This is a genomic window from Shewanella phaeophyticola, assembly GCF_025398315.1.
Lineage (GTDB): Bacteria > Pseudomonadota > Gammaproteobacteria > Enterobacterales > Shewanellaceae > Shewanella > Shewanella phaeophyticola.
On record NZ_JAODOQ010000001.1, the window covers coordinates 1 to 57,671 of the forward strand.

General features: G+C 42.8%; 45 protein-coding genes and 12 pseudogenes (1 of these 57 running past the window's edge). 21 read left to right on the forward strand and 36 right to left on the reverse strand.

Translation table 11 applies throughout. The features are described 5' to 3' along the window. The 5 genes from N4T56_RS00005 to hemC form a co-directional block, all read right to left on the reverse strand. The coding region (locus tag N4T56_RS00005; protein WP_261731785.1) for a beta strand repeat-containing protein at window positions 1-4,149 on the reverse strand (4,149 nt) is incomplete at its 3' end. A 347-nt stretch (window positions 4,150-4,496) separates the two neighbouring features. Further along, entirely contained in the window at window positions 4,497-5,666 is a 1,170-nt protein-coding gene (locus N4T56_RS00010; RefSeq protein WP_261731786.1) for a heme biosynthesis HemY N-terminal domain-containing protein, read from the reverse strand. Further along, window positions 5,663-6,904, reverse strand: a complete 1,242-nt coding sequence (locus N4T56_RS00015) for a uroporphyrinogen-III C-methyltransferase (RefSeq protein ID WP_261731787.1) — start codon at window positions 6,902-6,904, stop codon at window positions 5,663-5,665. Before N4T56_RS00015 ends, N4T56_RS00010 begins: the two co-directional genes overlap by 4 nt. A gap of 75 nt (window positions 6,905-6,979) precedes the next feature. Continuing rightward, the gene (locus N4T56_RS00020; RefSeq protein ID WP_261731788.1) at window positions 6,980-7,708 is read right to left on the reverse strand and encodes a uroporphyrinogen-III synthase; all 729 of its coding nucleotides are present in this window, start codon (window positions 7,706-7,708) and stop codon (window positions 6,980-6,982) included. A gap of 25 nt (window positions 7,709-7,733) precedes the next feature. Next, entirely contained in the window at window positions 7,734-8,663 is a 930-nt protein-coding gene (hemC, locus tag N4T56_RS00025) for a hydroxymethylbilane synthase (protein ID WP_261731789.1), read from the reverse strand. Between the two features lie 280 nt (window positions 8,664-8,943). Between hemC and N4T56_RS00030 the strand changes: the two genes are divergently transcribed. Next, window positions 8,944-11,427 (forward strand): class I adenylate cyclase, encoded by a 2,484-nt coding sequence (locus N4T56_RS00030; RefSeq protein WP_261731790.1) that lies wholly within the window; start codon window positions 8,944-8,946, stop codon window positions 11,425-11,427. A gap of 28 nt (window positions 11,428-11,455) precedes the next feature. Here N4T56_RS00030 and cyaY read toward each other — a convergent pair whose 3' ends face one another. Continuing rightward, window positions 11,456-11,791, reverse strand: a complete 336-nt coding sequence (gene cyaY, locus N4T56_RS00035) for an iron donor protein CyaY (protein ID WP_261731791.1) — start codon at window positions 11,789-11,791, stop codon at window positions 11,456-11,458. 79 nt (window positions 11,792-11,870) lie between these two features. On the opposite strand from cyaY, the gene lptM reads away from it, so the two are divergent. The 6 genes and pseudogenes from lptM (at window position 11,871) to N4T56_RS00065 (ending at window position 16,590) form a co-directional block, all read left to right on the forward strand. Then, window positions 11,871-12,053 carry an LPS translocon maturation chaperone LptM gene (gene lptM / locus N4T56_RS00040; RefSeq protein ID WP_390903983.1) on the forward strand — a complete coding sequence of 61 codons (183 nt, stop codon included), beginning with the start codon at window positions 11,871-11,873 and terminating at the stop codon, window positions 12,051-12,053. 20 nt (window positions 12,054-12,073) lie between these two features. Continuing rightward, window positions 12,074-13,318, forward strand: a pseudogene (lysA, locus tag N4T56_RS00045) (diaminopimelate decarboxylase). A gap of 41 nt (window positions 13,319-13,359) precedes the next feature. Next, window positions 13,360-14,188: pseudogene (gene dapF, locus N4T56_RS00050) on the forward strand (diaminopimelate epimerase). Between the two features lie 119 nt (window positions 14,189-14,307). Continuing rightward, a complete protein-coding gene (locus N4T56_RS00055; protein WP_261734720.1) occupies window positions 14,308-14,937 on the forward strand; it encodes a DUF484 family protein in 630 nt (209 codons plus the stop codon). Between the two features lie 14 nt (window positions 14,938-14,951). Continuing rightward, a pseudogene (gene xerC / locus N4T56_RS00060) lies at window positions 14,952-15,850 on the forward strand (tyrosine recombinase XerC). Then, window positions 15,850-16,590: an HAD-IA family hydrolase gene (locus N4T56_RS00065; protein ID WP_261731793.1), complete on the forward strand. Its 741-nt coding sequence runs from the start codon at window positions 15,850-15,852 to the stop codon at window positions 16,588-16,590. Before xerC ends, N4T56_RS00065 begins: the two are co-directional and overlap by 1 nt. Window positions 16,591-16,651: 61 nt before the next feature. Here N4T56_RS00065 and N4T56_RS00070 read toward each other — a convergent pair whose 3' ends face one another. The 8 genes and pseudogenes from N4T56_RS00070 to prmA form a co-directional block, all read right to left on the reverse strand. Then, window positions 16,652-17,176 carry an AlbA family DNA-binding domain-containing protein gene (locus N4T56_RS00070; protein WP_261731794.1) on the reverse strand — a complete coding sequence of 175 codons (525 nt, stop codon included), beginning with the start codon at window positions 17,174-17,176 and terminating at the stop codon, window positions 16,652-16,654. 425 nt (window positions 17,177-17,601) lie between these two features. Next, entirely contained in the window at window positions 17,602-18,123 is a 522-nt protein-coding gene (locus tag N4T56_RS00075) for a hemerythrin domain-containing protein (RefSeq protein WP_261731795.1), read from the reverse strand. A 116-nt stretch (window positions 18,124-18,239) separates the two neighbouring features. After that, window positions 18,240-19,415, reverse strand: coding sequence for a Kelch repeat-containing protein (locus N4T56_RS00080; RefSeq protein WP_315902991.1), 1,176 nt, complete (start codon window positions 19,413-19,415; stop codon window positions 18,240-18,242). A 339-nt stretch (window positions 19,416-19,754) separates the two neighbouring features. After that, window positions 19,755-20,351 carry a hypothetical protein gene (locus N4T56_RS00085; protein WP_261731796.1) on the reverse strand — a complete coding sequence of 199 codons (597 nt, stop codon included), beginning with the start codon at window positions 20,349-20,351 and terminating at the stop codon, window positions 19,755-19,757. A 137-nt stretch (window positions 20,352-20,488) separates the two neighbouring features. Then, on the reverse strand, window positions 20,489-21,157 hold the full coding sequence (locus tag N4T56_RS00090) for a hypothetical protein (protein ID WP_261731797.1): 669 nt from the start codon (window positions 21,155-21,157) through the stop codon (window positions 20,489-20,491). Between the two features lie 223 nt (window positions 21,158-21,380). Beyond that, on the reverse strand, window positions 21,381-21,686 hold the full coding sequence (gene fis, locus N4T56_RS00095) for a DNA-binding transcriptional regulator Fis (RefSeq protein ID WP_011635942.1): 306 nt from the start codon (window positions 21,684-21,686) through the stop codon (window positions 21,381-21,383). Between the two features lie 23 nt (window positions 21,687-21,709). After that, window positions 21,710-22,671: pseudogene (gene dusB, locus N4T56_RS00100) on the reverse strand (tRNA dihydrouridine synthase DusB). A gap of 360 nt (window positions 22,672-23,031) precedes the next feature. After that, window positions 23,032-23,912: pseudogene (prmA, locus tag N4T56_RS00105) on the reverse strand (50S ribosomal protein L11 methyltransferase). A gap of 262 nt (window positions 23,913-24,174) precedes the next feature. Between prmA and N4T56_RS00110 the strand changes: the two are divergent. Genes N4T56_RS00110 through N4T56_RS00120 form a run of 3 tightly spaced genes read left to right on the forward strand, consistent with a single transcriptional unit; the run spans window position 24,175 to window position 27,647 of the window. Continuing rightward, window positions 24,175-24,918: a fumarate reductase cytochrome b subunit gene (locus N4T56_RS00110; RefSeq protein ID WP_261731798.1), complete on the forward strand. Its 744-nt coding sequence runs from the start codon at window positions 24,175-24,177 to the stop codon at window positions 24,916-24,918. Window positions 24,919-24,930: 12 nt separating this feature from the next. Further along, window positions 24,931-26,925, forward strand: a complete 1,995-nt coding sequence (locus N4T56_RS00115) for a fumarate reductase flavoprotein subunit (RefSeq protein WP_261731799.1) — start codon at window positions 24,931-24,933, stop codon at window positions 26,923-26,925. After that, window positions 26,922-27,647, forward strand: a complete 726-nt coding sequence (locus tag N4T56_RS00120; protein ID WP_261731800.1) for a fumarate reductase iron-sulfur subunit — start codon at window positions 26,922-26,924, stop codon at window positions 27,645-27,647. The genes N4T56_RS00115 and N4T56_RS00120 overlap by 4 nt, the downstream gene beginning before the upstream one ends. Window positions 27,648-27,894: 247 nt before the next feature. Here the strand turns inward: N4T56_RS00120 and rho are convergent, their stop codons facing one another. Together rho and trxA are read right to left on the reverse strand one after the other, a co-directional pair. Beyond that, window positions 27,895-29,160 carry a transcription termination factor Rho gene (gene rho / locus N4T56_RS00125; RefSeq protein WP_261731801.1) on the reverse strand — a complete coding sequence of 422 codons (1,266 nt, stop codon included), beginning with the start codon at window positions 29,158-29,160 and terminating at the stop codon, window positions 27,895-27,897. Between the two features lie 221 nt (window positions 29,161-29,381). Next, window positions 29,382-29,708, reverse strand: a complete 327-nt coding sequence (trxA, locus tag N4T56_RS00130; protein WP_188918930.1) for a thioredoxin TrxA — start codon at window positions 29,706-29,708, stop codon at window positions 29,382-29,384. A 153-nt stretch (window positions 29,709-29,861) separates the two neighbouring features. On the opposite strand from trxA, the pseudogene rhlB reads away from it, so the two are divergent. Continuing rightward, window positions 29,862-31,168: pseudogene (rhlB, locus tag N4T56_RS00135) on the forward strand (ATP-dependent RNA helicase RhlB). Next, window positions 31,169-32,101 carry a Ppx/GppA phosphatase family protein gene (locus tag N4T56_RS00140; RefSeq protein ID WP_261731802.1) on the forward strand — a complete coding sequence of 311 codons (933 nt, stop codon included), beginning with the start codon at window positions 31,169-31,171 and terminating at the stop codon, window positions 32,099-32,101. 86 nt (window positions 32,102-32,187) lie between these two features. Here N4T56_RS00140 and N4T56_RS00145 read toward each other — a convergent pair whose 3' ends face one another. The 13 genes and pseudogenes from N4T56_RS00145 to rraA all read right to left on the reverse strand — a co-directional run bounded on the left by N4T56_RS00145 (window position 32,188) and on the right by rraA (window position 43,818). Beyond that, entirely contained in the window at window positions 32,188-32,739 is a 552-nt protein-coding gene (locus N4T56_RS00145; RefSeq protein WP_261731803.1) for a thioredoxin family protein, read from the reverse strand. Window positions 32,740-32,922: 183 nt separating this feature from the next. Next, window positions 32,923-33,934, reverse strand: a pseudogene (gene hemB, locus N4T56_RS00150) (porphobilinogen synthase). 14 nt (window positions 33,935-33,948) lie between these two features. After that, window positions 33,949-35,867, reverse strand: a pseudogene (locus tag N4T56_RS22620) (sensor domain-containing diguanylate cyclase). Beyond that, a complete protein-coding gene (locus N4T56_RS00165) occupies window positions 35,867-36,682 on the reverse strand; it encodes a TatD family hydrolase (protein WP_261731806.1) in 816 nt (271 codons plus the stop codon). Before N4T56_RS00165 ends, N4T56_RS22620 begins: the two are co-directional and overlap by 1 nt. A gap of 19 nt (window positions 36,683-36,701) precedes the next feature. After that, window positions 36,702-37,274, reverse strand: a complete 573-nt coding sequence (locus N4T56_RS00170) for a hypothetical protein (protein WP_261731807.1) — start codon at window positions 37,272-37,274, stop codon at window positions 36,702-36,704. A 104-nt stretch (window positions 37,275-37,378) separates the two neighbouring features. Then, window positions 37,379-38,137: a twin-arginine translocase subunit TatC gene (gene tatC / locus N4T56_RS00175; RefSeq protein WP_261731808.1), complete on the reverse strand. Its 759-nt coding sequence runs from the start codon at window positions 38,135-38,137 to the stop codon at window positions 37,379-37,381. Between the two features lie 3 nt (window positions 38,138-38,140). Then, a pseudogene (gene tatB / locus N4T56_RS00180) lies at window positions 38,141-38,553 on the reverse strand (Sec-independent protein translocase protein TatB). Between the two features lie 6 nt (window positions 38,554-38,559). Further along, window positions 38,560-38,805, reverse strand: coding sequence for a Sec-independent protein translocase subunit TatA (tatA, locus tag N4T56_RS00185; protein ID WP_188918910.1), 246 nt, complete (start codon window positions 38,803-38,805; stop codon window positions 38,560-38,562). Window positions 38,806-38,915: 110 nt separating this feature from the next. Beyond that, a pseudogene (ubiB, locus tag N4T56_RS00190) lies at window positions 38,916-40,564 on the reverse strand (ubiquinone biosynthesis regulatory protein kinase UbiB). Further along, window positions 40,561-41,181: pseudogene (locus N4T56_RS00195) on the reverse strand (ubiquinone biosynthesis accessory factor UbiJ). The pseudogenes ubiB and N4T56_RS00195 overlap by 4 nt, the downstream one beginning before the upstream one ends. Then, window positions 41,181-41,936 (reverse strand): bifunctional demethylmenaquinone methyltransferase/2-methoxy-6-polyprenyl-1,4-benzoquinol methylase UbiE, encoded by a 756-nt coding sequence (gene ubiE, locus N4T56_RS00200; protein WP_261731809.1) that lies wholly within the window; start codon window positions 41,934-41,936, stop codon window positions 41,181-41,183. The pseudogene N4T56_RS00195 and the gene ubiE overlap by 1 nt, the downstream one beginning before the upstream one ends. A gap of 254 nt (window positions 41,937-42,190) precedes the next feature. Continuing rightward, a pseudogene (locus N4T56_RS00205) lies at window positions 42,191-43,220 on the reverse strand (formimidoylglutamase). 112 nt (window positions 43,221-43,332) lie between these two features. Further along, window positions 43,333-43,818, reverse strand: coding sequence for a ribonuclease E activity regulator RraA (rraA, locus tag N4T56_RS00210; protein WP_188918900.1), 486 nt, complete (start codon window positions 43,816-43,818; stop codon window positions 43,333-43,335). 383 nt (window positions 43,819-44,201) lie between these two features. Here rraA and N4T56_RS00215 point away from each other — a divergent pair, with 383 nt between their 5' ends. The 3 genes from N4T56_RS00215 to N4T56_RS00225 all read left to right on the forward strand — a co-directional run bounded on the left by N4T56_RS00215 (window position 44,202) and on the right by N4T56_RS00225 (window position 46,321). Beyond that, window positions 44,202-44,450, forward strand: a complete 249-nt coding sequence (locus tag N4T56_RS00215; protein ID WP_188918898.1) for a YgjV family protein — start codon at window positions 44,202-44,204, stop codon at window positions 44,448-44,450. Between the two features lie 249 nt (window positions 44,451-44,699). Further along, window positions 44,700-45,215, forward strand: a complete 516-nt coding sequence (locus N4T56_RS00220; RefSeq protein WP_261731810.1) for a phosphatase PAP2 family protein — start codon at window positions 44,700-44,702, stop codon at window positions 45,213-45,215. A gap of 56 nt (window positions 45,216-45,271) precedes the next feature. Then, window positions 45,272-46,321 carry an MJ1255/VC2487 family glycosyltransferase gene (locus tag N4T56_RS00225; protein WP_261731811.1) on the forward strand — a complete coding sequence of 350 codons (1,050 nt, stop codon included), beginning with the start codon at window positions 45,272-45,274 and terminating at the stop codon, window positions 46,319-46,321. Window positions 46,322-46,409: 88 nt separating this feature from the next. On the opposite strand, the gene rsd is transcribed toward N4T56_RS00225, so the two are convergent. After that, window positions 46,410-46,877 (reverse strand): sigma D regulator, encoded by a 468-nt coding sequence (rsd, locus tag N4T56_RS00230; RefSeq protein ID WP_261731812.1) that lies wholly within the window; start codon window positions 46,875-46,877, stop codon window positions 46,410-46,412. 452 nt (window positions 46,878-47,329) lie between these two features. Between rsd and hemE the strand changes: the two genes are divergently transcribed. The 4 genes from hemE (at window position 47,330) to N4T56_RS00250 (ending at window position 50,655) form a co-directional block, all read left to right on the forward strand. Next, window positions 47,330-48,394, forward strand: coding sequence for a uroporphyrinogen decarboxylase (gene hemE, locus N4T56_RS00235; protein ID WP_261731813.1), 1,065 nt, complete (start codon window positions 47,330-47,332; stop codon window positions 48,392-48,394). Between the two features lie 678 nt (window positions 48,395-49,072). Continuing rightward, window positions 49,073-49,261, forward strand: coding sequence for a YgaP family membrane protein (locus N4T56_RS00240; RefSeq protein WP_188926101.1), 189 nt, complete (start codon window positions 49,073-49,075; stop codon window positions 49,259-49,261). A gap of 161 nt (window positions 49,262-49,422) precedes the next feature. Next, the gene (locus tag N4T56_RS00245; protein WP_261731814.1) at window positions 49,423-50,025 is read left to right on the forward strand and encodes a class I SAM-dependent methyltransferase; all 603 of its coding nucleotides are present in this window, start codon (window positions 49,423-49,425) and stop codon (window positions 50,023-50,025) included. A 192-nt stretch (window positions 50,026-50,217) separates the two neighbouring features. Further along, window positions 50,218-50,655: an energy transducer TonB gene (locus N4T56_RS00250; protein ID WP_261731815.1), complete on the forward strand. Its 438-nt coding sequence runs from the start codon at window positions 50,218-50,220 to the stop codon at window positions 50,653-50,655. Between the two features lie 66 nt (window positions 50,656-50,721). On the opposite strand, the gene N4T56_RS00255 is transcribed toward N4T56_RS00250, so the two are convergent. From N4T56_RS00255 to N4T56_RS00275, 5 genes are all read right to left on the reverse strand, one after another. Further along, window positions 50,722-51,906: a sensor histidine kinase gene (locus N4T56_RS00255; RefSeq protein WP_261731816.1), complete on the reverse strand. Its 1,185-nt coding sequence runs from the start codon at window positions 51,904-51,906 to the stop codon at window positions 50,722-50,724. A gap of 28 nt (window positions 51,907-51,934) precedes the next feature. Continuing rightward, a complete protein-coding gene (locus N4T56_RS00260) occupies window positions 51,935-52,180 on the reverse strand; it encodes a hypothetical protein (protein ID WP_261731817.1) in 246 nt (81 codons plus the stop codon). Continuing rightward, entirely contained in the window at window positions 52,180-52,914 is a 735-nt protein-coding gene (locus tag N4T56_RS00265; protein ID WP_261731818.1) for a response regulator transcription factor, read from the reverse strand. Before N4T56_RS00265 ends, N4T56_RS00260 begins: the two co-directional genes overlap by 1 nt. A gap of 83 nt (window positions 52,915-52,997) precedes the next feature. Continuing rightward, on the reverse strand, window positions 52,998-53,717 hold the full coding sequence (locus N4T56_RS00270; RefSeq protein WP_261731819.1) for a spondin domain-containing protein: 720 nt from the start codon (window positions 53,715-53,717) through the stop codon (window positions 52,998-53,000). A gap of 11 nt (window positions 53,718-53,728) precedes the next feature. Then, window positions 53,729-54,430, reverse strand: coding sequence for a spondin domain-containing protein (locus N4T56_RS00275; RefSeq protein ID WP_261731820.1), 702 nt, complete (start codon window positions 54,428-54,430; stop codon window positions 53,729-53,731). 147 nt (window positions 54,431-54,577) lie between these two features. Between N4T56_RS00275 and N4T56_RS00280 the strand changes: the two genes are divergently transcribed. Together N4T56_RS00280 and N4T56_RS00285 are read left to right on the forward strand one after the other, a co-directional pair. Further along, window positions 54,578-55,129: a GNAT family N-acetyltransferase gene (locus N4T56_RS00280; protein ID WP_261734722.1), complete on the forward strand. Its 552-nt coding sequence runs from the start codon at window positions 54,578-54,580 to the stop codon at window positions 55,127-55,129. A 35-nt stretch (window positions 55,130-55,164) separates the two neighbouring features. Next, entirely contained in the window at window positions 55,165-56,505 is a 1,341-nt protein-coding gene (locus N4T56_RS00285; RefSeq protein WP_261731821.1) for an NAD(P)/FAD-dependent oxidoreductase, read from the forward strand. Window positions 56,506-56,538: 33 nt separating this feature from the next. On the opposite strand, the gene nhaC is transcribed toward N4T56_RS00285, so the two are convergent. Further along, window positions 56,539-57,671 carry the 3' portion of a Na+/H+ antiporter NhaC gene (nhaC, locus tag N4T56_RS00290; protein ID WP_261731822.1) on the reverse strand. It continues 367 nt past the right edge of the window, so only the last 1,133 of its 1,500 coding nucleotides appear in the window; its start codon lies off the right edge, out of view; the stop codon is at window positions 56,539-56,541.

The window sequence follows — 57,671 nt, forward strand, 5'->3', positions numbered from 1 at the left end:
AAGGGTTAAGTCAACGGTGATACTCCCCACGATAGCATCAACGATTCCATCATCATTATCAGTGGCAGAATTACCTGCAGGATCTGTTACTTCAGCAACGACTGTATAGCCGCCTTCAGCTAGCGGATCACTTACGTCAACCTCGTAGGTTCCATCTGGCTGAACCGTTGTTGTTATTGTTTGTTCGTTACCTTCACTATCTGTAATAATTAATGTAACAGTACTGCCAACAGGTGCGTCAGTCGTACCAGTAATCGTTGGTGTTGAGTCATTTGTTAGGGCTGGTGCATCAACGGTAATAACTGGTGGCGTGGTATCTAAAATTGCAGAGTCACTTCCTTCAGGTGATGTATTACCAGCAGAATCAACAATTACAGCAACAACTTCAATTTCTTCGCCTTCATCAGGTGCAGGTAAATCGAGATTAACATTACCATTATCGATATCATCTTGTGTTAGTACAACTTCAACTCCATTCACTACAAGGGTGTCACCAGCTTGCGCGCCGGTATCATCTAGACCAATAGTGACATTGACTTCAGTAGCTCCACCTAACTCTTCATTACTCATAAAGCCGTCATCATTAAGATCGGTATTTATGATGACTGTCGGGGCACCATCAGGTACAGGCGTTACTTCAATAGTCAGAGTCGCTGTTTCACCGGTGTTGGTGGTGTAAGTGATAACAGGTACTGTACCGTTCCAGTTGTCATTTGGCGTGAAGATGTAAGATCCATCGTCATTGATGATTAATATGCCGCCTTCAAGAGTGACTTCTGTACCCGGTTGGTAGGTTTCGCCTTCAACTTCGAAGCTGACGACACTTAAATCAGAATCTGGATCGCTGTCGTTATCTAATACATTGCCTGTTGCAGGGGTATCTTCAGATACGGTAACAACGTCATCAACAGTGACCGTTGGATCGTCAACAGGGCTGACTTCAATGGTTAATGTCGCCGTTTCACCAGTGTTGGTGGTGTAGGTGATGACAGGTACTGTACCGTTCCAGTTGTCATTTGGCGTGAAGATGTAAGATCCATCGTCATTGATGATTAATATGCCGCTTTCAAGAGTGACTTCTGTACCCGGTTGGTACGTTTCGCCTTCAACTTCAAAGCTGACGACACTTAAATCAGAATCTGGATCGCTGTCGTTATCTAATACATTGCCTGTTGCAGGGGTATCTTCAGATACGGTAACAACGTCATCAACAGTGACCGTTGGATCGTCAACAGGGCTGACTTCAATGGTTAATGTCGCCGTTTCACCAGTGTTGGTGGTGTAGGTGATGACAGGAACTGTGCCGTTCCAATTATCATTAGGCGTGAAGGTATAAGAACCATCGTCGTTGATGATCAATACGCTGCCGTCGAGGATAACTTCAGTACCCGGTTGGTACGTTTGGCCTTCAACTTCGAAGCTAACGACACTTAAATCAGAATCTGGATCGCTGTCGTTATCTAATACATTGCCTGTTGCAGGGGTATCTTCAGATACGGTAACAACGTCATCAACAGTGACCGTTGGATCGTCAACAGGGCTGACTTCAATGGTTAATGTCGCCGTAATACCTGTGTTGGTGGTGTAGGTGATGACAGGAACTGTGCCGTTCCAATTATCATTAGGCGTGAAGGTATAAGAACCATCGTCGTTGATGATCAATACGCCGCCGTCGAGGATAACTTCAGTACCCGGTTGGTACGTTTGGCCTTCAACTTCGAAGCTAACGACACTTAAATCAGAATCTGGATCGCTGTCGTTATCTAATACATTGCCTGTTGCAGGGGTATCTTCAGATACGGTAACAACGTCATCAACAGTGACCGTTGGATCGTCAACAGGGCTAACTTCAATGGTTAATGTCGCCGTAATACCTGTGTTGGTGGTGTAGGTGATGACAGGAACTGTGCCGTTCCAATTATCATTAGGCGTGAAGGTATAAGAACCATCGTCGTTGATGATCAATACGCCGCCGTCGAGGATAACTTCAGTACCCGGTTGGTACGTTTGGCCTTCAACTTCGAAGCTAACGACACTTAAATCAGAATCTGGATCGCTGTCGTTATCTAATACATTGCCAGTAGCCACGGTGTCTTCAACAATGATAATGCTGTCATTAACCAATACCGAGACGTCATCAAGTGGTGTGACTTCAATGGTTAAGGTCGCCGTAATACCTGTGTTGGTGGTGTAGGTGATGACCGGAACGCTACCGTTCCAGTTTTCATTTGGCGTGAAGGTGTAAGAACCGTCGGCATTAAGTACGAGCACGCCATCTTCTAAAGTGACTTCAGTGCCAGCAGCGTAGGTTTCGCCTTCAACTTCATAGCTGACCACGCTGAGATCTGAGTCCACATCGCTGTCGTTATCTAATACGTTGCCTGTAGCTACCGTATCTTCAACAATGACATTGCTGTCATTAACCAATACCGACACGTCATCAAGTGGCGTGACTTCAATGGTTAAGGTCGCCGTAATACCTGTGTTGGTGGTGTAGGTGATGACAGGAACGCTGCCGTTCCAGTTTTCATTTGGCGTGAAGGTGTAAGAACCGTCGGCATTAAGCACGAGCACGCCATTTTCTAAAGTGACCTCAGTGCCCGCAGCGTAAGTTTCGCCTTCAACTTCAAAGCTGACCACGCTGAGATCTGAGTCCACATCGCTGTCGTTATCTAATACGTTGCCTGTAGCTACCGTATCTTCAACAATGATATTGCTGTCATTAACTAATACTGAGGCGTCATCAAGCGGCGTGACTTCAATGGTTAAGGTCGCCGTAATACCTGTGTTGGTGGTGTAGGTGATGACAGGAACGCTGCCGTTCCAGTTTTCATTTGGCGTGAAGGTGTAAGAACCGTCGGCATTAAGCACGAGCACGCCATTTTCTAAAGTGACCTCAGTGCCCGCAGCGTAAGTTTCGCCTTCAACTTCAAAGCTGACCACGCTGAGATCTGAGTCCACATCGCTGTCGTTATCTAATACGTTGCCTGTAGCTACCGTATCTTCAACAATGATATTGCTGTCATTAACTAATACTGAGGCGTCATCAAGCGGCGTGACTTCAATGGTTAAGGTCGCCGTAATACCTGTGTTGGTGGTGTAGGTGATGACAGGAACGCTGCCGTTCCAGTTTTCATTTGGCGTGAAGGTGTAAGAACCGTCGGCATTAAGCACGAGCACGCCATTTTCTAAAGTGACCTCAGTGCCCGCAGCGTAAGTTTCGCCTTCAACTTCAAAGCTGACCACGCTGAGATCTGAGTCCACATCGCTGTCGTTATCTAATACGTTGCCTGTAGCTACCGTGTCTTCAACAATGACATTGCTGTCATTAACCAACACAGAGGCGTCATCAAGTGGCGTGACTTCGATGGTTAAGGTCGCCGTAATACCGGTGTTGGTGGTGTAGGTGATGACAGGAACGCTGCCGTTCCAGTTTTCATTTGGTGTGAAGGTGTAAGAACCGTCAGCATTAAGCACGAGCACTCCGTCTTCTAAAGTGACTTCAGTGCCCGCAGCGTAAGTTGCGCCTTCGACTTCAAAGCTGACCACGCTTAATGCGGTGTCGGCATCGGTGTCATTACTGAGTACATTACCTGAAGCAACTTGGTCTTCTGCAATCGTAATTGCATCGTTAACTAAAACTGATGGGGAATCATTTTCACCTAGACCTTCTTCCTGGATTTCAGCTGTTGGGGTAACTAAAGCTCCAGTCGTGTCATAGCCATTAGAGGCTAATGTTTCGTTAGCATCTCTTGATACTGCAATATATCCAAATTCACCCTGGTTGGCAGTTGGGGTGCCAGCAGCGGTTTCAGGTAACTCTTCCGTAGGATCTTCACCTGCTGCGATTAGATCTTGCAGGGCTTCAATTTCGTCTAAGGTTGCCTGGTCTACAGCTTGCTCTGGGGTGACCTCTGCATCATTGATGGTATTGGCAATCGATTCATCTAAAGGCGTTTCTGCGCTGTTAAAAATGGTGCCATCATCAAAAGTAATCACGAAGTTGATATCGTCACTACTCGCCACAATCGCTCCAGCTGGCACCATTTGTCCCAATTGAAGCTCTGTCGTGTCATTATTGATGGTCATGGTTACTTTGCCTTCTGAGGCAGAAAGTATCCCATTTTGTGATGTTTTAATCGATTCCATGGAATCTCCCAACAGCTTTGATATATCAAGTAATTAATACGTATACGTACGTAAGTATGTGTGATCTAGGTCAAAATTAATAAATTAAAAATAATTTAACTACAATCTAACAATTTTATCATTTACCTGCTAGGTAGTCAATTTTTTGACGTGACAGTTTTATTAAATTAAGTGATTGAAAAATTGATACTTTACATTTATGGATTACACAAAAAATGTAGACTTTATAAGGAATGTAAGAGGTGTAGTCAGTAAATTTGTATCGGCATAGATGAAAGTTAGTTGAATAAAAAACCCGCAAAAAAGCGGGTTGTTTAATTAAGTGAATAGAAATTAATACTAAAGTCTTACACTGTGTTGGCCGCTTTGCGATAGTTTTGGGCTGCAGCGGTATTTTCCCCTAATTGTTCTTGAATTTGGGCAAGTGATAACCACGATTGACGTGATGGAGCTATTCGACAGACATTTTGCCAATGAACTTTAGCTTGTTTAGCATCACGCTGTTGCATTGCAAGTTTTGCTAAACACATTTGATAATCGGCGTCATTTTCATGAGTTGATTCTAAGCGAGCTAATACATTACGAATATCGGTGTCATCGGCACCCACCAAATCAGGTAAGGCCTCAAATAGGATAGCAGATGGTGCGGTTTTTAATTGTTTACCCAATAACTTTAATGCTTGAGTTTGGCGATTAAAGCCTTTTAAACCATGGGCATAAGCCACAAGTAATGGATCTTGTTTACGATCGTTTTTACTTAGCCATTGCCAGCATTTTTCTAATTCTGCTTCAGATATTTTCGCTGCATCAGCGAGTAAAATGGTATTCGTTTTGATGCTGAGAGTTTGTAATTCTTCATCACTTAGTAACTTGCGTTTAACTATGATGGGTAATAATAGTTTTAGAGCCTGCCAGTCTTGTTGTTGTTGATACAAATCGATTGCCAGTTTGAGTACAGGTTCACTGCTTTTACTTGTTGGTTCAAGCTTGTCTACAATCGCTCTTGCTTGGGCTAACTCACCTTGCTTAATGAAATAACGTGCTCGAGAGGTGTTCACCGCGGTTTTAGCGACGGGATTTTTTTCAGCTTGGGTTAAGTAATGATCGCGGGCTGTTGTTTTACCTTGGTGGTGTGCGGCACGGGCTGCCGCAAATAGATTCAACAAAGGTATTTCACCCTGTTGTGCGCCTTTTGCCATCGCTGTTTCTGCAGCTGGCCAATTTTCTTCAGCAATAGCTAAGGCACCGGCTAAGGTATGTTTTTTAGCCGCTTTTTGACGCCATTTAGTGGGTAAGTAGCGGCTATTAAGTACTAGGTTGAGCAACAACATGATTGCCCATTCAAGTAGTTGTAGCGCAAAGTAAAATACAATTAACCCTACAACGGCAGCAACCAGGCTTGTTTCTATTTGATACTCACCGATAGCAATATAAACATAACCACTTTGGCCAATAATCAATGGGCTAAGACACAAACCCACTAATATGATCAATACAAACACTAAGACTCTGATCATTGTGACAGTTCCTCCACTGGCATAATTTCACCGTAGGTGACCAATTGCTGTAGCAAAGGAGTGGCTTGGAATTTATTCAAGGTTACTTTTTCAATTTTGACCCGGGATAATTTATCTAGCGCTTCGATAGTGTCCTTTGTTTTTGCATCTGACACATCAAAATATTGTTGCAGCCATTTATCGGCTAACGCAATAGACTGTTTGTAGCTTACTTGATCAAATCGATACAAGGCCAATTGTGCCTGAAGTAATTTATTACGAATATTTTCAACTAAATACCATTGTTGTTCAGGTGATAATAGCGGTTCTAAATCTGTTGTGCGCTTGCGGATAGTTACGAAACCATCAGTCAAATCATGCCAAGTACGAGCTAGATTTTGTTGCCAATCGTCAACCGAATCACTAATTGGCTGATTATCTGTTTTGTCGGCAAAGTCTTCATTCACACGATTAAGCGGTAAGGCGGTTAACTGGCTAATCACAGTATCTAATTCAAAAATAGTATTGGTGATGTCAGTGGTTTTTAATGCTTTCACGCTGGTGATATCGTTAGCTAGTGCTTTACGTAAATGAGTTAAAGCAGGGTCTTTCATGGCACTGATCCGCTCATCAGCTGATTTTAATAAACCCATTGCCGTTTGTGGATCATTCTCTAACCATAGCTTTCTGCCTGCCATGCGGACTAAGTATTCAGCTTCAGATGCCATCCAATGATTAGGACTACGCTGAGCAATTACAGCAACTCTCTCTTGTAGTAGCTTACTTGATTGTTGCAGTTCAGCTAATTTTGAATAAGCTTTGGTGTCGTTTAATTGTTGCTTTTCTAGGGCAGTAATACGTTTGTTACTGTCCATCGAAATTTGTTGTAATTCGTATTTTAAAGACTGGTTTTGTTTGGCTTGTTCAGCGATGCTTTTATCGAATTGAATCTGGTTGCCATCTTGTTTGTCCAATTGCAAATAAAGCCAATAGCATGCAGCAATGGCAATGATTGCAATAATTAAGCTAAATAGCACCCCAAGGCGGATCCACCAAGAACTTTTCTTCGCCTGGCGATGGCTGTTATTAACCGGAGTGCTTTTGGTTTGTGTGTTTTTAGGCGGAGTGTCATTGGTTGATTTGTTGACCGTGCTGTCTTCTTGGGTGTCAGCTGGTTTTCCTGTTGGCGCTGTTGTTGGAGAAATGACTTTCTCATCCTTGCCTGCTGGCGAGTTTGGATCTTTTTTATTGTTTTCCATGAACAGTCCTTGAAAGCAAAAATACAACCAATAAAAGCTATGTTATTTAATGCGCGTCAACGCTAATTAACAACATTATAACAAATTAATGCCCAGACTTGTTAATGTTGCTTGAGTATTTGCTCCATTTGCATTGGTAATATGGTTCAAACCCAAAGCGTTAGCTTGTATTTCGACGCGGCTACTTGGGACTATGATATGACATGAACGTAGCCATGCAAATAATTCTTTTGGCACAAGGGCAACTAAATTGGATAATATTTCGCCGCTAGTGACCACAATAGTGTCAATTCCGAAAGATTGCCATTGGCGACAAATGTCGTATCCGTCAAGTTTAGGGAGTGTGCGTTGATATACTTGCCAGTAGCTTACTTTGGCGCCACGCTCCGTTAATTGTTCTGCTAAGGTTTCACGACCGCCTACACCACGTACAATAATAAAGCTTTGAGTTTTCACGTGTTGTAATTCGGCTAAAGATAGCAGACCTTCACTGTCTTGACTGTTGTCTGGTGCTGTTAGTGCATTAATATTGTGTAGCGCTAAACTGTCGGCTGTCGCTTGTCCTACAGCAAAGTAACGGCAATGGGGCGGGAACGAGTTCGCTAATTTTTTAGCAGCAAAATCAACTGCATTGGTACTGATAAATAATAAATTGTCAGTACAACTGAGGCGAGACTCGGAGAGTTGTTCAGTGGTTTCTACAACAGCTAGAAGAGGGGTAACAAAATAAGCAACGCCACATTGTGACAGTTGCTCTTCCATTGCTTGATTGCGCCCTTGAGGGCGCGTTAACAAGACTTTCATAGTTTATTATCTTGATAATAAACGATTAACTAGCATATACGGCATCTAAAATCGTTTTGGCGCCGCGACTTAATAAGTCATCTGCCAATGCTTGTCCTAGGCTTACCGCATCAGTTTTTGGATCTGATACCGTGCCATTAATGACTTCGCTGCCGTCAGGGTTACCCACTAAACCACGCAGCGTTAATTCGTCGCCGGTAATTTCTGCAAAAGCACCAATAGGTACCTGACAACCGCCTTCTAGGCGAGTGTTCATTGCACGCTCAGCTAACACTCTGTAACGTGTTTCTATGTGCTCTAGTGGTGCAAGTAATGCTTTTACTCGTTCATCATCTGTACGGCACTCAATACCAACAGCACCTTGACCATTAGCGGGTAAAGATTCTTCAGCAGAAATAAAGCTGGCAATACGGTCATTAAGTTTTAAACGAATAAGACCTGCAGCAGCAAGAATAATGGCATCATAGTCACCGCTGTCTAGCTTGGCTAAGCGCGTACCCACATTGCCACGTAAGTCTTTAATGACTAAATCAGGGCGTGCAGCACGAATTTGGCATTGACGACGTAAGCTTGAAGTACCAACTACAGCACCTTGTGGAAGCTCGCTAATCGTTTTGTAGGTATTAGAGACAAATGCATCACGAGGGTCTTCGCGCTCACAAATCACTTCTAAGCCTAAACCTTCAGGAAAATCTACCGGCACATCTTTCATAGAGTGCACAGCAATATCTGCACGGTTTTCAAGCATTGCGACTTCAAGCTCTTTAACAAATAAGCCTTTACCGCCCACTTTTGCTAAAGGCGTATCTAAAATGACATCGCCTTTAGTGCTCATCGGCAAAAGCTCGACGCGTAAACCAGGATGAATACGTTCAAGTTCTGCTTGAACAAATTCTGCTTGCCACATAGCCAGTGGACTTTTGCGTGTTGCAATACGAATTACATTTTCAGACATGTTAATAGATCCAATCAGATAGCCTTATTTAGCTAATGCTATCATTGCAAAAGCCTCGATGTAATATATGGATGCTAATTGTTTGAAGTCTGTAGCGGTTATTTACCTAAAAGCTTTAATTTAAAGTACTAGCGAAATGAGTAATTAATGCTACGATGATCACATAATTGGTAAGTTTGTGATATTCAATTAACTTCTGATAGTGATAAATTCAAATTCTAAAAATAAAACGTGTATCTAGCTTTTGTATATATCGCATGAAGAAATAAGGAAATAGGCTTTGGCGACCCTCTCTACAGGTTATCAACAAGGATTAGCACAACAGCTCAATAGTATTCGTTTGTCTCGAGTATTGAGTGTGTTATCCCGCACTCAGCAACACTTGTTCAACATTATTCCTTTATTACTCAGTTGCCATCATCAAGATTTACCCGGCGTAATCAACTCAAAAACACCTTGCGGTATTGAAGGGTTTTCAACCTCAGATAAAATCACAAAAGCGTGTGCAGAATTATCACTCACCTTACCTCAAGACGATGATCTTCAATATATAGATACAGATATTGCCTTTGAAGGTGTATATGCCATGGGCAGCACAGCCAGTTTTGGCCAACATTTCAAAAGCGATGTTGATGTATGGGTAGTGTATAAACCTCACTTAACTCAAAGCGAACTCAATTTAATTAGTCACAAAAATGCATTGTTAACCCAATGGTTTGCAGGGTTTGATTTTGAAGTTAATTTTTATCTTGTTCACCCGCAACAATTTATACAATCCAACGTGTTTGATAGTCATCAATCTCTCGGGCTAGAGCACAGCGGAACCAGCCAACATTGGTTATTGCTTGAAGAATTTTATCGTTCACATATTTGTTTAGCAGGAAAAACTGTTGCATGGTGGCCAAATGCCCATTGTGATGGCTACGCGCGTGATCCACAGTTACTGTATTTAGGTGATATTGAGTCACTACCCGCGGCAGAATATTTTGGTGCATCATTATGGCAACTCTATAAAGGATTAAATAAGCCCCATAAAGCATTGTTAAAAGTATTGCTACTTGAGACTTATGCATCTGAATATCCTCAGACAACATTGATTACCCAACAAATTTGGCAACTATGTGAACAAAACAATTTTAGCAGCGATAACGATGCCTATTTATTGCTATACCAGAGGATTGAGGCTTACTTACTGGCGCAGGGTGATACAAGCCGTTTAGAAATTGTTAGACGTTGCTTTTATTTGAAATCTGGCGTGATACTGTCGCAAAAGTCTGATAAAAATGGCTCTGAAAGTGGCTCTGATTGGCGCTTAGCCAAAATCTCTCATCTCGTGCAAGAGTGGGGTTGGAGTCCTGATTTAATCTCGACATTAGATAATAGTCCACACTGGCATGCCGGCCAATTAAAATGGTTCAACCAACAATTGAGTGAATTATTACTCGTCAGTTATAAAAATTTACTTCAATTTGCTTCAAAACAAGCATTAAGTGACCGAATGCGAGTTGAAGAGCTTGGTTTGTTAGCAAGAAAGTTACACGGTTATTTTAGCGATGATGACCATATACTGCAGCCTCTTAATCGGTTGTGGAGTATCACGACTACCGAGAATGAACTCACAGTGCGTTATTGTGAGTCGACGGCTCGATTTTACCTTTATCGTCAGCCCCAATCTGAAATTGCAGCCTCTGTAACCCCAAGCGATCTATTAAAAGAAGTTAATGATGGACACGTTATTCACCAAGCAGACAATGTTTGCAGTTTAGTTGCCTGGTCGGTAATGAATGGGCTTGCTACCGCTGATACTACCTGGTCACAAATTGGTCGAGGTCATCGCCGAGCAAGTAAGCTGGCTTATTTAACGCGTAAATTAATCCCGGTTTTACATAACGTACCGATGGTATCTAAACGGCATTTGTGTGAACCCTGGTATTACCAAAAAGTCGTATTAGTGGTAAATGTTGATCATGATCCAACGGGGCAATGGCAAGGTCAGGAGTTGATGTTTGATTATCTTGACCTAAATATTTTGTCGTTTGGCCGCGATAAAACCAATATGTTGTCGTCAGTCGCGGTAGTGTGTTTAAACAGTTGGGGTGAGTGGCAAAGCCACCGTTTTGATGGGGATACGGCATTATTAGAAGCCATTTCGTTTGTTATTTTAGGCCTTAAGCGCTCAGATGATAAAGTCGATTTATCAATTATTAGTTGTTCAGTAAAATTAAAGCAGCCGATATTCAACCAGCTTAAATCATTATTGTTACGTTGTTATGGACTAATGAAAAAGGTAAGCCAAACCAATACATTAATGCATCAAGTTACCATTGGTGAGCATCGGTATGGTATGTATTTTAACTCCCTAGGGATGATGTATCGTAAAATTGATGCCGCGGTGAAAAGAGATTTAGTAGAAAACCTAGTGTTAGCCAGACCTGAACTGGTAGATGATCCTTACGCGAGTGTACCATCGATTATTCAGCAGTTTGTCGCGTTGTGTGCCAAGCAATATTTTCTGCGTGAGCGCGCTAATACGTTAGATGTGTTTATCGTTGATGAACATAACCGCTTAACTCAATTAGAGTATCAAAATACCAGTATGAAAAGTTTTGTTGAAAAAGAAAGTCACTCATACGTATTTGATGGCCAAAAACAGCGTTTGTCGGTGTTTAATATGCCGCAGTTTTTCTTGCTGTCACGTATTGAGGGCGAGTTAACCGTGATCCCGTTTGGGTTGTCTAATGACGAAATGGGGTCGGCTTTCTAACCGTCCCCATTTAGGTAAGATGCGTGCGTTAAGACTTAATGTCTAACACTATACCGCTTTGCTTTTTGATTGAATCAATTACAAAAGGCATAAATTCAAGGCTGTTACGTGTATCAAGCCATTTACCATCACTATAATTAAAATGAAAACCACCAAACTTGGTCGCGATCCAAATTTCATGAAGCGGTTCTTGTTTGTTAATTACAATTTGCGAGCCATCTTCAAATGACAATTGCAGCACGTTACCGCTTGCATCAATATCAACATCAGCGTCTTGGTCGTCAATTGCTCGTTCAACCGCGTTGTCAATCTCGCTAAACATTTCATCCGCTAACCGGTGAAACTCAGTATCTGTCATAGCCATGCATTTCTATCCTTTGCTTTCTGCGTTATGAATGCGATTATAAGACCATTATTCATGAGATGCACAGATGTTGAGAAAAATGAGACTGCTTTTATTTATTATGCTTGCTAGCCTATTCGTAACCGCATGTGGTCAAAAAGGGGATTTATACAAATCTCCCGAGCCAGTGGACAATAAAGTTGCCCCGCAATCTGTCAGTACCAATGTGGCTGATAAAACGCTAGCAACCGACGAACAAACCTCAATTTCACAACAAGAATAGCTTTTTTAAGGAACCGCATTTTGGATTACTTTTCTTATCAAAACGATGCTTTGTTCGCAGAAGACTGCGATGTAGCACAGCTGGCAAAAGCGCATGGCACGCCTCTTTATATTTATTCGCGTGCGACTTTAGAGCGCCATTGGCATGCATTTAATAATGCAGTGGCTAATCATCCACATCTTATTTGCTATGCAGTAAAGGCTAATTCAAATTTAGCGGTGCTCAATGTACTTGCGCGTTTAGGCAGTGGCTTTGATATTGTCTCTGGTGGTGAGTTGTCTCGCGTGCTTAAAGCGGGTGGCGACCCTAAAAAAGTGGTGTTTTCTGGTGTAGGGAAAACTGTCGATGAAATGGAGCAAGCGCTGCACGTAGGTATTTATTGCTTTAACGTTGAATCCAGTGCCGAACTTGAACAGCTTAATGACGTCGCAGGTCGTTTAGGTAAAGTGGCTCCTGTGTCACTGCGAATAAACCCGGATGTTGATGCGGGCACCCATCCTTATATATCTACTGGTCTGAAAGAAAATAAATTTGGCATCGCGATGGATGAAGCCGATACAGTTTTTGCTCGCGCAGCAGCACTACCGTATTTACATGTTAAAGGGGTAGATTGTCATATTGGCTCGCAGTTAACAGAGCTTAAGCCATTTTTAGATGCTATGGACCGCATGTTAGCGTTAATTGACCGCTTAGCGAGCCAAGGTATTGTGATTGAACACTTTGACGTAGGCGGTGGCTTAGGGGTGACTTATAATGGTGAAACTCCACCACACCCTGACGCTTATGCAGCCGCACTACTCGAACGTTTAGGGGGCGTCCACTTAAATTAATTTTTGAGCCAGGACGCGCTATTGCTGCTAATGCTGGTATTTTTGTTACTCAAGTACTGTCTTTAAAAGAAAACAGCGACAAACGTTTTGCAATTGTAGATGGCGCAATGAACGATCTGATCCGTCCATCGCTATACAGTGCTTGGCAAAATATTATTCCCGTTCAACAAACTGATGCCACTACGTTTGCTTATGATATTGTAGGTACCAGTATGTGAAACGGGAGATTTTTTAGGTAAAGATAGACAGTTAGCGATAAAAGCTGGCGATTTGTTAGCCGTACGTTCGAGTGGAGCTTATGGCTTTGTGATGTCATCAAACTATAATTCACGTCCGCGAGTGGCTGAAGTGATGGTTGATGGCGATAAAGATATCGTGGTGCGTCAACGCGAAACCCTAGAACAGCTTTGGCAGGGCGAACACCTGCTACCGTAAGTCAAATAATCGTCGGTATAACGTTTTATAAGGAAACTTTAGTGATCCATTTCACCAAGATGCATGGGCTAGGTAATGATTTTATGGTTGTCGATGGCGTAACACAAAATGTGTTTTTTTCGCCTGAGCAAATTCGACGCCTTGCCAATCGAAATTTTGGAATTGGGTTTGATCAGTTATTGTTGGTTGAGCCGCCTTATGATCCAGATTTAGATTTTCATTATCGTATCTTTAATGCCGACGGTAGCGAAGTTGAACAGTGTGGCAATGGTGCACGCTGTTTTGCGCGTTTTGTTAGAAACAAAGGCCTGACACAAAAAAATAAAATTAATGTGAGCACCAGCTCAGGCAAAATTACCTTGCGTATTGAGCGTGATGGCAATGTGACCGTTAACATGGGTGTGCCAGTTATCGAACCTAGCCAAATTCCGTTTAAAGCCAAAAAAAGCGAAAAAACCTATTTATTACAAACGCCAATGCAAACCTATTTGTGTGGGGCTATTTCAATGGGTAATCCACATTGTGTGCTTCAAGTTGATGACGTACAAGAGGTCAATGTAGATGAAATTGGCAGCAAATTAACCCGCCATGAACGCTTTCCAAAAGGTGTGAATGTTGGCTTTATGCAGATTGTGACGCCAGGCCACATTAAACTGCGGGTATACGAGCGTGGAGCAGCCGAAACCTTAGCCTGTGGCACAGGAGCATGTGCCGCTGCTGCCGTAGGGCAATTACAAGACAAATTAGCAAAGCAGGTCAGAGTCGACTTACCTGGTGGCAGTTTAGTGATTAATTGGGAAGGCGAGGGCAAGCCACTGTGGATGACTGTACTCTGCTGAACACGTATACGATGGACAAATTCAACTATGAGTGACATGACTTCTGATATTGCCTCTGATATTACCGACATGACGGATGATAACCAACATACGGTAAGTAGTTCCAAGGCAAAAGATATTAATGGCATAGGCCATGACTTAGGGGCTGAAATGCTCACAAATATGCAGCAACTTCCTTTTGATGAAATGTTGATTCGTGAGTATTTATTAGATAACCCTGATTTTTTTAATCGTTATCCTGAGCTGTTAGTGGCTATGCGTATACCGCATGCGGAGCGTGGTGCAGTGTCGTTAGTTGATCGCCGGCAAGAATTGCTACGCCAACGGGTCAGTGAGTTAGAAGAAGAAATTACTTCGCTGATGAAGATTGCCACGCATAACGAAAGAATATTCAATTTTAATAATGAGTTATCTTTCAAGTTACTTGCTAGCAACGATTTAGGCGAACTGCGGCAAGCCTTGTCAGAAGGCTTAAAAGGTGAGTTCGGTTTTAGCCATGTTAGGTTAATAACCGTGCATGACATTGACAGCGAATTAGCCAATATTTGGCGACATCGTTTGCAAGGTGGCTATTATTTTGGCCGATTAACTCAATCAGAGTCTTCACGGTTATTTGGTTGTGAAGTGGGTTCTGTGGCATTAACTAAATTGTCAGACGAAAATGGCCAAGTTATTTTTGCTATTGCCAGCAAAGATCCCGCTCACTTTCACCCCGATATGGACTCATTGTTGTTTAGTCAATTACGTGATTTATTAGACCATATACTGCCGCAATTATAATTGAGGCCTGCCCAATGAAGCAAATAGACTGGCTAGAGACCTATCGCCAATATCTGACTTCAGAACGGCAGTTATCGACCTATACTGTGCGTAATTATTTGTTCGAATTACGCAGATTCGATAGCCAATTAGGTGACAACGTAGCTCTTGTCGCTGTGACTCGCGAGCAACTGCAGTCAGTCATCGCTGGGCTGCACCGCAAAGGGTTAAGCCCGCGTTCTTTGTCTTTATGTTTGTCATCGATTAAGCAATTTTTTGATTTTTTACTGCGCGAAGGTGTAGTGAAAGTGAACCCCGCTCAAACCCTAAGCGCTCCGAAACAAAACAAACCTTTACCCAAAAATATGGATGTTGATTCCGTCAGCCATTTATTGTCTATTGAGGGCGACGATCCTCTTTGTCTGCGTGATAAAGCCATGATGGAATTGTTTTATTCCAGTGGTTTACGCTTGGCTGAATTAGCGAACTTAGATTGTACAGACATTCAGTTTGATCAAGCTGAAGTGAAAGTGATGGGAAAAGGCAGTAAACAACGCATTGTGCCGATTGGTAAAATGGCGCTAGCGGCAATTCAACATTGGCTCAGATATCGTGAGCAATTGCCACATGCTGAGGCGGGAGACGCTCTGTTTATTAGCACTCAAGGTAAACGTTTGTCACATCGGAGCATTCAGGCGCGGATGAGCAAATGGGCCAAGAGCAGGCCATGTCAGTAAAAGTTCATCCGCATAAGTTGCGCCATTCGTTTGCAACCCATATGCTTGAATCAAGTCAAGATTTACGTGCAGTGCAAGAATTACTCGGACACGCTAATTTATCGACGACACAAATTTATACTAGTTTAGACTTTCAGCACCTTGCAAAAGTGTACGATGGCGCGCATCCAAGAGCGAAAAAAGATAGGGGAAAATAATGACATATCAGCAACCAGCCGCTTCAATTACCCAGTATCAACGCCTGCAACCTTTTAAAGCCATTAGTTTCGATTTAGATGACACTCTCTACAATAACTTGCCATATGTTAGCCACGCGAGTGAGCAGTTATTTGCGTTAATGAACACTCACTTCCCAGCCACTTCATCGTGGGATTCTGCCCAGTGGCAACAGCTGAAACACCGTTTATTTACTCTGCGTCCTGAGTTGGCGCACGACACTACAGCTGCGCGATATGCCATGTTGCATCAAGGCTTATTGCAGTTTGGCTATTCAGAAATACAAGCCAGCCAGGGTGCGCAAATGGGCATGGACTGCTTTCATCACCATCGCAGTGATTTTACCGTCGCGTCAGAGGTGTTAGCGGTATTGCACAAGCTTGGTCAACGCTATCCTCTCGTGGGGATTACCAATGGTAATGTTGATGCCAAGCGCATTGGCTTAAGTGATCTGATGCAATTTATATTACACCCAGGGCATGGCGTAAAAATGAAACCGCATAGTGATATGTTTACCTTGGCATGTCGGCAACTTGCCATTGAACCATCACAATTGCTGCATATTGGCGATAATCCTTCGTCGGATATTGCTGGAGCTAAAATGGCAGGGTGTCAGAGTCTGTGGTTAAATCCATGCATGCAACAGCGCCATAAAAAAGCCCAAACTGTATTACCACATGTTGAAATAAACCAATTAGATTTGCTGCTTGAGTTTTTATAACGATTGCTGAATAACGACGGCATAAGAGTAATGGCGGGTGCTCATTGACCTCATGATGTGGTTAGCGCTTTAGGCCTTTTGCTGTACTACGGTTTAGCTCAATGCCAGCCTTTAGGCTCATTTGTTCCACTTGCTCGCGACTGGCGTGCATATCCGCATCACCTACCCGAAAATATGTCCCGCTGTATGGATCTGTGCCGACATAGATAGGCCTGAGTTTTATGTCAACACTGGGTACATGAATACGGATAAGTTTTTTTGCCATGATTTCAATAGTTTGTACATCTGTTGGCGCTAAAATATTGTGACTGATTTTTTTAGGATCATTTAAAATAGTCCAAATTTCACTGAGCATTGGCATCGGGTTAACAATCCCCTCGATAGTAAATTCCCCCTGATGTTCTTTCACTCCCAAAATAATTTCGCCGCCTAACGTATTGGCAAACGCGCTGTAGCTTTCCCACATACCTTCAGGCAGTTTGCCGTTACCATCACGGCCGCCGGCTAACTTAAATTCTACTTGAGCAGATTCTTGTAAGTTGGCAATGTCATCTAACGCAAATGTAGGGTAATGATGTGGCGACATAGTGACTCCGTGTAATTTGCAAACAGATAATGTCACTTTAAGAACTATCGCTAAAAAAAGGAAGAGATTCCTGGCTGGTGAGGGCTAGGGTCTGTTGATCTTTCAAGGTTGTTTTTGCAGCGAATTGTTGGTCTTTACTCACATATATAACTGCGCGGCAGAGACTTTGAGGTGTAGTTATTCTACATAAAAAGTCGATAACGCAGTAAAAATGGCCAACAAACGCTGCCTGAAAGGTTCGGCTAAAAACGTTTTACTCTTTGTTGAATGACTCTTTGCGAATAAAGAGTTGCTTAGATGACTAGGCATCAATCAATTCGCCTCGATTAAAACGTTTTTAACTCGAACAAAATTTAACCAGCAAAGATCAACAGACCCTAGCAATAAACCGTTAGGCAGCGATAAAAAATTACCGCGCTAATTGATTACATTGATTGTAAGTCTAACGTTTTTGAAAACAATAGTGTGTCTTCAACATTGATATGTGCTTGTAAATCGGTGTCAAATTCTGCCAAGGTGCGGTAGCACGTTTTCCAGGTGCTGCAAGCGCCTTCTGGAGGTGTGTAATTATTGGTTATTTGCCTAATGGTTTGCAGAATATGTTCAGCATTATCATGCTCATGCTGCATCATTTTTATTGGGTTCCCAACATGACCAAAACAACATGTTGAAGGTTGGCCTAAACTTAATGATCTAATTGCAGGAAATAATATCCGCTCTTCTTTCATTAAGTGTGGCATCAGTTCGGCAATTAATTGGTTTACGGCGTGTGCAAGGGGTTTGATTTCACTGTGGTCATCACTATGAGCATGAACCATTTTTTCGGTGTATTCGACGAGTAATGGAGCGGTATCACGAATGTATTGATGGTGAGTGGCTTCAATGTGGTCAATTAAATCGATTAAAGACAACTGTTGCAATGCGGGTAACGCGTATTCAACTAACATGGCTTTTCCGAAGATACACTAAGTGACATGCATTTTATTCGCACCTTAAATTTGACTCAAATGATTACCCTAAAGTTGCTAGCAAACTCACATTATCATACCTAAATGATACTTTATCATCTGCAGTTTTCATCGTTGTTGAGCGGTATACTTAATATCTCATCGCTCACTTGTTGCTGCGACAACATGCCGCCAACCCGCAGTAAAGTATTTTTCCAGCACAGCAAGCCTCGATGATCCATACTCGGTTGCGATAAAGCCTGTGGCGTTAGCCATTGCTTACTCGCTAAGTCGAAGCGGTATTGATAGTTACCGGGCTCACTTGGTTGACCGTTATAGCCGATGCCTGAATAGTTATATGGATTATCACTGCCACCTAAAAAAACGATTTGGCCGCCTTTTGGCGTCATAATACCTGTAGCAGCCATACGATAATGCGCGCTTGGCGTATTTGCCTGACTTGCAGATTGCTCCTCGGGTAGATTTGCAATTGAATAATGCGGCAACAATTGCCAATCAATACGCAAGTGATTGCTAGAGTTAATCTCTCCTAATAAACACACGGGTGAAGCTTTATAGCTTCTGCGTGCATTAATGTTTGGCTGCACTTTGACCCCATCACACAACACTAACCGATTACCGACTATGCCAACAGCCTGGCCAAAGACTGCTGGTGCAGGGATAGGGCTGGCTTGCGCCCAAGTGTCAGTTTGGGTGTCATACACTTGGACTAAATTAACATTGCCGTCATTGTGCCAACCGCCAAACAGATAAATATAACGTTGTTGATATGTGGCTGCTGTGGTGTCATCAACCGCAACAGGCATGTCGGCAATTCGCTGATATTGGTCAGTATTAATAGAGTATTGGTAATTGTCTATCGTACTTATTTCATCATGATTTTCGGCCACGGTATAACCACCAAATACATATGCATGCTCTTTTATGCCCACCGCAATAGCCGCCAAGCGACCAGAAAGCGGCGCGACATGCGGTACTGCTTTAATCGATTGCCATTGAGCAGCATATCCATTGATGGATAATGCCCACGCCAAGTTATGCACATCTTGATAACCTTTGCCTTTACCAAACGCCATAAAGCTCAATAAATACGTTTGCTCGTTGCTGCGAACCATTGCGACCGCGTTATTGCTCACGGCTTGAGGTAAAGGTGGTATTTGAGCCGCGTATAGCGGTGCAGATACCATTACGGCTGAGCATAGGAATGCCAAATACAAACGCTTAATAGCTGCTTTTGCAGGCATATAATGAGATAAAAATAAGCGTGGCATAGTGTCTGTCCTATGTTGATATGAGCAAACGCATTAGGCAATTAAAGGCGACTTTAAGGCCGAATACCTTTGCCCATGCGTATTTCAATTGTTTACAGGTATGGCGGTGTTGTGTCATCGGGACCATTTTGTTCGACAATAATATACTAGTTAAAACCCAATTGCTCGGTGAGTATGGACGCTTGAGTTTGTGCATTAATCAGTAAATCAGCCTTGTGTTTGCTGGTAATGCTAAGCAAATAATAATTATCGGTAAGCTTGTGCTCAAGGTAACGATATCCTTCTGCTTGCTTATATTGCGGCGCAGCGGTTGTGCTGCCACAACCACTGAGCGCATTTTTACTTCCCTCTGGTTAATTGGGCAGATGTATCAGCTGAGGTGATAACAGCAGTGGACGCTGATGTTAACGTTTGTGACGCTGCCAATCCTGCCGTAGAAGCAGTTTGACCGCTAAGTTCAGTTGCCAATGTCAGCGAACCATTAGTTAAGTCGTTAAGTTGAGAGCTTGCCATTTGAGACACAGAACCGACATTAGCGATTGTTGTGTCAACTGATGAGTTGACCGCCGTTAGCGTTTCTGTCGGCATTGATAGTGTTAATTCGCCGTTAGCTGATGTGGATGATTCAGCCGTCATTGATGCTGAGTCATTTGTTTCGCTCGATTCAGCGCTGTCAGTGTCATTAGCCGCAGTTTGCTCTGCGCTCATATCAGTGCTGCTTTCAGTGACGGTATCAGACGTTGCGGTATCATTAAATGCTTCAGTTTTGTGACTATTTTGAAGATTAACACTGGCACTCATTTGTGTTGATTGGCCTTGGTTAAATTGTACATCAGCTTGTGCAGATGTTGAGGTTGAAACTGACATTTCAGCACTCATGGCCACCGTTGAAAAACAGGCCAATGCGATTAAAGTTTGTTTGAATAATGTGTTCATTGTAGTTCCCTCGTTGTTGTCGTGATTGGCACAGTGATAACGAGACAACGACAGATTCTATTCCGATTATTTTTTAAAAAAGTGGAAATAAATTAATTTAACAAAGCTGATTTTTATTAAGTCATTGTAAATAAAAATTATTGTATTTTTGCTAGTTTTTTATTTAATCTAACTAAGCGTTTATCATAATCATCTGTCCAACCTTGTTTTAATGCCTTTTCTGAAAGTTTAATAGCACTTTTTATATCTCCTTCTTTTTCAAGAATAATTGCTAGCTGTTTATAGCCTGTATGTGAAGGTAGCATTTGTGGTTCATCGTAATAAGGATGTCTAATCCCAGTTATTTTATGCAATCGTTTTAGCTCTGTAGGTTTTTCAGGGTGACGAAATTTTTTGGCAACTTTGTTAGCAAAAGAAATTTGCATTAGGCAAAGCTCTTTCGCTTTTTCATAATGTTTGTTATCAGCCCTTAATGAATAATGATGTTGGATAAGTGATGCAAGAGCTAGATGAGTGTCGATAAGATTTATATTTGCTGACGTATTACTTTTAGTAAGCTCGCTTTCTGCTTTGGCCTTGAGTATTTCTTTTGCTGGGGACTCTGCGACGTGTGACAATGTGAGTAACAGACTTAATTTACCAAAGCCATCATTAAAATATGTCTTATCTACATTTTGGTATAGACAAGGGGTATCACTAACAGGTAATCCCATCGGACGGTAGTTATTAGAAACTTGGTTCCTTTGGCTTACTGTTAATGATTCAACCCACCATTCCTTGAGTTGATACTTATCTAATATGTCCATTTGTCCATTTCCTTCTAGACGTTAATATCCATCTCAATTTTATTAGTACCTAACTAACGAGTATAAAAAATATACTCTATAAAGTTAGTGGAATATAAGCAAGCAAGATAAAAACTAATGCGTGTAAAGCACTAACAGTGGGTTCATTCGTGGGTTCAAGAAACAAAACGGGCTTCTCATTGCTGAGAAACCCGTTTTAATACAACAAATTAAGAATTACTTCTTAGTTCATGCCGTATTTCTTTAATTTCTTACGTAAAGTACCACGGTTGATACCTAACATATTAGCAGCGCGCGTTTGGTTGCCACGAGTGTGTTGCATAATGATGTCTAGTAAAGGCGCTTCTACTTCGCACAATACCATTTCATATACTTCAGAAGCTTCCTGACCGTCTAACTGAGAGAAGAAGTTAGTTACGGCACGTTTAACTGCGTCACGTAATAACTGCGGCTTGATAGTGCCGTTTGCTGTTTCAATTTTGCCTACGGTAAGCTGGTGAACTTCTGTGTTAGTTGTCTGATCAAACATTCTATTCTGCTCTTTATTAAATTCTAAACTAATTCATCAAAATAACATTCTACGAGGGAATGTTGCTGGGCAGCGGTTTCAAGCCGATTGAAGTCAGCACGAAATTGGCGCTGTTCCTCAAGGTTTAGGTACCACCCGACATGCTTTCTAGCAAATCGGACACCTTTGTACTCGCCATATAAGTTGTAAAGTTTGTTAAGGTGTTCAAGCATCACAGTGCGTTGCTCGTCTTCCTTAATTGGCGCTAACTTTTCACCTGTTTCCAAGTAATGTAGGATTTCTTTAAAAATCCAGGCCTTCCTTGTGCACCTCTTCCTATCATCAGGGCATCGGCACCGGTGTAGTCAAGCACAAACTTGGCCTTTTCCGGACTGTCGATATCCCCGTTGGCGACAACAGGAATTGAGACATTTTGCTTGATGGCTTTGATGGTGTCGTACTCGGCAAAACCTTTGTACATGCATTGTCTCGTTCGGCCGTGTACGGCTAACGAGACGATGCCACAATCTTCAGCTATCTTAGCTATTTCAACACCATTACGATGTTCAGGTTCCCAACCTGTGCGAATCTTTAACGTTACAGGCACATCGACGGCACTCACCACGGCTTGCAAAATATCTTTGACTAAGTCGGGGCTTTGCATCAGCGCTGAGCCAGCAAACTTTTTATTCACTTTCTTTGCGGGGCAGCCCATATTGATATCAATGATGTGCGCGCCTTGTTCAACGTTGAACTTTGCGGCATTGGCCATTAATTCAGGATCTGCACCTGCAATTTGTACGGAGCGTACACCTTCTTCACCAGAATGCGTCATGCGCTGGCGGCTTTTATCGCTGTCCCAAACTTCAGGATTTGATGAAAGCATTTCTGATACTGCTAAGGCAGCGCCATAACGTAAACAGAGATTTCGAAAGGCTTGATCGGTGACACCTGCCATTGGTGCCACAATCAGCTGATTCGACAGTTGATACGAGCCAATTTGCATTGCGAACTTCACCTTGCTCTTCAAAGGGGCGCTATAGTAGCCCTTTTTGACGGCCATGAAAAGGTCAATAAATGACCTAAATGCAACTTTTTTGCTTGACTTTTATTGGCTGTCACAACTTTGACTAATAATTAGCATTTTTTTGTGATGTATGAGTGCTGGTGCGAGCTGTAGCTCACCTTTTTTATTGACGCATGTTTTTTTTAGGTTAATTCGGCTGTAAAAAACATCAAATAGACTGTAAAAAAGCAGAAATGATTTTGTTAAAAAATAAAGCTCATAATGTAAAAAAATGTAGTCGGTTGTTTTGTATATAAAACAACCGACTTATATTGCAATCGTCAACAGCGTGTAACGAATTTATTTGCGGATCCCGCTTAGACGACTCCAGTCTTCTTTATGACAAACTGGGTCCATATCAAACCATTGGCTGTAAAAGTCAGACACTTCTTGTGCTTGTTCCTGAAGTAAACCTGATAATGCTAGCTTGCCGCCTGTTTTGACTTTTTCTGCAATCAATGGCGCTAACTCTTTGAGTGGCCCAGCCAGAATGTTGGCAACCAATACATCTGCTTGTAGATTTTCTGGTTGGTTCTCTGGTAAATATAAGGCTAATTTGTCGGCGACATCGTTGCGCTCGGCATTGGCCGTTGAGGCATCAATCGCCTGGTAATCAATATCAACGCCCGTGACCTTTTTGGCCCGAGCTTAATGGCTGCAATGGCCAAAATACCTGAACCACAACCAAAGTCGATCACTTCTTGATCGGCTAAATCTAGGCTGTCTAGCCATTCTAAACATAAGGCTGTAGTCGGGTGAGTACCGGTACCAAAAGCGAGGCCGGGATCTAAGATAACGTTAACCGCTGCTGGGTCAGGGATTTCACGCCAGCTTGGGCAAATCCATAGGCGTTGACCAAATTGAATTGGGTGGAAACTGTCCATCCACTCGCGTACCCAGTCTTTGTCTTCAACTTGTTCTATTTTATGGGTAAAACCTTTGCCTAAAAATGGCATGTTTTCTAAAAACTCGATAGTCGGTGCTAAGTCAGTTTCGGCATCAAATAAGGCGATTAAGATGGTGTCTTGCCACAGTGGGGTTTCGCCTAATTTAGGCTCAAAAATCGGCTCGTCTTGCCCATCTTCATAAGTGATGGAAACGGAACCTTGATCCATTAATAAGTCACCAAGCATATCTGCATGGTCGCGATGGGTGTGAATGCGCAATTGGATCCAAGCCATGGAATATTCCTAATCGATAATAAAACAATGTAATTGGCGACTATTATACCCAAACCACCTGCCTTTGTGCGTTTTCGTCGACAGTTTATCTACCTTATTTGTAAAACCCTGTAGGCGAATTGCGCTGTATTTGTGACCAGTGTCTAACTAACTGTAAATAATAGTGAGCGTTGTCACGTATTTTTTTGCGAACAGTGCTGTAGCGTTGAAAGACTTGCTATGTTCATGATCTCTTATTGTGTCAGCACAGGATGTAATGTTTATGGCCGTAAACCCTCTACCTGCAAAAAATATTTTGAGTCGTTATACCGCCAAAGGATTTTCTCATCCTATTTGGGCGGCTCGAGCAGATAGATTGCAAAGTGCCTCGGGTGTGTTACTCGGTTTGTTCCTTATTATGCATTTGCATTTTGAGTCGAGTATTTTACTGGGTAAAGAGGCTTTTTATCAGGTAGCGCAATTTCTCGAAGGCGGTATTTTTAGTGAAACCGGGCATGGTTTTCCTATTCTTACGCAGATTTTTTCTGTCGTAATGTTATTGGTTGTGCTTATTCATGCCGTGTTTGCATTAAGGCGTTTTCCTACCCAAATTGGCCAGTGGCGTGCCCTGCGTCAACAGATGAAATTTTTACCCCATGAAGATACCAAAATCTGGTTCTGGCAAATGGTCAGTGGATTTTTACTGTTTTTCTTAGTGCCTGTGCACCTGTTTACCATGATCACTAACCCTGAAATTGGTCCACATTTATCAGCTGAGCGAGTGGTGTATCAAAATGCTTGGGTGTTGTATGTGTTGCTATTACCGGCGGTCACAATACACGCCATATTTGGTTTGTATCGGGTTTCGGTTAAATGGGGTCTGATCACTCAACGCTTTGCATTATTAAAGTTAGCTAAAGTTATGCTGGCTTATTTAATGGTGTTGGGTGTTGCGAGTCTAGTGGCTTATATCATTATTGGTCGTTCATTGAGTTTGCCTGTGGTGCCTTTTGTGCCTGGTTTGTAATAAGGATATGTTGTGAAAATTATTTATACCGATTCCTTAGTCGTCGGGGCTGGTTTGGCTGGCCTTAGGGTCGCGATCGCGTCTAAAGAACGTGGGCTTGATACCATAGTACTGTCACTTATTCCGGCTAAACGCTCTCATTCTGTTGCCGCGCAAGGCGGTATGCAGGCCAGTTTAGCTAATACTGTAAAAGGAATGGGCGACAATGAGGATGTGCATTTTCAAGATACAGTTAAAGGGTCTGATTGGGGCTGCGATCAGCAAGTTGCCCGAATGTTTACCCATTGTGCGCCTAAAGCCGTACGCGAATTAGCCCATTGGGGCGTGCCGTGGAGCCGAGTGAGCCAAGGTGACCGTGAGGTTATCGTTAATGCGCAAAAAGTGACCTTAACCGAGGCAAAAGAAGCCCATGGCTTAATTAACGCTCGTGATTTTGGTGGTACTCAAAAGTGGCGTACTTGTTATACCGCCGATGGAACTGGGCATTCATTATTATACGCTGTCGATAACCGTGCGATCTCAATGGGCATTCCAGTTCATGAGCGCATGGAGGCGCTGAAAATTATCCATGATGGCAAACGGTGTCATGGCGTGATTGCTCGCTGTTTAATTACCGGCGAAATAAGGGCTTATGTTGCTAAGTCGACAACGATTGCGACCGGTGGTTATGGCCGTATTTATGAAGTGTCGACCAATGCGATTATTTGCGAAGGCATTGGTCAGGCGTTAGCGCTAGAAACCGGTGTCGCGACATTAGGTAATATGGAAGCGGTCCAGTTTCACCCGACAGCCATTGTGCCGGTGGGGATTTTAACCACAGAAGGATGTCGTGGTGACGGTGGTGTATTACGTGACAAAGATGGCCACCGCTTTATGCCTGATTACGAGCCCGATAAAAAAGAGCTCGCCTCGCGCGATGTTGTATCACGACGAATGACCGAACATATCCGCAAAGGCAAGGGCGTTGATAGCCCTTATGAATCTCATTTATGGTTAGACATCACTTTGTTGGGCAAGAAACACATCGATACCAATTTGCGTGAGGTCAAAGAGATCTGTCAGCACTTCTTAGGCATTGACCCTGTGACAGAATGGATCCCTGTGAGGCCAACACAGCATTATTCAATGGGCGGAATTCGCACTAAAGCTAATGGTGAAAGCCCGCAGTTATCAGGACTCTTTAGCGTCGGTGAAGCTGCGTGTTGGGATATGCATGGTTTTAATCGTTTAGGCGGTAACTCGTTAGCTGAAGCTGTAGTGGGCGGAATGATCATTGGTCAATATGTGGCAGATTTTTGCCAACAAGCAACCTTAACCATTGATACCAAATTAATTGAGGAGTTTGGTCAGCAAATAGACAGTGAAATTACTGAATTGATTGACGGTGGTGGCACTGAAAAAGCAATGACAATCAAGCAAGAAATGCTGCGAATTATGATGGATTACGTAGGTATTTTCCGTAATGGCACTCAGCTTGAGCAAGCTGTTAATGAGCTAAGTGAACTACTTAAGCGCTCACGTAATATCGGCTTAACGTGTAAAAAGCGTCACGCTAACCCTGAGTTAGTCGACGCGTTAAGAGTGAAACGCATGTTGAAGGTTGCGTTAACTGTGGCTAGCGGTGCTCATGCTCGTACAGAAAGCCGTGGAGCGCATTCGCGTGAAGATTATCCTGAGCGAAATGACCGTGATTGGCTTAATCGTACGCTCAGCTCATGGCCAGATGAAAACGCATTAGTGCCAACGTTAAGCTATGAACCCATCGATGTGCTGTCTATGGAGTTACCTCCAGGATATCGAGGTTATGGTACTAACAATGCCATTGTTCATCCTGATACCGTGATACGCCAACAGCAAATTGAGCAAATATTGGCGGATTTAGATAACCCAAGTGATCGCGTGGCAAGACAAGCGGCCATTATGCCTTATGCGTTACCCGATGATTTTATGCCAGCCAACCAAAGATTGTTTGATAACGTCGATGTTAAAGGAGATCCTGCCAAATGAGCCAAGCCCGTCAATTGACGTTTTCAATATTTCGATATGATCCACAAGATCCTAACGATAAGCCGAAAATGGTGAATTATTATATTACCGAAACCCCAGGTATGACGGTATTTATAGCATTAAATAAAATACGCGAGACGCAGGACCCATCGCTGCAATTTGACTTTGTTTGTCGTGCGGGTATTTGTGGCAGTTGCGCCATGGTGATTAATGGTAAGCCGACACTGGCTTGCCGTACCCTAACGGCGAATTTCCCAAGCGCTGAAATAAGTTTAATGCCTTTACCAGGGTTTGAGTTGATTGGTGATTTATCTGTCAACACCGGTAAATTTATGCGTGAATTAGCTGAACGTTTGCAGTTGTGGTTACAGCCTAATGACACCGACATGGACATTCATCGCATTGAAGCGCCTATGGCGCCAGAAGAAGCCGCCAAACTATATGAACTTGAGCGTTGCGTAGAATGTGGCGTGTGTGTATCGGCGTGTGCAACTAAGCAAATGCGTGACACCTTTGTGGGTGCGGTAGGGTTAATGAAAATTGCCCGCTTTGAACTCGACAGTCGTGACAGTCGCACCAGTGATGATTTTTATCATGTTATCGGTAATCAAGATGGGGTATTTGGTTGTATGACCTTGTTGGGCTGCCAGGATACATGCCCTAAAGATTTACCTCATATGCAACAAATTGCTTATCTTCGTCGAAAAATGGCAGCAGTATAGCGGGGGAGCACAAAGGCTCGCAGCGAGATGCTAAAGTGCTTCGCTGCTAGATACTATACAAGCTAAAGCTTTAAAAGCAGGAAGATGTCCGACTTGAGACGATACAAGCTAGCTTTTATAGCAACGAAGCGTACTATCAGGACGAAGTCCGCTCTAGGCATGGTTTTAGTTAGTCACCATGATTTAAACATAAAAAAATGCCGCTAATTGTCATTGGCGGCATTTTTATCTGTAATATCTAATCTTATTAAGACTTAGCGCGTTTCATCGCAGTAAAGAACTCTTCATTGGTTTTGGTCATCGCCAATTTATCAATTAAGAACTCCATTGCTGCAACTTCATCCATTGGATGTAGAATTTTACGTAAAATCCACATTTTCTGAAGCTCATCTGGCGTCGTGAGTTTTTCTTCACGACGTGTACCAGAGCGGTTGAAGTCAATCGCTGGGAAAACACGTTTTTCAGCTGCTTTACGAGAAAGGTGTAACTCTTGGTTACCTGTACCTTTAAATTCTTCGTAAATTACTTCGTCCATTTTCGAGCCGGTATCAACCAATGCAGTTGCAATAATGGTTAAGCTGCCACCGTGTTCAATGTTACGCGCAGCACCAAAGAAACGCTTAGGGCGGTGCAGGGCGTTAGCGTCAACACCACCGGTTAATACTTTACCCGACGATGGGATAACGGTGTTGTAAGCACGAGCTAAACGAGTGATAGAGTCTAACAAAATCACCACGTCCTTTTTGTGCTCAACTAAACGCTTGGCTTTCTCGATAACCATTTCAGCAACTTGTACATGACGGCTTGCAGGCTCATCAAAGGTAGAGGCTATGACCTCTCCTTTAACCATGCGTTGCATTTCGGTTACTTCTTCAGGACGTTCATCGATAAGCAATACCATCAACACTACATCTGGGTTGTTGTAAGTAATACTTTGGGCAATGTTTTGCAGTAATAAGGTTTTACCCGCTTTAGGCGGCGCTACAATCAAACCACGTTGACCTTTACCGATAGGCGAACAAAGATCAAGAATTCGAGAGGTAATATCTTCAGTTGAACCATTACCACGCTCCATGCGAAGACGTTCTTCTGCATGCAGTGGGGTTAAGTTTTCAAACAGGATTTTATTACGAGAGCTTTCTGGCTTATCAAAGTTAACTTCGTTGACTTTTAACAGTGCGAAATATCTTTCGCCTTCTTTGGGCGGGCGTATTTTACCAAAAATGGTGTCACCGGTGCGCATGTTAAAGCGGCGAATTTGGCTTGGCGATACGTAGATATCATCAGGATCCGCAAGGTATGAGCCGTCTGAACTTCTTAAAAACCCGAATCCGTCTTGGAGGATTTCTAATACACCGCCACCGAAGATGTCTTCTCCGCTTTTAGCGTGAGCTTTTAAAATAGAGAAGATAATATCTTGCTTACGAGTACGAGCCATATTGTCTAATTTCATGCTTTCAGCAAGAGAAACTAGATCCGAAATGGGCGTGTCTTTTAATTCTGTTAAATTCATGTATGGGAGTCTTGTATTACGCGACGAAGCTTACCGTAATCAATCAGTAAGGTTGAAAAGAAATATATGATTGATAAACGAGAAAGGTTATTTGAAAAAATCTGATGAATAAATTAGCACTATATGACTTGTCCGTCCAGAAATTTAGACTAATTTTGATCTAAAAACGGCACAAATTGTATAAAACTTGTGCCGTTTAACACTTTTAAGACAATTAATGCTTAGATTTTAGCGTCAATGAACTCTTTTAATTGTGTTTTAGAGAGTGCGCCAACCTTAGTTGCCACTAGCTCGCCACCTTTAAACATAAGCAATGTAGGAATACCGCGCACGCCATACTTAGCTGGTGACACATTGTTTTGGTCAACATTTAATTTAGCCACTGTCAACTTGCCTGCATACTCATCAGCAACGTCATTTAAGATTGGGGCAATCATTTTACAAGGACCACACCATTCAGCCCAGAAGTCTACTAAAATCGGTAAATCAGACTTTAATACGTCGTTTTCGAAGCTGTCATCGCTAAGGTATACAATTTTATCGCTCATGTTGTTCTCCAGATTTGGTTCCATTGCTAGTTTATTAATGGCTTACCATGTATATTGGGTCAGTTAAATAGCTTTTCAAGAGACCGTTTTAATAATGTAGCTATTTCAAACGATCGAATCTTTTTTTGCAACCCCTACAGGTATGCTTGTGCTATGAGTCAAACACATTTATCGACCCAAAAATTCGCCGACTTCCCTTTAAAGCCTGAAGTACTTGCGGCATTAAATGAAAACGGGTTTGAGTTTTGCACGCCAATTCAGGCGTTATCTTTACCTATTTTACTAAAAGCAAAAGACATTGCCGGACAAGCCCAAACCGGTACAGGTAAAACCATGGCTTTTTTAGTGGCCACGTTTAACCACTTGTTAACTGTTGCAGCGCCAGAGGCCGCAAAGCAACTGAACCACGCGCTATAATCATGGCGCCCACCCGCGAGTTAGCGATACAAATTGCCAAAGATGCCAACTTGTTAACTAAACATACTGGCCTAAAAGTGGGTATTGTTTATGGTGGCGAAAGTTATGAAACTCAGCGTGAGGTGTTAGACAAAGGCGTTGATATTTTAATTGGTACTACCGGACGGATCATTGATTACGTTCGCCAGGGAGTGATTAGTTTAAATCACATTCAAGCAGTAGTACTTGATGAAGCTGACCGTATGTTTGACCTGGGTTTTATTAAAGACATTCGCTTTTTATTCCGCAGAATGCCTGATGCTCAGTCACGATTAAACATGCTTTTTTCTGCCACGCTTTCAATGAAAGTGCAGGAATTAGCCTACGATCACATGAATGACCCTGAAAAAGTTGAAATCGCGCCGTTAGAAAAAACCTCTAAAAACATTAAAGAGGAAATTTTCTACCCATCGATGGAAGACAAGATGCGTTTATTGCTCACGCTAATCGAAGAAGATTGGCCAGACAAAGCCATTGTGTTTTCTAACACCAAACATAGCTGTGAAAAGTTATGGTCTTATTTAGAAGGTGATGGTCATCGTGTTGGTTTGTTAACTGGCGATGTGCCGCAAAAGAAACGTATCCGTATTCTAGAACAGTTTACGACAGGTGATTTAGATATTTTAGTGGCGACTGATGTTGCTGCACGTGGGTTACATATCTCTGATGTGTCGCACGTATATAACTACGATTTACCTGATGATTGTGAAGATTACGTGCATCGTATTGGCCGTACAGGTCGTGCGGGTAAAACGGGGGTATCGGTAAGTTTTGCATGTGAAGAATACGCACTTAACTTACCCGCAATTGAAACCTATATTGCCCATTCGATTCCTGTGTCTAATTATGACCAAGCCGCTTTGTTAGATGATATTCCACCACCAGTGCGTATTCATCGTAAGCACCCAACATCACGTAGCCGTGATGGCGGCGCAAATAAAGGTGCACATCGTAGTGGTGGCAATAGCCGTCCACCACGCCACAGGACTCGTAGACCACAATAAATGCCAGTGTCGAACGTATCTCAACCTTATGCGGCGATAACGTTAGGATCTAACAGTTTTAATATGTTAGTTGCTCAAACCGTAGGTCATAAACCTACGGTTATCGCCAAATATAAACGTAAAGTGCGCCTTGCTGAAGGTATCGGTGATGATGGTAATTTGTCTGAAGACGTTATGCTTCGTGGTTTAGATTGTTTAGCCATGTTTGCATCAATGCTTGAGCAGCACCATGTCCCTATTGATAACGTCGCCGTATTTGCGACGGCGACATTACGCGTTATCAATAATGCCGATGAGTTTCATCGTCGCGCATTGCCCATCTTGCAACACCCTATCGAAGTGATTTCTGGTCTGCGTGAAGCAGAGTTAATTTATCAAGGTATGGTGGCAACAACACAAGGTGATGGTCGCCGTTTAGTGATTGATATTGGTGGTGCCAGTACCGAGTTTATTATTGGTGATGGCAGCAAAGTGTTGTTTAAAACCAGTGTGCCTATGGGCTGCGTGTTATTTAACCAACGTTTTTTTAATCAGTATCCCTTACAAAATATTGATTTTGAGCAAGCCATTGATTACGTCAATGTCATGCTAGGTGAACATCGCGAGCAATTGCTGTTGTTGGGTTGGCAGGCTGTGCTTGGTGCTTCTGGTGCCGTGCAATCAGTAGTGTCAGTGCTACAACACAGACAATGCTCAGCGATTATCACCCAACAGACCTTATTGGCTTTTAGGGCAGAGATTCTGGCGCAAAGTGATGCGAGTTTGGCTGGCATTAGCGGCCTTGATGCTGAGCAAGTTCCGACATTTGCTGCCGGTGTTGCGATACTGGCGGCGTTGTTTGAAAGCTTGTCTATCAACAGTTTGCATCTTGCTGGTGGGGCATTGCGCGAAGGCGTATTGCAATTATTGGCCGATCGTATAGCAGCTAAATAATTTGATAAATAGTGAGTGGGCATTTACAGTATAAAAATAGGTCGCCATGGCGACCTATTTTTTTTGAGTATTCTTAATGAATAGAATTATTTTAAGATTTCAACTAGGTCAGCTTCTAAAGTGACTTTTGGGCGCTCAACAATACGGCCTAATTCATTACCTTGCTGCTTAACAATAAAGGTTGGAATACGACTGAATGCATACTTAGCGGCTAATCCTTCAGAGTCTTGTTTGTTACGATCAACACCAATGTATTCAACTTGAATATTAGGGTTGGCAGCAGCTTCAAGTACGCGCATAAAGTGTGGTGTTTCACGGTGGCAATCTGGGCACCAGGTTCCAATAATAACGGTGATTTGCGTTGGTTCATCAATGGCTTTAAGTATTGCTACTGCTTGCGCATCAACTTGATAACTAGCAAAACCATCGGCGTAGCCGGGTAATGTGGTCGTTAGGGTTTGTGGTTCAATGATGCCAGTTAAAATCACTTCTTGTTTCTCCTCGCTGCATGTCGCAATAAAGCCTTGGTTTTCTTCTTCAAACGCACAACCAGAATTTGCAGATGCGGTCATTGGTAATAATTGTGTGCTAAAAAAGAGTACGGTTGTGGCTAAAAATGTTTTAACGTTATTGTGCATGATAATGCCTCGCTTAAGAAGAAAAATACTTGGAGATAATGCCTGCGTGTATTCAAGCATGCTAATAATGATCTGTTAAGGCTTAGATGGTGTTGATGCTAGCTAGATCACTAAAAAATAAAGCCAATCATTGAGATGATTGGCTTTATTTTTAAACATTGAAACTAAATTGAACAATTGATACTAATCTTGCTCTTTTAGCCATTGCGCAGCACGTTTGGCAAAGTAAGTTAAGATGCCGTCTGCTCCAGCACGTTTAAAGCACAGTAATGACTCCATCACAATGGCTTTTTCAGCTAGCCAGCCATTTTGAATCGCGGCCATGTGCATGGCGTATTCACCGCTGACTTGATAAGCAAACGTTGGCACGGCAAGTTCAGTTTTCACCCGGCGGACGATATCTAAATAAGGCATACCCGGTTTGACCATCACCATGTCTGCCCCTTCTTGAATATCCAGTGCGACTTCGTGTAATGCTTCATCGCTATTGGCTGGATCCATTTGATAGCTATGTTTGTTGCCACCTTTTAAGTTGCCTGCAGAGCCAACAGCATCACGGAAAGGCTCCATAATAGCTTGAAGAGTATTTAGCTGAGTACGCCATGATTTGGGTGTTCACAAATCCATTTTCTTCTAATGCTTGGCGAATCGCGCCAATACGGCCGTCCATCATATCTGAAGGTGCAACAATATCTGCACCAGCTTCTGCGTGAGATAAGGCTTGTTTAACTAAAATTTCGGTGGTGATGTCATTAAGGATATACCCCGTGTCATCAATAATGCCGTCTTGACCGTGTGTGGTAAACGGGTCTAGCGCTACGTCTGTCATCACACCTAATTGCGGAAAGGCTTGTTTTAGTTCACGTACTGCACGTTGTACTAGGCCATCTGGGTTGTATGACTCTTCAGCCATTAAGCTTTTCTTATCAACGGGTGTCACTGGGAATAGAGCAATCAGTGGGATCCCTAGCTCAACTAATTCTGCGGCTTCTTTTAATAATAAGTCGATAGAGTAGCGTTCAACACCTGGCATTGAGGCGACTTTTTCAGTGCGCTGAAAGCCTTCTAGCACAAACATAGGGTAAATAAGATCGTTCGCCGTTAGCGTGTTCTCAGACATTAAGCGACGGCTAAAATCATGTTTACGCATGCGGCGCATTCTGCGCTGAGGAAAGGCACTAGTAATAATATTCAATTTCGACTCCTGGATTAAATCTGGTCTGCTTCTTGGGTGTAATAACACACTTTGTTTCGGCCACTGCGTTTTGCTTGATACAGGGCTTTATCTGCTTGCTCGAGTAATAACATAGGGTGCTCATCGCTGTCGATAATATCTGCACTCACACCAATACTTATTGTTAACGGTATATGATTATCGTTATGTACTATTTTTGATTCGCTAATTGCTTGGCGGATCTGTTCGGCAACTTGTAGGGCACCTTCAGCTTCGGTACTTGGCAGGATGATAGCAAACTCTTCACCACCAAAACGTGATACGAGATCGGTTGGGCGCTTTAAATATTCATTGAGCATTTGGGCAATTATTTTAATGGTGTAGTCACCCGTTAGATGGCCAAACTTGTCATTAATATCTTTAAATTTGTCGATATCTACCATTAAAAGTGCCATTGGTGTTTGCTGACGGCGGCTAATTCTGCCCTCTGCAACGAGGCGACGGTCAAAGGCACTGCGATTTTTAACACCAGTAAGGCTATCAATGGTATTTTGTTCAGTCAGCTTTTGATTTGCTTCATTAAGTTCTCTTAGGGTGATCTCTAACTCTAGCGTGCGTTCTTGAATCATTTGCTCGAGCTTTTCACTGTTTTCAGACTCAGCAATTAATGCTTCTTCGCGAGCTTCTTTAATTCGTCGTGCTTGTTCCAGTGCTTGTTGCTGAATTTTAAACTTGGCTTTACGCTCGTCGTTGTAACGTAATGCGAGCACGCCCGCCATAATGATCACCTCACAAGTTAGCCCTATCATGGTGGGGACGTGAGGTGCGATATTAAGCTTTAACAGGCCAAGATACAGTAAGCCAGTCATGATGCAACCCACCAATAAGGCAATTCTGCCTATGGCGTATAAAGTGGCATTGCGTTGACCGACAAATGCCTGGATCAGTGAAAACGTCACTAAAATGGTACTCACGGTTAATACGACAAAGACTAAGATATAAATCGCTGAGCTATATGGCATAAATGGCATTACAGCGGCAAGCGAAAATGCCATGAAAGCCATTACTCGGCAAATACGCAGCATTTTGAGATTATGGTATTTAAGCTGTAATACTTTTTCGGTAAACATTAAGGAAAACCCCAATGTTAATGGAATGACAAAGGTAAAGATGTATTGCTGCATTATGGCCAATTAGGCCATAAATATCGGAATGAAACACCATGTATGCTGGCTGTAAGTAAGGTTAACCCTAGTACATAGCCGCTATAATAACTGTAGCTGAACGATAATGAAGCAAAGGCGATAAATAAACTGAATAGGCTAATCGCAATTAATAATCCAATTTGCAAACCAATATATAAGTTTTTGGTTTCAGTTATTTGAGTTAAATCATTTGGTGACCATAACACCATCGGTGTATTAACACTGCCTAGGCTGTCTATTTTGATATAAAACCTGTGAGTATCGCCGGGTTGTAAATCAATAGGGTATAAAAAAATATTACTTTGCAGCGGGCGATGAGTGAAGGGAAGTGAGTCCCCCATTTTTTGCGCGTCAACTAACTCACCATTAATCAAGTGATAAATCACAATACTGTCGAGTAGTGGATTATCTAAAGCGATAATCCGTGTGAGGTAATCGTCTGGGTTATAAATACTGAATGTCAGCCAATAATTACTGAGTCCCATTTTATGAGGCTGATTAGCCGGGAGCTTTTTCCAGGTGTGTTCGGGTTGTTCTAATAATTTGCTGAATAGGCTTATGTCGTTAGTTTTATTTATATAAACCCAGTCTATTAAGTCAATTTTAGTAATCGAATCTGAGGTCAGTCTTAACGGTACTGTTTGTAATGAGTCAGCCCAACTGAGTTGACTTAACACTAACAAACATAAGCCCAATATAAGACTTAAGCTGCTTTTTAATGATAAACCTGCACCGTTAAGCCTGTACATTAATCGTCAACCATCAATGGTGGGACGTTCAAACTAAAAAACTCACTGCTATTGCGGTAGCAATGTTGCGCCAGTTCATCGGGTGTTTGCTGGCGTAAGGCTGCAATGCACTCAACAATATAAGGTAAATATTGCGGTAGGTTTTTACTCGACTTAGGTTTAGGGCGCATGCTGCGAGGCAATAAGTATGGACTGTCAGTTTCAGCCATTATGCGGTTATTAGGGATTAAGGGCACTAGCTGTGCAAGTTCTTGTCCGCGGCGTTCATCGCAAATCCAGCCTGTTATACCAATATATAAATCGGCATTTAAACAATCTTCAAGTTCATCTCTATTGCCGGTAAAGCAATGTAGTAAGCCTTTAGGTAATGCGCTGCGATATTCATTTACAATGGCAATAAAGTCTTGATGGGCATCGCGGCAATGCATTAACACCGGCATATTAAGCTCACAAGCTAGCGCTAATTGTTCGGCAAACGCTTGTCGTTGAGCAGGCCTAGGTGAAAAGTCACGGTTATAGTCAAGGCCGCACTCACCAATGGCAACTACACTGGGTTGTGCAGCAAGCTGTTTAAGTGTTTGACGGCTTTGAGGGTGCCAAGTTGATGCTTGATGAGGGTGAACACCAGCAGTGCTGAACAACTGCTGGGGATATTGTTGGCAAACAGCGTTGGCTTCAGCGCTTTCATCTAAATCGCTACCAATAACAATCAGCGGCGAAACATGCTGTTTTGCCGCATCATCAATGATCGTATCTATGTCGTGCTTTAACCTTTCGCTGAGTAGGTTAACCGCGATATCGATGTGTTGAGTCATAAGAATAAAATGGCTTAGGCTACTTTAAACGTTTCACTCGGGTGGTGGCATTACGCTCATCACTGCCCATTAAAAATGAATTAAGCGCACCAGTTTCAATATAAATATCATGGCCTTTTTTCACTTTGTAACGTTCAGCGTTAGTTTGTTTCCACACTTGACCGTTATCTAAGGTCACTATGAGGGCACCACCAGGGGCTTTTGATACATCGGCAACGGTAAAGTACAGACGACCGACTTCATCTTCAATGACTCTTTTCTGTAATCCAAAATCATTGACGCTTAGTTCGGGTGATGAGGCAGCAGTAGGCACTTCAATTGCGGCAGGTTTGACTGGTTGAGGTGGAACACTGGCGATAACGGGTGCAGCAGGTTTATTTGCGGCAACTGCATCGGCTGGTGCTTTGGCTACGGCAGGAAGGCTTATATTCGCGCTTGGATTAGCGTTAGCGGCTAATTCGTCATAACAGATTAAACGTTCAAGGCTGTCTGTTTTTTGAGCGCAAAAAGACAGTTGTTCGCCAAGTTGAGTGTTGGCCTGTGCATTAACTGATACCAATAAGATACCAGTCGCAATTAAACATAAGCGCATTGTTATTCCTTATTATTATTTAGGGCAGTGGAACGTTTCAGTTTACTGTTTGTTGCAACGTTCAAAAGGCCAAGCAAAAAAATGGCCAATTAAGGCCATTTTTATTAGCTATCAGCGTGCTCATTCTCTGGCACGTCATCTTCTTCATCTTCTTTTTTACTGTAAAAACGCGCAGCTATCAAGCCACCTTCAAACAATAACAGCATTGGTACTGCTAGCATAGTCTGAGAAATAATATCGGGAGGTGTTAACATCATGCCAATCACAAAGGCACCCACCACGATGTAAGGGCGTTTTGCCCTCAATTCATCAGGTGTTGTTGCGCCAGCCCAGCATAATAGAACAACGGCTACCGGTATTTCAAAAGCCAAACCAAAAGCAAAAAAGAGCTTTAAAATAAAGCTTAAGTAACTACTGATGTCTGTTGCAACTTGTACACCCTCGGGGGCGACACTGGTAAAAAAACCAAATACAACAGGAAATACAATGTAGTAGGCAAACGCGATACCTAAATAAAACAACAATGTGCTACTGGTTAATAATGGCACGACCAAGCGTTTTTCATGCTTGTATAACCCTGGAGCTACAAATGACCATATTTGATACAGTACATAAGGGATAGCAATAAAAAATGCTAACACTAGTGTCAGTTTAAAAGGGGCAAAAAACGGCGCGGCTACATCGGTTGCAATCATGCTGCCAGTTTCAGGTAGCGATCGCATCAAAGGCAGTGCTATGTAGTGATAGATATCGTTTGCCCAATACACAATAGCAATGAATACAAGTAATACACTGCCAATAGCTTTAAGCAGTTTATTGCGTAATTCAAGTAAATGGCTGATAAGCGGTTGCTGTTGCGACATGAATTATCCGTTAGATTTAGGAGGTGAACTGTTCTCAGTCGTTTTTTCGGCTGGTTGCTCCACTGTCGTGCTCGATGTCGATGCTGTCTCGGTGGTTGGCGTTTTAGGAGAATCGTCTTCAACTTTATAAGGTCGATTAACTGATTCAGCTGCTTGCTTTAACTGATCAATCGACTCTTTTAACTCAGGCGATAAATTAGCTAAACCTTTGCTTTCCGCTTTTTTTAAGTCAGCATGTAACTGCTCGATTTTAAGTTCTTGCTCGAGTTCATCTTTGACAGAGTTAGCCATGCGCTTGAGGGCGCGTATCCAACCTGTTACCGAACGTACCGCCACTGGTAATCTTTCGGGCCGAGAACAACTAGCCCCAAAATACCAATCAGCAGCAGCTCCATAAAGCCGATACCGTCAAACATAATAAATTACGCCTGTTTATCTTTAGATTCAGGTTGCTTTTCAGCTGCCTGTTGCGAAGTCGCTGCAGTCTGCTCTTGTTCTGGCTCTTTGTCTTCGAGTGATTTCTTTTCTTCTTCAGGTGACATGGCATTTTTGAAGCCTTTTACTGCTCCACCCAAATCACCGCCTAAAGAGCGAAGTTTTTTAGTACCAAATAATAAAATGACAATTAACGCAACAATTAGAAGCTGCCAAATACTGATGCCGCCCATGAAGATTATCCTCTTTCAATAAATAATGGTTTATGCAAAACGTGATGTTAAAAGGTTACAATATCATCCAATTCTTTAAGTATTATGAACCTCTAATAAATTAGTGCTAGCTAAAATTTACGATTCTTTGGCCTAGATCTCCATCCTATTGCCCAAATCAACACACCAGCGCCAATGCAAGTATATGCAGGCCATAGTGTAGCTGTTTGTGAAATTAAAATTGTGCCGCAGATCAATAATACCGCAGAGGTGATCAATAGATAATTACTTTTGTGTGATTTTTGTTGATAGCGCAAGTACTTATCTAGCATTTGCTGTTGAGTACCCAGCAGTTTACGGCCTACTTTTAAGTTGTCGTAAATGAGTTCTGGAAACTCTGGCAGTTTGTCTGCCCAAAATGGCGCGTTAGATTTTACTTTACTGAACATGGCTTTAAAGCCAACTTGCTCTGCCATCCACTGTTCAAGGAAAGGTTTGGCTGTTTGCCATAAATCTAATTGTGGATAGAGCTGACGACCTAAGCCTTCGATGTAAAGGAGGGTTTTTTCAAGTAATACCAGTTGTGGCTGCACTACAATGTCAAAGTGGCGTGCGGTGCGAAATAGTTCTAGTAATACATGGCCAAATGAAATCTCGTCTAATGGTTTATTAAACATGGGCTCACATACTACTTTTACTGCCTGTTCAAAGGCGATAATGTCGGTGTGCTCAGACACCCAACCCGACTCAATATACAGTTGGGCAATACGGTGATAGTCGCGATTAAAAAAGGCTAAAAAGTTTTCTGCTAAGTAGCGTTTGTCGACCTCGGTTAAGGTGCCCATGATGCCGCAGTCTAAACCAATGTAAAATGGGTCATCTGGGTGTTCTCGGCTAATAAAAATGTTACCAGGATGCATGTCAGCATGGAAAAAGTTATCACGAAATACCTGGGTAAAAAACAGCTCTACGCCACGTTCTGCAAGCAGTTTAAAGTTGGTGCCTTGAGCACGCAGCGCTTCGGTGTCTGATACTGGAATACCGTAAATTCGCTCCATGACCATTAAGCGTTCATAGCTGTGTTCTTCATAGACAAAAGGCACATAAAGCGCATTTGAGTCGATAAAGTTATTGCGTAATTTAATGGCATTCAGCGCTTCAAGTTTTAAGTTAAGCTCACCTAAAATCGTGGTTTGGTAATCTTCAATCACTTCAGCTGGGCGTAAACGATTACCTTCACCGAGTATGGTTTCAAGCAAGTTTGCCGTTTGGGTCATTAACTGTAAGTCGGCCAGTATTTGCTGCTCTACGTTAGGGCGCAGCACCTTAAGTACCACGTCTTTACCGTTAGATTTTAATACTGCGGTATGCACTTGCGAAATGGACGCTGACGCCAATGGATTGTCGTCAAAATCATCAAAATAGGTGTCGATAGGAGCGCCAAGTTCGGCTTCTATAGCCTCACGCGCAAGGGCTGAATCAAACGGCGGCACTCTGTCTTGCAACATGGCGAGTTGGTAAGCCCATTCGTCGTCGAGTAAGTCGCGGCGAGTTGACAGCATTTGGCCCAGTTTAATGTAAACTGGCCCAGATCTTGCATGGCGAGTTTTAAGCGTTCAGCAGGAGATTTACGTTTGTGCTTATTGCGGATCCAAAATAGGCTGTTACGTAAAATGACAAAATACCAAGGCTTTTTGTGTCGAGGAATGAGGTCATCTAGGCCAAAATGCAGAATGGTTTTAATGACATGGTAACCACGCCTGATACTTGCAAATGTCATTGAGTTATTTGCTCTCTTAATTTGGCTATTTTGGTTTCAATTTGCTCGGTTTTGCTCACGAGCTCTTCTAGATTATCACGAAAATGTACGATCTCAATTTTGTGTGGTGCCAGTCGGTATTCTTCGGTGGTTAACTGACTCACGTGTGCCCGTGATTTAAGCATCACCTGTTTAATCTCTTGGCCTAGTTGCTTAGCGCCTGTGATTAACTTGTGGGTTGGGGCATCGCCGAGATAACGCGATAAGGGGTCGGCAAAATCGAAATGAATATGCTGTAGGTAATAACTCAGCGTTTGCAGTAGCTGAATATCACCCTCTAAGCTGAGTTTATCTTGTTTGATCAACTCAGTTAAATTGGCGCCTTCGGTTAACTGGTACAACGTCGATGCATCGGCATTCACCGTAACCGCAACATCTCCTTCGTAATGGCTCATCACTTGTATTTGTTTGGCAAACACTAAGTATATGGGTCAATTGAGCTGACTTAATTGGATGCAAATCACTTTGCCATGCAATGATTTCTGCCTGGCATAATCATCTTTAGCTTGTTGCGGTAATCGATTAAAACCGGTTTCGATTGCCGCACAAACTAATAAAGCAAACTGATTGACGGCCATTAAAACTTATAACCTTTGTGTAAAGCCACAACGCCATCGGTCATATTGGTGTAATCAACCTGTTCAAAACCGGCATCTACCATCATTTGCTTTAAGGTTTCTTGATCAGGATGCATACGAATTGACTCGGCTAGGTATTCGTAGCTGTCGGCGTCTTTAGTGATAAGCTCGCCCATTTTTGGCAATACTTTAAAGCTATACATGTCGTACACTTTACGCATAATTTCATGCTTAGGTGTTGAAAACTCAAGTACCAACAGCTTGCCACCTGGCTTTAATACACGTTGCATTGAGCGTAGTGCAGCATCTTTATCTGTGACATTACGTAAACCAAATGCAATGGTAATGATGTCGAAGTGATTATCAGGAAACGGTAATGCTTCTGCGTTTGCTTGTACATAACTGACGTTATTAACAATGCCTTTGTCGCGCAGTTTAGTGCGACCCACTTTAAGCATAGAGTCATTGATATCAGCTAACACCACTTGGCCACGGTCACCCACTAAATGTGAAAACTTAGCCGTTAAATCGCCTGTGCCACCGGCTAAATCTAGGACTTTCATCCCTGGGCGTGCAGCAGCTGTTTCGATAGTGTGGCGCTTCCAAAAGCGGTGAATACCGAAAGACATCACGTCATTCATAATGTCGTATTTAGCGGCCACAGAGTGAAACACATCGGCAACTAAGTCCGCTTTTTTATCTGCTTCAACGGTTTTATATCCAAAATGCGTGTTCTTTGGTTCGCCCTCAGACATCGGTATATTCCTATAATGTGCGATAATTAAGTGCGAGTGTAAGTCATTGCGAATGATTGCTGAAACACTGTGGTGCTAGAGTGTGACAACAATCAATTAGTTGTCTTGTCCGCACGCGATGGGTAATTCACATCATCTTGAACGCTACAATGAACTCGCGTCGATTAACCTTGGTAAAAATGACCATCAAAGGCTAAAAAATTGCTCTGCATTAGAGCATAAAATTAGCCTTTAATGAATAGCTTCAGTGGATTCTAATTCAAGCGAGCTAGCCGTCCTTGAATATAAGCATAAATTAATTCGCTCAACCCTTGGCCTACGTCACAATAACCCGCAGCTTCACCAGCGTGATGACATGACGGGGCGGCTTCTGCAAAGTGTACGTAACTGCACGAGCAATGTTTGGCAATATAATGTACATAATGGCAGGCATCGAGAAGCGGAATACCGGCAAATGTGGCCGCGCTACTGGGCATATTGGCAATGGCATCAACGTCGAGTTCTAACGCGACGGGTAATTGAGTTTGATTTAATCCTGCTGCAATGTGCTTTAATGCGGTGTCGAGCTGCAATTCTCTGCGCACCCAAATTTGTTGAAAACTATGCCATGTTGCGCCAAATAAACTCAGTTGCTCTAAAGTCGATTCGCTATTTTTTAGCTCGTGCAGCCCCAAAATATGGTAATGGTCTAACGCACCATTGGCTGCAGCGTAGCTAAATCCATTACCGCTGTGACGACCTTCTCGGAGTCTAAAATCGCTGTGGGGATCTAAATTTACCGCGGCAACGGGAAGACCTGTGTAGGCTTTAATGGCCATTAATAGCCCGTACGCATTATTGTGACCACCACCGATGACAATGGGTTCTAATCCTGCTTGAAATAACTGGCTTGTGGCATCAATAACAAGTTGATCAAGTTCGGCTGTAGCCTGACGAAGTGCATCAACGCTGGTGGTTGAGTCTGGTTGTGTGGTTAAACTTATTTGGCCGATAATGGCACATTGGTTACCGTGTAAAAAACGATTTGATTGTAAATTTAAAAATTGAGCCATGCAGGCGTGTAAGGTTTCACTCGCGCCACCACGACCGAAGTTTGCCCGTGCACCAATATCTTCAGCAATGGCTATGATGCCAAATCTTGCGCCGGCATTGGCTGCAAGTTGAGCGTTTTCAGCCAAGTTCAGTTTTGGATTAGCCAATAAGACTTGCTGGACTCAATTTGGTTTCATTGGCTCTGATGCTCAGTAAAGCATCACAATGTTGTTGGGTAAACGCGGTAAACATTGGTGTGTACCTCACATTGGCTGAATATTGACATAAAAAAACCAGCATAGCTGGTTTTTAGAAATCGTGTCGCCCTAGATGATGTAAGAGCGCTGTCGTTGAGCCTGAGCTATTATTCAATATCTAATGGTTCAGGTGACAAAATGACGCCGGTATTATCAGCGTAAATATGATCGCCTGGTAAGAAGGTTACACCACCAAAGTTAACCGGAATTTCAACTTCGCCAACGCCATTGCCTTCAGCGCCAACAGGAATTGATGCAATAGCTTGAATCCCAATGTCGAGCTCCTCGAGGGTGTCGACATCACGAACCGAACCATAGACAATAATACCTTCCCAGTTGTTTGCAACGGCAAGTTCAGCAATTTTGGCGTCAACTAAGGCGCGTCTTAGTGATCCGCCGCCATCAACTAACAGAACTTTACCTTCACCGTCTTCTTCTAAAGCATCCGCAATCAAGCCGTAGTCTTCAAAGCATTTTATGGTACTGATTGAGCCACCGAAGGAGCTGCAACCACCATAGTTACTGAACATAGGTTCGACGACATCAACTACATCTATATACATGTCGCAGAGTTCTGAGGTGTTGTATTCCATATTTAACTCCTGTTGGGCAGCAACGGTAAATTGCTGGGTAAAGCAAAGATAAATGAATTATATGAGCTTTTTGTGAAAATAAAAGCCTTATCAATCACCAGATTGCTGTAAATCAACTTATTGCTAAAACAGGTTAATTTAGTCGATTGGCCTAAATACAGAACAAGGATCAAATTTGGAAGTAATTTTCTTTCAAATTGAACGTTTTAGTCGATATATGTTGATTTAGGTCATTCTAATACGTTTTTTAATTACAACTTTGAATTTCATTTTGTTAACATAACTCCCAGATTTTAATGTTAGTTTACAATTAATACTAGCTTTAGGGGCATGGATCCCCCGTTACGCTTACGGAAGGTAGAGTGCCTGAAATAGAGGTTCTTATGGAAAATATCAATTTTATTGAAGTCTTAGGTTATGCAGCATCGGTTATGGTTGCTATTTCTTTGATGATGAAAGACATCATTTTACTAAGATGTTTAAATTTTCTTGGTTGTTCTTTCTTTGTTGCTTACGGGTATTCAATCGATGCATGGCCTGTTGCTGGAATGAACGCATTTGTTGCTTGTATCAATATTTATCACCTAGTGAAAATTTATCGCGGCAGATCATTACAAGCACAAACAGCTTAAGTCGCATTTAGCGCGGTAAAACGTGTGAGCTAAGTCGATTACAAAACCTCTCAAGCTTATGTTTGAGAGGTTTTTTGTTTGATAAGCTCAGGTTATTTATACCTCATATCTATTCATTCTTTCATTGTCATAAAACTGTAGACTCACTGTCACCTCGCGTTCATTCCTTCTCTTTATTATTTCGCTTATTAACAAATAGATAACCTTGCTCGGGTTGAAGATGTCCCAGCGTTTGGCATGGAGTCAAGCATGAAGATGAGTATCAGTGAGTTAGATAAATATTGCTTTTATTGGATAGTGCAATTTAGTCGTGACAATCAGTTAAGTCCTGCGGCTAAACGGGTGTCGGCAACGGGTGATGGCCACTACTATGTCTATTTATCTGTCGCGTTACTTTTTCTTCACCCCCATGGGCAATCATTTTTTAATTTAATGCTGGGCAGCTTTATTGTCGAGTTTCCATTGTATTTACTGCTTAAAAATAGCATTCGTCGTCACCGTCCCTGCCATGCATTAGCTGGGTTTGATTCTGGTTTTCAACCCTCTGATAAGTTTAGTTTACCCTCAGGACATACCGCTGGCGCTTTTGTGTTTGCTAGCGTGGTCAATGTGGTCTTTCCGTCATTGGCACCCATTGCCTTCGCTTGGGCATGTTTTGTGGGTTCATCTCGTATCGCCCTTGGAGTGCATTATCCATTAGATATCCTAGCTGGGGCGAGTTTAGGTATGGGATCCGTCATACTTGTGGAGCAACTAATGCTGTAATTTTCATTACATCATCATTGTTTAAATGACTAAGTCGTTGAGGAAATAAAGCTATTATGAAAATTTTGTACGGGATTCAAGGTACTGGCAATGGGCATATTAGCCGTGCGCGGGTGATGGCTAAAGCGTTAGGAAAGCACAACATTGACGTAGATTTTATTTTTTCGGGGCGAGCGCCTGAGCAATATTTTGATATGCAATGTTTTGGTGAATACCAAACGCGTAACGGCATGACCTTTATTAGCGAGAATGGCCGCGTAAATGTCGCTAAAACAGCAAAACAAAATTTAATGGCGAATATATTTTCAGAAATTAAGCAGTTAGATTTAAGTGGCTATGACCTTGTACTCAACGATTTTGAACCGGTTAGTGCATGGGCTGCACGCCAACAAAACGTGCCATCGATTGCGATAAGCCATCAAGCAGCATTGCAATACCCAGTACCTAAACAGGGCACAAATTGGTTTAATGAGTTATTACTCAACCGTTTTGCACCAGTTGATATTGCCCTAGGGTGTCATTGGCATCATTTTGGTTTTCCTATTTTACCGCCTTTTGTCGAAGTGTCTGCCAGTTGTGGGGATCATAGCCATCAAATTTTAGTCTACCTTCCTTTTGAAGATGCCGACCGAATCGCTGAGTTTTTAGCGCCGTTCGATCAATATCAATTTTTTGTTTACCACGGCTTAAAACCGTTAAAAGGCATGGCGGAACATATACATTGGCATGGTTTTAATCGTGAAGGATTTAAGCAACATATGTCGCAATGCGGTGGCGTGATTGGTAATGCTGGTTTTGAACTTGCCAGCGAAGCAATGACCCTAGGTAAAAAGTTATTGGTTAAACCGCTATTAGGCCAATTTGAGCAACTCGCCAACGTGGCGGCATTGCAATTACTGGCCGCGGCAGACAGCATGATACAGCTTGATTCGGCCATATTAACACGTTGGTTAAAGTCACCTTCACCAAAGCCCATTGCTTATCCTCAGGTGGGCGATGCGTTAGTTGATTGGTTAAAAATGGGTGATTGGCATCAGCCTGAGCGTTTATGCCAGGACTTATGGTCGCAGGTTGAGTTACCTGAAAATTGGCATAAAAGGCAATAAGTTCTTTGATAAAAGAGAGTGAAATTATATGCAGAAAGCAAAAAAGTGCGATTATTCGCACTTTTATTAGTTGAGCCGCTCACATCAGTTACGAATGGCGGTTATGCAGTACTTCTAATAACTGATCTTCTAATTCAAAACGAGCTTCCATAGATTGTGCTAATTTCGATAAATCACTATCCAGTTGATACAGAATATCTTCGTCGACAGCCTCAGTGTACTTGTCGTTAAAATCGAGAGCAGCATCAGTACTTTCGCTTATTTGAGGCAATAACGCTTTCGCGGTATCGATACTTGACTCACCAAATTTTTCGCAGGCTCTCACAACGTTGTTGTATACCTCAAAGTGGCCTTCCGAGACATAGTCGACTAATTGATCGCAAAAGTCTTTCACTTGCTCGAGTGTCGGTAACGACTTTTCCGCACGCGAATAGGGCGCAAGGCCAGCCACGATAAAATATTGAATCAATAATTTTCGGCGGTGATTAAGCCACTGATCGACTAACTTATTGGCGCCGCCCCAGCGTTTCTCTGCTTTTTCTAATTTTGTTAGCATGTGTTTTCTCTAATCAGCAACCTTTCTATAACACCTAATGTATTGGACAAAGTGTATTGTGATCAACTGTTTTATTTATATTCTCAGGACCAACCAGCTAGAGGCTGTGATAAAGAGGATGTGAAATGATAGACAATAAAAAACCCCGTGAGGGCATGCCATCACGGGGTAACGAAGTTTTCAAAGGCTCGATTTTTCGGGCTTCTTGATTGTTCTTGCTAGCGCACACTTTTTATACCAAACGACTTATCACGACGCAACTTTTAATCGGTTAATTTGCGATTTACACATCAGTATTGTGTGTTTTGTGAGCGATAAAGCGGATATGTTAAAAAATTAACCATTAGATTTAGGAATAGCTCACATAAATCTCGCTTGAGTGGTTACATTAATCGCGTAAGTGCTAAACTAGCGCCCAGCAGAAATCATAACAGTCTAGGAAGAAAGCCCACATGGCAGAATTAAAAAATGATCGTTATTTACGTGCGTTGTTAAAGCAGCCTGTTGATGTCACTCCAGTATGGATGATGCGTCAAGCAGGTCGTTATTTACCTGAATACAAAGCAACTCGAGCTCAGGCTGGCGACTTTATGTCTTTATGTCGCAATGCTGAACTGGCTTGCGAAGTGACGCTACAGCCTTTACGTCGTTATGATTTAGATGCTGCGATTTTATTCTCAGATATTTTGACAGTACCCGATGCGATGGGTCTTGGATTGTACTTTGAGACGGGTGAAGGTCCTCGTTTTGAACGTCCAACAGATACGATTGATGCCATCAAAAAACTTTGCATCCCAGATCCAGAAGACGAGTTAGGTTACGTTATGCGTGCAGTGAGCACCATTCGTCGTGAACTTAACGGCGCAGTACCATTAATTGGCTTTTCAGGTTCACCTTGGACACTGGCCACTTATATGGTTGAAGGCGGTTCTAGCAAAACGTTTGAAAAAATCAAACGTATGGCTTATGCCGAACCTGCCGCATTGCACATGTTATTAGACAAGTTAGCTGACTCTGTAGTGTTATATCTTAATGCTCAAGTCGCTAACGGCGCACAATCGTTAATGATATTCGACTCGTGGGGTGGTGCGTTATCACATCACGCTTACCGTGAGTTCTCATTACGTTACATGCAAAAAATTGTTGATGGTTTAACCCGTTTTGCCGACGGCCGTAAAGTGCCAGTAACCTTGTTCACTAAAGGCGGTGGATTATGGTTAGAGTCTATGGCTGAAACTGGTTGTGATGCTTTAGGTTTAGACTGGACTGTTGATATTGGTGATGCACGTCGTCGCGTAGGCGATAAAGTGGCACTTCAAGGCAACATGGACCCATCAATGTTGTATGCATCTCCTGAGCGTATTCATCAAGAAGTTGACCAAATTCTTGCAAGCTACGGTGAAGGTACCGGCCATGTATTTAACTTAGGCCATGGTATTCATCAGCATGTTGATCCTGAACATGCCGGTGCATTTATCAACTCTGTGCATGAGTTATCTGCTAAATACCACAAGTAATTACTGGTATAGGCTAATAAAAAAGCGAATCTTCGGATTCGCTTTTTTGTTTTATAATGGCTATTTTTTGCCTGGGTCTCTTTGTAATACCATTGTGCATTAATAAGTGACCACTCAGAATGCGTCCAGCGGTTTTTGATTAAGGCGTCGCTATGTAGTAATGGTTGTTCCCTTTCAAATAGCGAGAACGCAGAGCAAAAGCGGCTGGGGCATTCCTTTCAGGCGAGTTTTAAAAGGGCTTACACTGTGTTGCATGACTTCGAAAGAGAACAACTATTCATTCAGTCATTCGCCTTGTTTAAGCCCTTTTAAATTCTCGCTGAGAGATCACTTACTAACGCGGAATGGTATAACCATTAATGAGTGATACCTCTCTGCCTATTCGTTTTATATTTGAATTTTTTCCCGTTATCCACTGGCCAATATTGACATAGCATTCCGCTGAGAATGTGATTGTTAAAAGTTAATTTTTTTGCTGTTTTTTTGCATCATAAAGGCATATTGTTATTGGTATAGGTGAGTGAAAAATACACAACTTTTAATGGTGTTAACCAATCATTCACCGCGATAAAACACAAAATGCCTTTAGTGTTTAATTATTTCAATTTTTGAGGTTAGTGACTAAAGGTTGTGTTATTGGTTTTCATTTTGCCAACCCTGAAGTAAGTGGAGGTTTATATGAAATGTAACATAGGTAAAATTGACCGGATGATAAGGATATTTCTTGGAGCATGCATCATTGCTGTTGGCTTTTACAATCAGTCTTGGTGGGGAATAGTAGGGATTATTCCCCTATTTACCGCTGCGTTTGGCTGGTGCCCGGCATACGTGCCTTTTGGCATATCAACTTGCGAAACCAAGAAGTAAACCTAACACTGTAAATATTACTGTGGGGTATACCATCTGAGGATGACTTGTGCCCCTCAAATTTAGCCATTGATGTGTAGGGCATACATAGGATAACTTTGTGCTTTTAATTTAGCAGGTATTGAAGCTAGGTGTTAATTAGCTTTGATGTAGGAGTGTTGATGTGGGATCAAAGATATAACGAAGCAGGCTTTGTATATGGCGTTGAGCCTAATGATTTTTTAAAATCTGAATGTTCTCGTATACCAAAAGGTGGTCGAGTACTGTGCTTAGCTGAAGGAGAAGGCAGAAATGCGGTATTTTTGGCGAAACAAGGCTACAAGGTGACAGCTGTTGATCAATCTCCAGTCGGCCTGAAAAAAGCACAAGCCTTTGCTGCAGAGTGCGGGGTAGAAATGACAACTGTGGTTGCGGATTTAAGCCACTATGATTTAGGGCAAAACGTTTGGGATGGCATCGTCTCAATCTCTGCACATGTTCCCCCTTCATTACGAAAAGATCTCCACCAGCAAGCGGTAAACGCACTTAAAACTAACGGTATATTTATTTTAGAAGCCTATACAGAACGTCATATTTATATGACGGGCATAGGCAGACTGCCTCCATCGAGCAAAGAGTTATTTATGTCTTTAGAAGCATTAGAGACCGAGCTTAAAGGGCTCGATTTTTTGGTCGGTATTGAAGTCGAAAGGCATATCTCTGAAGGGAAATATCATCAAGGAGACAGTGCTGTAGTGCAAATCGTGGGCTGTAAAGAGGCTTAAATCAACCCAAGCGGTGGAGGCTAGGATTCATACTTTATCCGGCGGATATACTGCCTCCTGTTATATCCACTCACCAAGAAAAATCGATTTTTACATTTAAGAAACAATTACTTATAGTATTATGTTGCTTAAATAAAACAAGGTAATTATAGCATCGGCTTTGATGAAATGAATAATACAAGGGAGTGTAAAATGAGATTGTTAGTCTTGGCAGTACTATTGAGTGCGGTGGTTTCGTGTCCTAGCGCAGCTAAAAGAATGAATATTTACGGTGAAATCCTCGTAACAAACATTACCCCAGAAAGTGGTGCAATGTGGACTCGCGTTAACCATAAAGCGCCAATGTATCCTATTGAACTTGCTAAGGCGCGAATGGTTGGCTGTACAATATTGTCATTTGATGTTGCTGAATCTGGTAAAGCTGAGAATATTCAAACAGACATTTCAATACCCAATACTAAGATTAGCCAACACGCAAAAAGTATTGTGAGCCAGTGGCAATGGCAAACTGATCAAACGCCAACCGTGAAAGAAAGTCATGCTGTTCGTCTCGACTTTTGTTTAGGGCTGGAATCGCTAGAAAAGACTCAGCAAGCTTGTGCAAAACAAGTACAACTTTCATGTGAGTAATCGTTATCGTCACCTTGAACTCACGTTTTTTTAAGTTGTCCCCGTAAACGTCTTAAGGGCTAATTGTTAGCTTTTTGTCACCAGCTCTATCTTAAATTCACTGCCAACGCCGGGTTGGCTGTCTATTTCAATTCTGCATTTTAATAAGCCTAATAACTGCCTGACGATGGCGAGCCCGACGCCAAGTTGTGGCAGGCTTTGGTTGGGTTCAAATGACAATGTGGTCATCGACAATTGTTTGAGGGCGTCGACTTCATGTTTGTGCATGCCGGCGCCGGTGTCGCGCACGGTTAACCACTGTTGGCCATTGTGTTGAGTGTTGATAATTTGAATTTTGCCGCCAGCGGGTGTGTAGCGCAGCGCGTTATCGACTAAGTTGTTGAGGATGCGGCGCATTAAAGTGGGGTCGGTATAGATTTGTTCAGCATGATTGATGTCAAAATCAAGCTGTACTCCCAGCTTTTTAGCCCGCGGGGTAAAGGTTTGTTCAATGTCGCTGAGTAATTCAGTTAAGTTTACCTGCTGTAATTGTGCATCGATTTGGCCGTTTTCTAATGCGGCGAGTTCTAATAACTGGGCGAGCAATTGCTGTAAGGTTTGGCCTGAGTTGGCCGCATATTGAATTAAGGCTTCGTCGCGCTCATCTTCGGGTAAAATAAGCCAAGTATCGATATAGCCTAATAGCGCGGTAAGTGGCGTTTTTAGGTCATGAGACAGATGCAATAAAAAGTCATGCTTAGCTTGTTGCTGGCGCTTAACTTGCTGTTGTTGTAACTGGATCTCTTGCAGCAGGTGATTGATGTGATGACTCAGTTGGCTTATCTCTAAACTGCCACGATAACGCTGTGGTAGCATTAAATTTTCTGACATTGGGTTATCTTTTAGCTCAGTTAAGTCTTGGGCTAGCTTTTGGATCGGACGAGTAAAATAGCGCAATAAAATAACAAAGAGCACCAAGGAAAAAATGATCCAAAAACCTATGGTAGCGCCCCAAATTTTAGGTTGGTTTTCGGCGTTGATCAGCGCTTGCCAGCTGTCGTAATCTTCACCTCCAATAATGACGTACAAATAGCCGCTGTGCAGGCCTTCTGGTGTTACAAGTTTACTGACAGAGAATATCTTTTGCTTATCTTCACCGCGCGGATCGGTGCCAAGCACTGGCAGGTTTTCGCCGGCTAAAAACTGCTGAATAGTATTAGTATCAATGCGGTGTTTTTTAATTTTTTCGTCTTTGGCATCATAAGCAATCACTTTGCCATTAGGGTCTAGAGTATAAATTTCAAAGCTTGGTGCCTAGCAACATAAAATCGTGAAAGGCTTCTTTCAGTGCGGCGTCGGAGGTAATACCTTGAGACAGCAGCGGATTGATATGAGCCATGTGATCGGCCAGTTCACGATGCAGTGATTGCTGTATTTGGTTGCGGCTAAACTCATGATTAAGTTGCAGCCATTGCCATAAGGCAACAAATAACAGTAATACAACCAGTGTTGCGGCTAGAAATAATCGGTTAAATAAGCGATTCATTAGTGGGTTTGCACCTCTGGTGGTGAAAATTTATAACCTACGCCCCATACTGTTTTAACTAAGTCGTGTTCGGGTGAACACTGCGATAGTTTATTGCGTAATCGATTGATATGGCTGTTTACTGTGTGCTCGTAACCGTCGTAGTTGTAACCCCATACGGCCTCGAGTAGTTGCATCCGGCTAAAGACTTGTTGTGGGTGTTTTGCTAAAAACAACAGTAAGTCAAATTCGCGGGCGGTGAGGGTCAGTGCTTTGTTAAACGCTTTGACTTCGCGGGTACTAGAGTTAATAGTGACACTATTAAATTCAATTTGTTGGGTTTGTTCTTGCTGGGCTTTACCACGTCTTAATAATGCTTTCACGCGTGCGCGCAGTTCTAACACGCTAAAGGGTTTTACCAGGTAATCGTCGGCTCCGGCCTCAAGACCTAATACCACATCAGCTTCTGAGTCTTTAGCGGTTAATAGCATTAGCGGGACTTCCTGACCGGCTTGGCGTATTTGCTCACACAACATAATGCCGTCACCATCGGGGAGCATGCGATCCAATAAAATTAAATCGAGCTTTTTATGTTCAATAATCTGCATGGCTTGCTTTAATGTGGTGGCGTGATCAACTTGGTAGTTGAGCGCTTTGAGGTTGAGGATAAGTAATTTAGCTAGGTCTTGTTCATCTTCTACCAGCAAAATATGTTGCGGGCAAACATGGCCGTTATGTTTAATGGTTCCATTCATGTTGAGTTCCTCAAAGCAAATCCAGTCATTGCATTAACAACTAGACCTGCCTTGAGGCGAATAAATTTCAGTGTGGTGGAAATTTATTCAGTGCGCATAATGGTGACAGCGAGTACTGGGTTATCAAAACGGTGCGATGCATCAAGAACTGAGTCATCTAAGCCGTCATACATTGAAATCACCCCTGGGTGAATATGAACAAAGTCAACATCATCACGCGCGGTGTTAAAGCCTTCGCCGCCATCAGCAGGACCTGGCAGAGTGCCTTTGGCTTCACTGTTTGCCTCGGTGCCCGCATCGTAGGCCATAAACTTCATTGAGCTTGAGGCGTCTACTTGCATACCTGCAATGCTGTAGCTGTTTATGCCGGTAAAAGCGTCGTTAGTGTTAACTAGCATGGTCGCTAGGCTAATACTTGCAACGTCTGTTTCATCTAATGTGAGTGTGAGGGTTTCACTTGCGCCAGGCATTAATAAGCCTGCACCGTTAACGCTGCTAGTCAGCACATCTAATGCGGCGATATCTGCAGTATCGCCACCTTCGGCCATTTTCTCTATGGCTTCGCTTGCCATTTCACCAGCGTTCCACAACATGGCATCACTAGCATGACCGGCTAAAATTACCGGAGACATGGGCTGGTTTGCGGTGAGGTTAGTGACGGTAACCGTGAAAGTTTGCATCACTGGTGCTGCTGGCGTCTCGTCAACGGTGTCATTGTCGTCATCATCACACGCTGTTAATAAGATGGTCGCTGCCAACATGGCCAGTAAACTGGGCTTTAATGTAAAGTCAGTGGGTTTCATGGGCTACCTCCTTATTTTACTGTTACCACAACTTTGGCAACAGGGTTCAACCAGCGGTGTACGCGGCTGTCTAGGTCACTCATACCACCAGCAGGATTCATGTCTCCTAGTACGCCAGGGTGAGTATGTACGTTGCTGTTATCAGAACTGTCCATTACGCCTGTACCGTTAGCTCCACCATCGCCGCCAGGTGCAGCAGGAATACCCGGTACTCCAGACATGCCACCACCATTAATGATTTCATCATTGACTTCGGTGCCAGCATCATACGCATTAACGTACATAGTATAAGTGCCCGCTTCTGTTGGGATTTCCCAGCTATCTAACCCAACAAAAGCATCGTTGGTTGGCAATACCATGGCTACAATCGATAAATGGGTGTTATCGCCAGTATCAAGCATCACTTCGCTGACACTCATGCCTGCGGCTAGTAAGCCCATTGCGGGGTTGGCTGATGTGACGCCAGCATTACCTGTTACAGCAGCATCTAAATCGGCAATATCGCCACCCTCAGCCATTTTTTGTAAAGCTGCCGAGGCTTCAGTACCTACTTGAAACAGGTGGCTGTCAGCGTCGTGAGCTGCGATCAAAAGAGGGGTAAAGTGATTTCCGTGGGTTAAATTGGTCACGCTAACTTCAATATCTGCAGCTAAAGTTGGAAGGCTAAATAATCCAGCAGCCATAAGACTTGCAGTCACTAATGTACGTTTCATAACCGAGCTCCTTTTGTTTAATTGCATTCAGTATGCGTTAGGAGTTTCACCAGGTTATTGCCAAATTATCACAAAAGTTTAACATCGTAGCGGCTTGATAAAAGCGTGTGATAAAGTGTGCTTAAACAACTAAAAATAGTAGATATGATGATTAGAGAATTGACCCACGCTGACTTTGACACAGTGATTGCTTTAGGCGAAGAGGTTCACGGCAGTGGTTATATGGACCTTGCTGAATTAACGGCGATTTATCACAAAGGCATTAAAAATGGCATAAATGCCAATTTTGTCGCAATTGAAAACGATCAGCTTATTGGTTTTAGATTAACCTATGCCGCTGGGCAATGGCCGCAAGATCAATGGTGCACGGTAGACAAGTGGGGTGTTGCATTTGAGGATGTGTGTTATTTCAAGTCAAACACCATTGCCGAATCTGCCCGTGGTAAAGGGCTTGGTGGGCAATTATTAGCAGCATCCAAAGCGGCGGTTATTGCCCAAGGCGCTAAAGCGGGAGTGAGCCATTTATGGCAACAAAGCCCTAATAATGCAGCGGTACGTTATTTTACCAAAGCCGGGGGCGTGTTAATTGCCGAGCACCCACAACGCTGGCACCAGCGTTACATGGGGGAAGAGTATATTTGCGTCATTTGCGATCACGACTGCCACTGTGTCGCCTGTGAAATGCTGTTAACGTTCTAGTCTCGCTTAACCATTACAATAAGAAGAATAACATTATGTATGATCCACTGGTTAACGCTCATCCTAACAATCAACCTTTTGCGCCAAGCTATTGGGCGACGACACAGGCATTGGGTGCTGCAACAGCACCATTGTCGGGTCGGCAGCATACTGATGTTGCGATTATTGGCGGCGGCTATACTGGGCTGTTAACTGCGTATTATTTGGCCAGTGAGTTTAATATTGATTGTCATGTGTTGGAGGCCAATCAAGTCGGATTTGGTGCCAGCGCTCGAAATGCTGGTTTTGTATTAAAAGGCTCTGGTCGTTTAGGGTATGCCGCCATGACCAAGCGTTGGGATTTAGCCACAACCAAAGGTATTTATAATGAATTTACCCAAGCTGTTGCTAGGGTTGATGGATTAATTAAACAGCACAATATTGCCTGTGAGCCACAAGAAGCGGGTTACTTAAAAGTGGCGCATAATCCCAAAGCGCTCGTTACACTGCAAAATGCGGCTCAGTATATTCAACAACACCTTGCTGATGGCCAAGACAGCGGCGCCGAGTTTATTAATAGCGGCGATTTTAGATCTCAATATTTAGATCATCACCAAACCTATGGAGCTTTGCGCTTAAAAGATGGTTTTGGCCTTAACCCGCTTAAATTATTGCTCGGTTATAAGGACATGCTCCAGGCGCAAGGGGTGACGATTTCTGAGCAATCATGTGTGTTAGAGTGGATTGAAGAGGGCGCTAAGCATCGTTTAATCACCGCCAATGGTGAGTTGATTGCCAATAAGGTGATTATGGCGGGCAATGCCTATACGCCTAAACAATGTAATCAGCGTGTTGACGATAAATTTTTGCCGATATTAAGCAATGTGATTGTTACCGAGCCGCTCACTCCGCAAGAACGGGCAAAGGCTGGATTGCATACTCACCAAGTCACCATGGACACGCGTATTTTAAAATACTATTACCGTTTACTGCCCGACAACCGTTTATTGTTTGGTGGCCGTGGTGCTGTGTGGGGGAAAGATGCGGCTAATCCTGTATATGCTGAGCGCTTAAAAATAGCATTAAACAAGTGCTTCCCAAGTTTAACTAATAAAGCGATTGCCTATAACTGGACTGGTTGGATTGCTGCTGCGATGGACGATATGCCTCATGTGTATAGCAAGGAAGGAGTAGGATACAGCCTTGGGTATTGCGGTGCGGGTGTGTCGTTTAGCAGTCAAGCTGCGTACCGGTTAGCACAAAGCATTGCGGGTGAAGCCTTGCCCAATCTGCCTTTATATCAGCAAGCGTTACCGAAATTCCCCTTTACCCAAGCAATACGCCTTGGGCAATGGGGTTATTATCATTATGGTTGGTTAAAAGACCGCTTTGGTTAACTGTTCATTTTGCCTTGTATGTTGCTTTGTCGATTAACCGACGACTTCGCCAGTGCTTATTTTGGTTTCGTCCAATGGCTCAATTTTGACATTAAAATAAGCATAAGTGGCACTCACAAATGGGCATACCAAATTAAAGAAGGCGTATGGCAGGTAGGCAATGGTTGCCACACCTAAGGTGCTGGCCATAAATGCACCACAGGTGTTCCATGGCACTAGCGGGCTGGTGACGGTTGCCGAGTCTTCAAGCGAACGACTTAAATTTACCGCAGCCAATTTACGGCGAGTGTATTCTACTTTTAGCATTCGCCCTGGCAGAACAATAGCAATGTATTGGTCGGCGGTAATAATATTCGCGCCAATACACACGCCGATAGTGGTAATGATTAAGCTGGTGGTGCCAGTGACTACGGTGAGAATACTTTCTAAAATACGACTTAGCAGGCCAGTCACTTCCATTACGCCGCCAAATGCCATGGCGCATAAAATTAACCACACTGTGGTCACCATGCTGCTCATGCCGCCACGGCTTAACAAACTGTCTAATACAACATCGCCGGTGTTAGCGACATAACCGTCAAACATGGCAATCCATAAGCCTTTAACTAACGCCACGATCGGCACTAAGGTATCGTCGTGGACAAAAGCGATAACGTTATCAAACTGAAATAGTGCCGCGCATGCCGCCCCGGCCAACGTGCCTAATATGACCGTGGGAAATGCAGGCATTCTGCGGTTAGCCAAATACAGCACCACTAATAATGGGATGAGTAAATGCAGCCCGGGGCTGTAGGTTTTGTCTAATAGCGCTAGCGTGTCAGTCAGTTGGTTTTCAATTGGGGTGGCGTCTGCGGTTAAGCCTAAAAAGGTAAAGCCAATCAGAGCAATAATGATACTTGGTACTGTGGTCCAGGTCATGTGGCGAATATGACTAAAAATATCGGTGCCAGCAACTGCAGGGGCAAGATTTGTGGTGTCAGACATGGGCGACATTTTGTCGCCAAAATAGGCGCCACTGATGATAGCACCAGCAGTAATGTTCACATCTAATCCCATTGCCGACGAAATACCCACTAATGCGATACCGAGCGTACCGGCAACAGTCCAAGAACTGCCAATACTTAACGCCACTACCGCGCACAATAAACAACATGCGGTGTAAAAGT

What these genes read in the sequence shown, in the direction of transcription:
- N4T56_RS00010 (WP_261731786.1), bottom strand. Translation starts at nt 5,666, where the DNA reads ATGATCAGAGTCTTAGTGTTTGTATTGATCATATTAGTGGGTTTGTGT.
- N4T56_RS00015 (WP_261731787.1), bottom strand. Translation starts at nt 6,904, where the DNA reads ATGGAAAACAATAAAAAAGATCCAAACTCGCCAGCAGGCAAGGATGAG.
- N4T56_RS00020 (WP_261731788.1), bottom strand. Translation starts at nt 7,708, where the DNA reads ATGAAAGTCTTGTTAACGCGCCCTCAAGGGCGCAATCAAGCAATGGAA.
- hemC (WP_261731789.1), bottom strand. Translation starts at nt 8,663, where the DNA reads ATGTCTGAAAATGTAATTCGTATTGCAACACGCAAAAGTCCACTGGCT.
- cyaY (WP_261731791.1), bottom strand. Translation starts at nt 11,791, where the DNA reads ATGGCTATGACAGATACTGAGTTTCACCGGTTAGCGGATGAAATGTTT.
- lptM (WP_390903983.1), top strand. Translation starts at nt 11,871, where the DNA reads ATGAGACTGCTTTTATTTATTATGCTTGCTAGCCTATTCGTAACCGCA.
- N4T56_RS00055 (WP_261734720.1), top strand. Translation starts at nt 14,308, where the DNA reads ATGCTCACAAATATGCAGCAACTTCCTTTTGATGAAATGTTGATTCGT.
- N4T56_RS00065 (WP_261731793.1), top strand. Translation starts at nt 15,850, where the DNA reads ATGACATATCAGCAACCAGCCGCTTCAATTACCCAGTATCAACGCCTG.
- N4T56_RS00070 (WP_261731794.1), bottom strand. Translation starts at nt 17,176, where the DNA reads ATGTCGCCACATCATTACCCTACATTTGCGTTAGATGACATTGCCAAC.
- N4T56_RS00075 (WP_261731795.1), bottom strand. Translation starts at nt 18,123, where the DNA reads ATGTTAGTTGAATACGCGTTACCCGCATTGCAACAGTTGTCTTTAATC.
- N4T56_RS00080 (WP_315902991.1), bottom strand. Translation starts at nt 19,415, where the DNA reads ATGCCACGCTTATTTTTATCTCATTATATGCCTGCAAAAGCAGCTATT.
- N4T56_RS00085 (WP_261731796.1), bottom strand. Translation starts at nt 20,351, where the DNA reads ATGAACACATTATTCAAACAAACTTTAATCGCATTGGCCTGTTTTTCA.
- N4T56_RS00090 (WP_261731797.1), bottom strand. Translation starts at nt 21,157, where the DNA reads ATGGACATATTAGATAAGTATCAACTCAAGGAATGGTGGGTTGAATCA.
- fis (WP_011635942.1), bottom strand. Translation starts at nt 21,686, where the DNA reads ATGTTTGATCAGACAACTAACACAGAAGTTCACCAGCTTACCGTAGGC.
- N4T56_RS00110 (WP_261731798.1), top strand. Translation starts at nt 24,175, where the DNA reads ATGGCCGTAAACCCTCTACCTGCAAAAAATATTTTGAGTCGTTATACC.
- N4T56_RS00120 (WP_261731800.1), top strand. Translation starts at nt 26,922, where the DNA reads ATGAGCCAAGCCCGTCAATTGACGTTTTCAATATTTCGATATGATCCA.
- rho (WP_261731801.1), bottom strand. Translation starts at nt 29,160, where the DNA reads ATGAATTTAACAGAATTAAAAGACACGCCCATTTCGGATCTAGTTTCT.
- trxA (WP_188918930.1), bottom strand. Translation starts at nt 29,708, where the DNA reads ATGAGCGATAAAATTGTATACCTTAGCGATGACAGCTTCGAAAACGAC.
- N4T56_RS00140 (WP_261731802.1), top strand. Translation starts at nt 31,169, where the DNA reads ATGCCAGTGTCGAACGTATCTCAACCTTATGCGGCGATAACGTTAGGA.
- N4T56_RS00145 (WP_261731803.1), bottom strand. Translation starts at nt 32,739, where the DNA reads ATGCACAATAACGTTAAAACATTTTTAGCCACAACCGTACTCTTTTTT.
- N4T56_RS00165 (WP_261731806.1), bottom strand. Translation starts at nt 36,682, where the DNA reads ATGACTCAACACATCGATATCGCGGTTAACCTACTCAGCGAAAGGTTA.
- N4T56_RS00170 (WP_261731807.1), bottom strand. Translation starts at nt 37,274, where the DNA reads ATGCGCTTATGTTTAATTGCGACTGGTATCTTATTGGTATCAGTTAAT.
- tatC (WP_261731808.1), bottom strand. Translation starts at nt 38,137, where the DNA reads ATGTCGCAACAGCAACCGCTTATCAGCCATTTACTTGAATTACGCAAT.
- tatA (WP_188918910.1), bottom strand. Translation starts at nt 38,805, where the DNA reads ATGGGCGGCATCAGTATTTGGCAGCTTCTAATTGTTGCGTTAATTGTC.
- ubiE (WP_261731809.1), bottom strand. Translation starts at nt 41,936, where the DNA reads ATGTCTGAGGGCGAACCAAAGAACACGCATTTTGGATATAAAACCGTT.
- rraA (WP_188918900.1), bottom strand. Translation starts at nt 43,818, where the DNA reads ATGGAATACAACACCTCAGAACTCTGCGACATGTATATAGATGTAGTT.
- N4T56_RS00215 (WP_188918898.1), top strand. Translation starts at nt 44,202, where the DNA reads ATGGAAAATATCAATTTTATTGAAGTCTTAGGTTATGCAGCATCGGTT.
- N4T56_RS00220 (WP_261731810.1), top strand. Translation starts at nt 44,700, where the DNA reads ATGAAGATGAGTATCAGTGAGTTAGATAAATATTGCTTTTATTGGATA.
- N4T56_RS00225 (WP_261731811.1), top strand. Translation starts at nt 45,272, where the DNA reads ATGAAAATTTTGTACGGGATTCAAGGTACTGGCAATGGGCATATTAGC.
- rsd (WP_261731812.1), bottom strand. Translation starts at nt 46,877, where the DNA reads ATGCTAACAAAATTAGAAAAAGCAGAGAAACGCTGGGGCGGCGCCAAT.
- hemE (WP_261731813.1), top strand. Translation starts at nt 47,330, where the DNA reads ATGGCAGAATTAAAAAATGATCGTTATTTACGTGCGTTGTTAAAGCAG.
- N4T56_RS00240 (WP_188926101.1), top strand. Translation starts at nt 49,073, where the DNA reads ATGAAATGTAACATAGGTAAAATTGACCGGATGATAAGGATATTTCTT.
- N4T56_RS00245 (WP_261731814.1), top strand. Translation starts at nt 49,423, where the DNA reads ATGTGGGATCAAAGATATAACGAAGCAGGCTTTGTATATGGCGTTGAG.
- N4T56_RS00250 (WP_261731815.1), top strand. Translation starts at nt 50,218, where the DNA reads ATGAGATTGTTAGTCTTGGCAGTACTATTGAGTGCGGTGGTTTCGTGT.
- N4T56_RS00260 (WP_261731817.1), bottom strand. Translation starts at nt 52,180, where the DNA reads ATGAATCGCTTATTTAACCGATTATTTCTAGCCGCAACACTGGTTGTA.
- N4T56_RS00265 (WP_261731818.1), bottom strand. Translation starts at nt 52,914, where the DNA reads ATGAATGGAACCATTAAACATAACGGCCATGTTTGCCCGCAACATATT.
- N4T56_RS00270 (WP_261731819.1), bottom strand. Translation starts at nt 53,717, where the DNA reads ATGAAACCCACTGACTTTACATTAAAGCCCAGTTTACTGGCCATGTTG.
- N4T56_RS00275 (WP_261731820.1), bottom strand. Translation starts at nt 54,430, where the DNA reads ATGAAACGTACATTAGTGACTGCAAGTCTTATGGCTGCTGGATTATTT.
- N4T56_RS00280 (WP_261734722.1), top strand. Translation starts at nt 54,578, where the DNA reads ATGATTAGAGAATTGACCCACGCTGACTTTGACACAGTGATTGCTTTA.
- N4T56_RS00285 (WP_261731821.1), top strand. Translation starts at nt 55,165, where the DNA reads ATGTATGATCCACTGGTTAACGCTCATCCTAACAATCAACCTTTTGCG.